Genomic DNA, 57,671 nt, shown 5'->3' with positions numbered 1-57,671 from the left:
CGAGTGCGCCGGGTTTCGCGTTCCGGAACACCGAGAGATAATGTTCGCGTGCTTCTTCCGCCTTGCCGCAGTTCTCGCCAATGAACATCATCGAGGGGACGATCGCCGGACGGGGCTCACCATCGGGATTCGTCAACATCAGCTGCCAAGTAAATCCGTACTTGTCCTGGATCCATCCGTACCTTTCGCTGAAAGGATACCGGTCCAGGGGCATGAGGGGAATCCCGCCGTCGGACAGCTTGTCCCACGCTTCATCCAGCATTTCTCTGGCGTTAGGATCTCGGGAGGGGTCGAAATTGACGATGCACGAAACGGAAGGATTCATCTTGAAGTGCGGTCCTGCCGAAATAGCCATGAACGGAAACCCCCAAACGGTGAACGAAATCATCTCAGAATCACCCGAAGGGGTATCGTTTATCGTCGTAACTCCCGTGATTCGGGAATCCGGAAATACGGAGCAATAGAACTCCGCGGCTTCTTTCGCCTCTTTGTCGAACCATAGATGCAAGGTGATGGATGAACTCATTTTAATCCTCCTTTGCATGAATAAGGTTAATCTTCTTTATTCTAGCACAAATGATTCTCCTTGGCCTACGGGTCCAAGGACCTTCGGTTGACTACGGGTAACTACACGTATCTGCGGGACTGCGGGGCCTGGGGAGCCTGCGGGTAACCTTCGGGCAACCTATCCATCAACCATCTAACGCTTGCCACAAACCTTATATCTTCCCAAAATGATACATTGCGATTCTAACGCTTCCTACAAAGCTTATTCTCCTGTTTTGTTGCCAATTTGCTCGTTTTTCACCCAAATAGAGTGTCTCATCGTCGTTAGAATTTTGTGGAGAACAAATTTGCCCAAATAGCGTTGCTCACCAGCGTTAGAGTAAAAAGTGAGTTAGCGTTTAGCACCAGTGTTCGCGCCTAGCGTCAGCGGCCTGCGTCAGCGGCCTGCGTCAGCAGCCTGCGTCAGCGGCCTGCGTCAGCGTCAACACCAGCGCCAGTGCCAACACCAGCGCCAGTGCCAACACCAGCGCCAGTGCCAACACCAGCGCCAGTGCCAACACCAGCGCCAGTGCCAACGTAGGCAACAGCCCCCCTAGGGCTAGGCCCCTTTCTCCCCGGCCCCTACTCCCCTCCGATCGGCTTGAGGAAGCCTGAACGTGCTATACCGTTGTTTGCCGTCGACTACCTCCAGCATTTTTCGGTCGTGCATGGCATGTAAAATCGCTCGTGTATGTTGATGGGACAACAAGAGATGCGATGCGAGCTCAGCCGGAGTAAAGGGACGCATAAGACGGCGGGCAAACCGCAAAGTCTCCTCCTCTGCCCAATGAAGGCCGGAAGGCACGGCATTGGACAGAAACTTTCCGACGAAGGATAAGACCAGCTGCTTGCAGACTCCCGGGTCTTCTCGAATGGATAGATAGGCAATTGGAAGAAACAGCCAATCGTCAAGCGTCAATAGAGATTGCTTCATACACAGATCCTTAAATCGCCCCGCTTCGATATCCCGGGCATGGCTCCGGTAATCCTGAATCTCGATACATCCTTTGGCGTTGCCCGGTCTATAAGCCAAATCGAGGTAACGATAACCATTATTAAAGTCGCGAACCTCATACTCAGGATATAGATCTTTGAAATTTCCGATGGCGGGATACCATATGAACCGCAGAAAATCCGTTGTCCCCCGACTCAGTCCCTTTTGCAGAAACTCCCGTCTTCTTGGGTTTCTCTCCTCATCGATCTGTCGGTCCAACCATTCCAAATAAACGTCGTCAAACTCGCTCATGATTAACCCTCCTTATCCGATGGAATAAAAAACCGCCCAGATCCCCATGCCCCAAGAGCAAGTCGAATCCGAGCGGTATGTGCTTCACACCCAAATCTCAATTATGGTAAATAATGTATCACAAGTGAAAGTCGTCTTCAAGCAAGCGGGACGTTCCCGATTCATTTTGCCGCGAGTCCCTCCAGAACCCACTTCACCAAATGTTCAACGTAGTTTTCGTCCAACTCGTCGCTTATGATCAGAAGCCGATAAAAGATCGGTCCGTAGATTTGATCCAGGCATAACTCAAGATCAAGACTGTCCTTCAGCTCGCCGCGCCGGATTCCGCGTTCAAGGATTTGGCTTGCCTCCAGCCGGCGGGGGCGAAAGTACCTCGAGCGGTAAGTTTCCGCCAGTCCGGCATCCATTTGTCCTTCCCCGACCAGTTCTTTAATGACATTCCCCTCCCGGCTTGTCATAAAGCGAACCAATCTCGTAACGTGGATGACCAGGTCCTCGGAAACCGAACCCGTATCGGGAACCGGAATTCTAGCCGTAGACGCCGACAGGAACCCGTCCATGACCACCGCAGCTTTGTTGGGCCACCATTTATAGATCGTGGCTTTGCTGACTCCGGCCCGCTCCGCGATTTTCTCCACCGTGACCGATCCAAAACCTTGTTCCAGCAACAAATCGTAGGAAGCGGCAAGAATGGCGTTTTGCGTATCCATATTGCGCGGACGCCCTCTTTTGGTACTCACTTGAACCCACTCCTTTTCCGCATAAAAACTGTACGTTTATTATACTAAATATTCATCGGGCGAGTTAATCAAAATTGTTATTTACAAAACGATACGTTCAGTTTATTATTAAAACGTCGACAATTAATAAACGATACGTATAGTATTTAATTAAATGAGGAGGTTTTGTCATGGACACGAAACAAAATGCCGGCAGTAAGCCGATTTCGGGTTGGATCCTATTCTTGTTAGCCGCTGCTTGCGGGCTTATCGTAGCCAATCTATATTATTCCCAAACCTTGGTCGGACCGATCAGCGCCGCCACGGGGTTAACGTCCGCGGCATCGGGCTTCATCGTCACTTTAACGCAAATCGGGTACGTGCTGGGTCTATTGTTCATTGTTCCGCTCAGCGACATTGTTGAAAACCGGCGTCTTGTGGCCATCTTCCTTATCGTGGCATTCTGCGCCTTGGCGACGGCATCCTTTGCCGCGAGCGCGCCCCTGTTCCTCGCGGCGTCCTTGTTTATCGGACTGGGATCCGTGGTAGCCCAAATCCTGGTTCCTTACGCGACCTATTTGGCATCGGGTCCCCATCAGGGCCGGGTAGTGGGGAATGTAATGAGCGGACTTCTGCTCGGGATCATGTTCGCCCGCCCCGTAGCCAGCTTCATCGCCGGCCTGTGGAAGTGGCAGGCGGTATTTGCCTTGTCCGCGGCGGCTATCGCCCTTTTAACAATTTTATTGTACCGGGTGCTTCCCGAACGGAAGCCGGAGCCTGCCCTAAGTTACGGCAAATTGATCGTTTCCCTGGGCTCTCTATTAAAACAAACGCCGATCCTTCGCCGCCGCGCCGCTTATCAAGCTTGTCTGTTTGGTGTCTTCAGTCTGTTCTGGACGGTAATTCCGCTATATTTGGCTGACGATTTCGGCCTGACGCAGCAAGGGATCGCCTGGTTCGCGCTGGCCGGCGTAGGAGGCGCCGTTGCCGCGCCGATCGCGGGAAGACTCGCGGATAAAGGCTGGACCAGGTTCTTGACCGGATTGGCCCTGATCGTTGCCGCCTTGTCTTTTGTCCTGGCCTATCTTGTTCCCGGTCATTCGACGGCATCGCTCGTCCTGCTGGTCCTTGCGGCGATTTTACTGGACATGGCCGTTTCGGGAAACCTAGTACTTGGACAACGGGCGGTTTATTCCTTGGGCAATGAAGCCAAAGGACGCCTTAACGGCTTATTTATGGCGATCTTTTTCATCGGCGGGGCCGCCGGATCGTCCTTGGGCGGGTGGTCTTATGCCCACGGCGGCTGGAATTTCACCTCCCTGATCGGCATCATCGTACCGGTACTGGCCCTGGTTTACTTCTTTACCGAAAAAAGGACCGGTATCAAAATGGGCTCACGGAAACATGAACATTTCATCTCCAAGTTATTAAACAAGTTTTAAAATGGAACTCACGGATTGACTTTCGGGAACAGCCGGATATAATAATACGAAATAACCCAAATTCAACGATTGGGAGAGTAGCTGTCGGTTCTAGTCCAAGCGAGCCGGGATGGTGGAAACCGGTACGGGGCAGGCAGCGAAGCGGACCCATGAGAATGGTTGCTGAACGTAAGCGAGGTAGGCAGCCACGGCAGAAGACCGTTATCTCTAGAGTGGTTAAACATGGAGTTTAACAACAAGAGTGGTACCGCGAGCGCGCAAAGCCTTCGTCTCTTTGATGAGACGGAGGCTTATTTTATTTTTATAGCCAAGGAGGAGTATTCCATGATCAGCAGGTGGATGAAAAAGCAACTTGAAACCTCGGTGCAGCAAGTCGTTTCAAGGCTCGGCCAAAGTTTTGAAAATCTCCCGGACGTTCTGATCGAGCGGCCCAACCGTCCGGAACACGGCGATTATTCGACCAACATTGCGATGCAGTTGGCCAAAACGCTGCGCCAATCGCCGCTGCACATCGCCGCGCAATTGAAGAACGAGCTGGAACAGGCAGGCCGGATGGAAGGACTGCTGCACCGGATCGAAACCGCGCCGCCGGGTTTTCTGAACTTCCACCTCGACTGGAGCGAATGGGCTCGCAAGGCCTTTCGCCTTCCGGATGCGGTCCGCGAAAAGGTCGTCATCGAACACACTTCCATCAACCCGAACAAATCCGCCCATATCGGTCACCTGCGGAACGCCTGCATCGGCGACTCGTTGGCGCGATTGTTGAGAAGAGCCGGATATCAAGTCGAAGTTCATAATTACATCGACGATCTGGGGAATCAGCTGGCCGATACCGTCGCAGGGTTGCTAAACGTCGACCATCAGGCGGAGCATTTGAGGTTCGGCGATTATTGCTGGGAGCTTTATGCCCGCGTGAACAAGGCATACGAGCAAACGCCCTCTCTGCTGGAGCAAAGAACGCGAGTGCTGCGGGCGCTGGAAGACGGGGACGGAAACGTGGCATGGATCGGCATGCTCGCAGCGGAACGGATCGTGCGGGAGCATCTGGAGGAAATGAAAGCCTTCGGCATAGATTACGATTTGCTTGTATGGGAGAGCCGTATCGTCCGCGAAGGCTTTTGGGACTCGGCTTTTCGTTTGCTGCAGCAAACCGAGCTATTCCAGATGGAAACGTCCGGCAAACTGGCAGGCTGCTGGGTGCTGAAGCAACCGGCGGCCGATCCGGCGGAACCCGATGCCGAGCATCATGCCGATAAGGTTCTCGTTCGGTCCAACGGAATTTTGACTTATACCGCCAAGGATATCGCGTACCATCTCTGGAAGTTCGGGTTGCTGGCGAACGATTTCCGGTACAAACCGTTTGCGGACGGACTTTGGACCACGCATGCAGATGGCATTGTCGCCGACTACGGCAAGGCGGATCTCGTCATCAACGTGATCGACCGCAGGCAAGAGTATCCGCAGGCGATGGTGAAGCAAGCGCTGGAAGCGCTCGGCTTCGCAGGCCAGGCGGAGAAGCTGCGCCACGTCGGTTACGGCGTCGTATCGCTAAGCCCTGGCGCGGCACAGGAGCTTGGCCTGGACACCTCGGACAGCAAAACCTCGTACGCCATGTCCGGCAGGCAAGGGGTCGGCATCAAAGTGTCCGATTTGCTCGATCTCATGGAAGCGCAAATCGAAGGCAAGCGCTCCGATCCCGAGGGGTTGTCCAGCCGCCTGATCGCAGCGGCGGCCATCCGTTATTACCTGCTGCGATTCGCCTTGCCAACCGAAGTGGTCTTCGACATTCAGCAAGCCACGGAGACGACCGGCAACACTGGCGTATATCTGATGTATGCGCATGCCCGGGCCGCCGGCATCTTGGCCAAAGCCCAGGCAAACGGGCTTCCGCGGACGGAGTCGCTCCCGGAGGACCTCTCTCTGCTGGATCAGGCCGAACATGCCCTGTTGAGGCAAATCGCGGCATGGCCCGATACGCTGAGCGCTGCGTGCGAGGAACTGTCGCCGACGCCAATTTGCCATTTCGCTTATGAGCTCGCTACTTTGTTTAATCATTATTATTCGGCGTGTCCGATCCTGAAAGCCGAGCCGCAGCAGCAACCGTTCCGGCTGTGGCTCACAGCCGAATTCAAGGAGACGATCGCCGAGGCGTTGGATGTTATCGGATTGCCGGCCCCGGATCGCATGTAATCAAACAAGCAGCCGAGCCGCCCGCCCTCTCATCTGCTAGCGGATGAGGGACGGGTATGGCTCGACTGGCTTGCAATGGCGCTCACTTAATTGATGAAATTCAAATAAACCAACAGTCGTCTCAACATCACGGCGCTTTGGGCCCGGGTTGCTGCTGCTTTCGGGGCGAGACGGGTTTCGTCCACTCCCTGAATCAGCCCCGCCGACAATAAGCCCCACATCGGATCTTTCGCCCAATGGGCCAGATTGGACGCGTCGCTAAAGCGGCCCGGCACCTCTGATTCGGCCGCCGGCAAGCCGCCCGCGAATTGCGCTGCGTTCGCAAGCATCACCGCCATTTGCTCGCGGGTGATCGGATCGTTCGGCCGGAACGTGTCGTCTTCGTAACCATTGACCAGACCTGCATGAACCGCGGCATTTACCAGGCCGGCATACCAGGCATCGGAAGTCACGTCGCGAAAGGCGATCCATGCAGGCCGGGCGGCTAATCCGAGTGAACGTGCCAGCATCGCTGCAAATTCGGCGCGGGTTACGCTGCCGTCCGGATCAAATTCACCGCCCTTCTTCCCTTCCAAGATCAGCTTATTAGTGAGCAGATTAACATCTTCTTCCGCCCAATGCCCCGCTAGATCAGTAAAGGCATGATGGGTGCGAACAACAGCGTACCGGCTATCGTGGGGAGCCGAAAATACGGCGTATGCGCTGAGAGTATCCCGACGAAATACGGCTGGAACAAAGTGCAGACGTTCTTCGTCATCAACCCAAACAACCGTTGCGTTGGCCGGATCGGGCTCCGTATCCAACCGGATCGCCCGCTCAACATAGGTTCCCTCGAAATCGGCGATGACCTCCCCTTCAACATCCAAAGTAAAATCAACAGGGTCGGCGATTCCCTCGTAGCCATATTCCGTTAAAGCCGATTTGAAATTCGAAAGATCTCGTTCCGCTGATTCTGCGATCGTGACGGTTAGCACCGTACCCGGTTTTCCCTCCCACAATCGAAGCGGCAATCTGTAAGCTGCCCGATTCATCGTGACCTCCAAGACGGCATCGGGTTGCAGCCGCAGGATGTCTCGAATCGCCTGCATCGGCAGATCGGTTTTGAGGATGGGAACCGGAGCGTCGATCTCAATCGTGCTGTCGCTTCCAGATGAGAACAGTGCAGATAGTTCGCTGCCATCCAGAATATATCTTTGAACATCTCGGCCATCGCTCGCCTTCTCACGAGTCACGGAAACGAGTAATTCTTGGCCCCCGGCTTTGATTTTCGCTTTATCCGGTTGGCTGGAAGGCGAAGGCTTCACCGGAACGTAAGAACTTCCCGAACTTTCCGATCCGCCGGAACCCGCTGGAGGGCTGGGCGGGTCATTGGGCTCCAGGAAGACTCGGCCCAAATCGATGCCCGCCCCCGTTGTAACGTTTACGTTTGCGGTCCGAGCCTTGTATCCCGCGGCAAGGAATTTCACCGTCTGCATACCGACCGGGAGGTCCGGCAGCGTAAAGCTGCCGTCCGCGCGGGTCGTATCGCTTATCCCATAGGCGTCAACCGTCACCGTTACCCCGGGCAACGGCATATCTCCGGTACCATAGACGATACCGGTCACCATGCCGAGGTCTGGGGATGGAGGTTCGGCGACCACCAAGCGAAGCGTCGCCGCTGCGGAGGCACCTCCGGCGTCGGTAACCGTGACGGTGACATCAAAGCTGCCCGATTCCCGGGGCGTCCCTTCCAACTTGCCTGTACTGCCAAGAGCTAGTCCTTCCGGAAGCCCTGTTGCTTGCCAGGCTAATCCGCCTCCTGCTCCATCATAAGCTTCTAGCTGATGCGCATAAGCACTCTCTTGCCGGGCATTTGCCAAGTCTTCAGTAAGTACCGCCGGACGCAGGTAGGGGTATCCGCCGTTGACCGCCGGATGGATCGCCCAGGTATTCACGAAGTCCCAGCCGGCATAGGTTTCGGATTGGGCCATCTCAGCCGTCGAATGTCCCGCGGCTTCGGCCGTGCCGCCGCTTTCGGATGCGATGCCAACGGACTGCTCCGTCGATTCGGAATCGAAATGGGAGCGGAGAATGCCGGCACCTGACCCAAGCTGCCCTACAACGCCGGCTACGATCGAGCCCGGACCCCCAGGACCTCCGGATACCTTGCCCGCAGCATAGCTCTCTTCAATCGTTCCGTAAATCATAAAACCAACCAGTCCGCCGGAGTAATAAACATACATGCCCGCTGACGACTGAAGCCCGATTGCTCCGGTGGCATAGGAATTCTCGATCAGCCCCGCGCCCTGGGACCCGACCAATCCGCCTGTGTAGATATTTGAAGCATATCCGCCCATGACCGAAGCCGCCGAGGAGGATTGGGAAATGGTCGAATTGGCAGTAGCGCCTACCAGACCTCCGGTTACATGGGTGTTTTCGCTCACCGATGCGGTGGCGACGGAGCCCGTTACTTGCGTATACAGGATCTTGCCCCCATCGGTTAACAGGCCGGTTACGCCCCCGGTATTGGCGCCGCCGCTAACTTGTACGCCCAGCCGCAGTTGCTGCACGGTTCCGGTGACCTTTCCGAAGAAGCCGACGTTTTCGTACTGTTTAGGATCTTCCCAATCGGCGCTGTCGATCTCAACCCCGGTAATGAAGTGCCCCCTTCCGTCAAAGGTGCCGCTGAAGGCGGCATTGTCATTCCCGCCAAACGGAACCCAGGCAAACCCGCTTATATCGATATCGTTCATCAACCGGATGTTCGAAGTCACATAGTCGGGCTGATGTTGGTCAATATAGGCGAGTTGATCCGCCGTTGATACCAGTACCCAGCCTTCCACCACGGGTGGTGGCAAAGGAGTGTCAGCCTGTGCGGGCGTAATCCGCCAGGGGGTGAATTGCACCGCGAAGAGGATGGCGGCCAGCATAAACGTTATGCGGCGTTTCATGAGAAAAAGCCCCTTTCTATGATCAAAAAATATTTACTAGAAAAGAATGATTACAATGCCTGCCGAAACAATTTATAGTGTAATATAGTAGCCATCTTTGGATGTTTCACTTTTGTTTCAATTTTCAACAAAAACGGAGAAGGAGTGATCGGCTTGGAATCGATACCGATCAGTGACCCCTACGTCCCTCGCCGGTACATCGTCGGCTTTTCCAGGGAGATGGCCAGCTTCAAGCAATGGCTAACCGATCCAAACCCGACCACAAGCCTGTTCGACGTATCGGGGATTGGCGGGATCGGAAAAACTACGCTGCTGTTAGAAATGACGAAGGCCGCATCGCAGGCAGAAGTGCTCACGCTTTGGTTGGATGGACAAAGCGAGCTGGCAACGTCGGGTGCATTCTTATCCGGCCTAGGAGCGAGCCTGGAGATCGAATACGGAAGACGGCGGGAGCCGGGTCTCCCCCTGCTCTCCTTCGTGATCGAGGAACTAACCCGGCAACGCTCCGTGTTGTTGATCGATAATTGCTCACGGCTGGCCGGGATTGAGGGATGGCTCATGTCGAGCTTCCTTCCCAAGCTGACCGACGCCGGGGTTCTGTTCGTCATGGCTTCGCGAGGCGGATTACCCCTCCAATGGTACACTAGTCCCTATTGGGGCCACCGTATCCGGGCGTTTCCTTTATCGTTATTAACGCGCGAAGAAGTGCTTGACTATTTGCACCGATGCGGCCTGGATGAAATGCTGCGGACGGAAGTCGCCCAGAAAACCAAAGGGCTCCCCCTGCACCTTGCAATGACCGTAGATGTGCTGCATTCAAAACAGAGCAATCCCGGCGCCAGCGCAGGTCTTGACGAGATTCCGGGCACACTGAGTGCCGATATTTTGCGGGAAGCGGCTTCTCCGGATTTATTTCAAGCTTTATCGGTCCTATCTCTGCTACCGGCAGCGGATCAATCGACGCTAAACCGCTTATTGGATCCTCCGCTGGATGCCGCCGGCTACTATGCGCTTGGCAATCTATCGTTCGTCCGCAGAACGGCCTACGGCTTAACGCTGCATCATGTGATCGCCGGGCTCTTGCGGAACGATTTCGCCCAGAGGGATGCCGCTCAGTTCCAAGTCCGGCGTCAGCAAGTGTTTCAGCTCTTGGCGGAGCAATTCCGCCACGCGGATACCCGGCAGCAAAGGGGGATCGCAGCGCATATTATGGAGCTGTATCGCGAGTTTTTACCGTCTGCCCATGCTTACGCCGATTTCTCCACGGCATTGAGCCCAGGAGTCCACACGCCGTTTCGCCCGGAAGACCTCGGCAGCCTCCAACAGTTGCTGGCGGCCGCGATTTCGCCAACGAACTGGCAATCCGAGCTGGTTCATGCGAAGGCGTACTCCGCTTTGCTCGACGATATCGCCCGGCATAGCCCCGAAGGCATCTGCGTCGTGCGCGACGATTCAGGGACTCCGCTGGCCTTCTGTGCCGGTTTCTGGCTGCATGGTTCGACCCTCCCTATGCTGGATCGGTATGCCCCTGGAATTCTTGCTTTATTGAGTGATGAGAGAGTCGCCCTACGGACGCTCTCCCGGGAGTCAGCCGACACGCTTTGCGTACTGCTCGCTGCCGTTGATGTTCGTCATCCCTTATATGGACCGGAAGAATTGGGCGCTTTGCTGATGCGGCAATGGTTAGTTGAAATGACCAGCGGGCTCCGGGGAATCATGTTTACAGCCGACCCGCAGCTCAATGGATTGTTCCAAATCCTTGGCTTTCAAGAGATGGGGCACATCAAGCTGAACGGCACCGAAACGGAAGGCGAACTGACCCGGTGGGAACTGGACTTCAGGCACCAGACCTTCGACACGTGGGTGAAGGAAGTTATCCGGCAAACCGGGCCCACGGGTCTTACAGCGTTGATGACCCGAAATGAGTCCCGTGCGGAGATGGATGGAACAGCGGCGAAACAGATCTTGGAGCTGCTGTTCCGCAGCGAAGAAATGGAACAGCTCCCGGTTGTGCGAAAGATGGGACTTCGCGGGACTGCCGTGCAGACCTGCGTGCAGAATATTTTGACGGCAACGGAGGCGGGCTATCCGCTGACGCAGTTGGATCAGAGTATCCTTAGAGCGGTATATCTACAGAAGGATCGCAACAAAAACCAGCTGGCAGACGATTTTCACATGAGCCGGACGACGTTTTACCGCCATACTCTGCAAGCCTTAGACCATATGGGCCATGTGCTGACACGGGCCCTTTCCGAAGTTCGCGGTTAAGGATGCCGAACTCGCGGGCTCCTATATGCATTGCAATAAGGCGTGACCGGACATCCGGTCGCGCCTTTTATATCGCGGGTCTGAGACCAAACGAATAAATAGCTCCTCCTCTCTGTTCTATATTCGAAGCGTCGAGTTCACTCCATAAACCGATTCGGTCAATAGTTTTTCGAGGCAATATTTGAATAAATTGTTCCTTCGGCAAGTATGTTTTACTGGAAGGTTTGTAAGCGGATACATCGTTATGCCTTTCACAATCGCAAGGAGTTCCGAATCCAACGGGGTACCGAAACCAGGGAGGGATCAGCATGTCATTCATGAAAAAAAGAAGTTGGGCCATCGCTTCCGTTTTGTTGTGCACGGCCTTGGGCGGGGCACTGTTAGCCGGGTGTTCCGGGTCCGATGACAAGTCGGGCAGTTCCGGAAAAACGACGATCACGGTGACGTACCGGGATGACGGTGCCGGAGAAAAAGGCTCGCTTTACCGGTGGCTGACGGAGATTGCCGCCGACTATCCGAATAAGGAAGTCGAAATTAAGCCGGCGCCGATCCAAGCCTCCGAAGGCGATTATTTCGCCAAAATCGCCTTGGCCTTGAAGTCCAAGGATACCGCGCCGGATATCGTGACGGAGGATACGTTTATTCTCAATTCCGACGCCAGCGCCGGTTATCTGGAACCGCTGGACGAGCGGCTGAAAGAATGGGAGGACTGGACCAACGGCTCGTTCATCGAAGCGATGAAGAAGGGCGTAACCGCAAGCGATGGCAAGGTCTACGGGGTGCCTTATAATACCGACTCGCGTGGACTTTGGTACAACAAGCAAATCTTCAAGCAAGTGGGTCTCCCTGAGGAGTGGACCCCGAAAAACTGGGAAGAAGTGCTTGATGCGGCCCGTACAGTGAAGGAGAAGGCGCCGGACATCGTCCCGATCTGGATGAACATGGGGAAGGCGACCGGAGAAGCCACGTCCATGCAGACGTATGAAATGCTCCTGTATGGTGCGGGCGAACGCCTGTATGACGATGCAAGCGGGAAATGGATCATCCAAAGCCAAGGAATTCTGGACGCATTAGGTTTCGTTGAAACCGTAAATAAGGAGAAGCTCGGACCGCCGCTCTCCAAGGTCCTGAACGGGCAGGCCGGCAATACCGCTTCCCGTGAATATTTGCCGCAGGGCAAGTTAGCCATCTCACTAGACGGCTCCTGGATTACCGGCAACTTTCTCGACTCCGGCGCATCCCCTTGGCCGGAATACAAGGACGTATTAGGCTTCGCCCCTATGCCGACGAGCCAAGGCCAGGCACCGGGTTCCATCACCCTTGCCGGAGGCTGGGCCTTGTCCATTCCAAGCAACGCCAAGCATAAAGACGAAGCTTGGGAGTTTATCAAATATGCGCTAAATAAGGAAAACAGCCAAAGGCTGGTCACCGCCTCGGGTAATATTACCGTCCGGGCCGATGTCGCCAAGGATCCGGGGTACACCAAAATGCCGTTTAACGAGATCGCTACGGAATACTTACAGAACGCCGAATTCCGTCCGGCGCAGGACAAATACCCGGAGGTTTCGACGCAAATTCAAACGATGGTTGAGTCCGTTGCCACGGGGACTTCCCCTGCGGATGCAGCCCATAAGTACGCTCAGGATGTGACCCGCATCGTAGGTGAGAACGGGGTCATCCAAAAATGAGCAGCATGGCGGCGGAAGGTTATTCCAGAAAACGAAACTCGTACTCGTGGCTGTATTTCATGCTCCCTTCGATCGCAATTATGCTCGTGTTTTTTATCTATCCGGTCTTTCTGACCTTCTTCTATTCGTTTACGAACCTCGCCTTAACGGGGGAATCCGCCAGAGAATTGAAGTTCGTCGGGTTCGACAACTATCTCCACATGTTCAAGGACCCGACGGTAAAGATCAGCATATGGAATACGCTTATCTTCCTGTTTGGCTCGGCAGTCATCGGGCAGCAGGTACTGGGCTTTTTCATCGCCTTGCTTATGAAGCACAAGAATAAGACGTTCCGCCGGGTCATCGGCACGATCGTCCTGGCCGGCTGGGTCACCCCGGAAATCGTCTGCGCTTTGTGCCTGTACAGCTTCTTCGGCGACGAAGGCACGTTGAACTCGATCATCACTTCGCTGGGAATTCCGGCGGTCACCTGGCTTTATACCGTGCCGATGCTGACGATCATCCTCGCTAATATTTGGCATGGCACCGCCTTCTCCATGCTAGTCTTTCAAGCGGCGTTGGACGATGTGCCGAGCGAGGTGGAGGAAGCTGCAGTTGTGGACGGCGCCTCACGGTGGCAGGTCCTGACTCGAATCATTATCCCCTACATCAAGGAGACGTTTACCACCAACATGATGCTGGTCACGCTGCAGACGTTAGGCGTCTTCGGGTTAATCTACGCCATGACCGGCGGCGGTCCGGGCACGTCCACGACCACGTTGCCGATCTTTATGTACAACCAAGCCTTCGTGAACTATCAACTGGGGTACGGAACCGCGATCTCCTTGCTGCTTCTGCTAATCGGGATCGTGCTCAGCTTGTTCTACACCCGCTCGTTGAAATAGTCCAAGTGCAAGGAGACTTCGTTATGAACGCAAAACAACGGAAAATCATCTACCGAATCATGCCCTATGCGATCCTCACCCTCATCGGGATCTGCTTCGTCCTGCCCTTGTTATGGGTCATGGTTGCTTCCGTCGACACCAATGCGATGCAGACACTGAAGCTGCCCCGGGCGGTCACGGCGGACAATTACATTGAGGTCATCACGAGCCGCGAGAACCAGCGCGCATTTCTTATTGGCTTAATCATGTCGCTGGGTCAGGCGGTGCTTGTCGTCATCCTGGCACTGCTCGCCGCCTATCCGTTGTCCCGGTACCAGATGAAATACAAGAAGTCGTTTATGCTGACCATCCTGTTCATGACCTCTCTGCCTATCACCGCGGTGATGGTCCCGGTCTATCAACTGTTTCTGAGTCTGAAGCTGTATGACCAGATCTTCGGCGTCATCCTATTTTATGTAGCGTCGTCGATGCCGTACGGGATTTGGATGCTCAAGAATTTCATGGATTCCGTCCCATTGGATTTGGAGGAAGCGGCTTGGGTAGACGGAGCCTCCGTTTTCACGGGGATCCGTAAGGTTGTTGCGCCGCTGATGGTCCCGGGGATCTGCACGGTGGCAATCTTCACCTTCTCGGGCAGTTGGGGTAATTTCTTCGTCCCTTACATTTTGTTGCAAAATCCGGAGAACTTCCCGGCTTCTCTAAAGCTGTACCAGTTCTTTGGTCAATACGGGATGATTGAATACGGCAATCTCGCTGCCTTCTCCATCATGTATGCGATCCCGTCCATTGTACTGTACATCTTATCCCAACGATTTATGTCCAAGGGATTTGGTTTACAAGGAGGAACGAAAGGGTGAGGCACAGACCTTGCTTACCCTTCCTTCACTTCTGCACTACGCATTTGCATCTGTTGATAATGTTCAGCCATCGTCTGGCTGACTTCCGCCATGCGTTTGATCAAGACGTCAGGCTCCATGATTGTTAGAGCTTTCCCATACGGAAGTAAGTAATAGGGCACATAGGTGAGCAAGGAGGCGCTTTCCATCCGGAAAACCGCCTCCTTTTCATTTCGCTGCACTAAGGTGTGACCAAACAACCAATGCCGCTGCAGCTCGTTTAAGGCTCGTTCAGCGCCTTGGATTCTCACCGTGAGTAAAGAGGCATCCTCCAACGACTCTGGCAACAGATTTCCTAACAAGAACCCTTTGGCGGAAAAATGAGCCGGCCGTTCGAACCGCTCCTCGCTTCGTTCCAATCGCTTGATTCGGTCGACGCGAAAACTGCGTATCCGCTGCCGAAGCCGGCAGTAACCGACAGTATACCAGCTCCCCTTCCAATGTACGATGCCGTAAGGGTCGAACCCGCGGTAGACGGCAGCCTCATCCTTGCCTCCCCGATACTCCATCTCCAACGAACGGCCTTCGGCCGACGCTAATTCCAGAGTCTGCAGGAAGGACTGCTCGAGCTCGTCCACCGGTGGGTGGATCACCGACACTCCACGCCCATGGCGTTCGATCTGCTCCAGCTGTTCTTCGTTCGTGTACAGCTTCAGCTTGTCCACCGCCCGGATTAACGCCTCGCCGAACGGATATCCCGCTTCCCGGGCAAAGATCGAAGCATGAACCAGCGCCTTCTGCTCCTCCGAGTCAAACATCAACGGAGATTCCGCAAACCGGCCGAGAATTCGGTAACCGCCGCCCGGTCCGGCATCGGCCACAATCGGCACGCCGCTGGCGCATAACGAGTCGATGCAGCGATACACGGTACGGATATGAACCTCCAGCTCATCGGCCAGCTGACGGGCGGTAATCTTTCGACCGGACCGAAGGAGCCATAGAATCGACAGCATATGATCCGCTTTAGACATGCGCATAACCCTTTCCGGTGAAATGTTGCTTATATTGTAACCGCCTTAACCGGTTTAGGCCAGCGGCTCCATTCCTTGCTCGATCCAGGATTCGTAAGTCGGACCGTAGACGTCAGGCAGACGCAGCCCGGCCTGACGCATCAATACGGTCATTTGTCCCCGATGGTGTGCTTGGTGCATGAGAGTAAACCGGAGTGACGCTCCGTTCGGCCACGGTTCACCCGCTATTTCCGTCGTTGCCAGCAGCTGTTCGTCCGTCCATTGGGAACGGATCGCCTCCATAAGTGCCTTGCTGATACGATGGTACTCCTCCGCGATCTCCGCCGCTGATGCAGGGACTTGCTCACCGCCAGCCGGTCCAACTAAATTCAATCCGCAGTGGGTCATGTAATGGATCGATCTCACCAAGTGCCAAGCAATTTGGCCTAAAGTTCTACGCCCTTCCATGACAGGTTGGGACAACGACGCATCGGTTAGCGCCTCCATAACGCGCTCCGTCAATTTACTCTCCTCTGTCCAGGCTTCGATAAACTCTTCAATTTTGACAAACATCTTGTTTCCTCCCGTATAATGAATTTTGACTTCAGCATAACGGATAAACACTGACAGTTACGGTCAGTGTTAAAAAAAAAGAAAGGCCCTGCTGCCGCAGGGCCTTTGCCGAGGTGTAAGCCTCAATTATACGATAAGCGCTCTGGAAATGATGACCAACAGGATGAACAGAACCAGAATTGTGCCAGTAGAAGTCCAGAAACCACCGTAACCTACGTTGCCTACGCCATTTTCATATCCCGACATTGATTTTTCCCTCCTTTTTAAATATAGAACATCATATTACGCCCCGCCCGAGAACGATCGGGACATTCGCGGAGATAAGTAAAAATGGGTTTGCGCTGCCCAGGATTCTCAAATCGCTTCATCTCGGGACCCTGTCCGTTGCAGTCGCCTAATCACGACTTTTGCTCTCTGCATATGATGAAACAAGTCAATCTTAAAAGCGGGTGGTGTTCTTGGGAGGAAAAAAGAGGCGTCAATATCAGAGACTCCAAGACAATGACATATCCTCGGATGACCTGGCGATTATCGGCGCCGGGTTCACCGTGCTCGGGGATTTTTTCGATTTGCTCTCCTTGTTGAAGCTGAAGGAGGAAAAAGAGGAGAACGGCGGCGGCACATCCAACGGCGATACCGAGGAAACGCTGATTGACGAATTCATGCTGCTCCGAAGCAAACCCGAAGGAAAAAAAAGGCGAAAGAAATAAAAAGGCGCGGGATCCACACCCTGCGCCTTTTTGGGCATTACCGGGACAGCTTGGCTACCTTCAGTCTCCAACGCCGCCACTTCATATACACGAGCACCACCAACAGCGCGCCCAACCCCATAAAGAAATATTTCAGATATTTCTCAACCAGATCAATGGCAACCTGCCACTGTTCGCCAAACACAAATCCGATGCTGACAAATACAGCGACCCAAAGAGCCGCCCCGGTGTAAGCATATAAAGCGAAGGTCCGAAAGGGAATGCGGATAATGCCGACGAAATAACCAAAAAACTGCCTGACGCCTGGCACGAAGAAACTGATCAACAGCATCTTGTTGCCATATTTCTCATATACCCGCCTCGTTTTGTCCAAATGCGAAGGCTTCAGAAGAATCCACCTTCCGTACCGTTCAATCAACGGCGCGCCAACCCGGTGGCCGATCAGATAGGTGATGGTCACTCCAATCACAGACCCCGTGTATCCAACCAGCATCGCCGGCAGAAATTCAAGCACGCCTTTATAAGCCAAGTATCCCGTATAGGTCAATGTCGTTTGACCCGGCGGCAGCGGCAGCGCGATAAAATCGATGGGGAGCCCAAGCAGCAAGACAAAATAGCCATATTGCTCAAACATCCTTTCTATCCAATCCAGCACGTTCATGATCTAATCTCCTTTAATCATCCCAGGCGCTGCCCACGCCCCTTAAGTCTCGTTCTTTCATGTTATCAGTATATACGGAGATTTTCCAATCTAAAAGAGCCCCCGGACGGGGCGACGCCCCGCCTGGAGTCCGGCATTATCCGCAATAACGCAAATAAGACCAAGACGGAAAGGGAGTTCCCGGCTTGGCCTGTATTTATTTCCGGATGAAGATTCGGCTGCCGAGCTTAGCCGAACCGACCGGAAATATAATCATCCGTCCGTTTCTCGGATGGATTGGTGAAGATCTTGCTCGTGTCATCATATTCGACCAGCTCCCCCATCAGGAAGAAAGCCGTCTTCTCCGACACCCGAGCCGCTTGTTGCATGTTGTGCGTCACGATGATGATGCAATAATCCTTCTTCAGATCCGCGATCAACTCTTCAATCTTGGCACTGGACACTGGATCCAGAGCTGAAGCCGGCTCATCCATCAGGATGATGCTTGGACTTACCGCAATCGAACGGGCAATACAAAGGCGCTGCTGCTGGCCCCCGGACAATGCCAAGGCGGAAGTGTGCAGCCGGTCTTTCGTCTCGTTCCACAGCGCAGCTTTGACGAGCGACTCCTCCACAATCTGATCCAGCTTCTTCTTGTTCCGAATCCCGTGGTAACGCGGCCCGAAGGCGATGTTTTCATAAATGGACTTATGGAACGGGTTCGGTCGCTGCCAAACCATGCCGATCTTTTGCCGCAGCAGCACGACATCTGTCTTCGGAGCATTGATATTGTCGTCCCCGATCCAGATTTCTCCCGTAATCTTCGCCCCGCTAATGAGGTCGTTCATCCGGTTTAAGCTGCGTAGAAAGGTGGATTTCCCGCAACCCGAAGGGCCAATCAAAGCGGTCACCTGCCGGGAGGCAAAATCAAGCGATATATTCTTAACGGCTTGTTTCTCTCCGTAAAAAACACTTAAGTCTTTTGTTGATAGTTCGATATTAGGCACGGGCTTCGTCCTCCTATTTCGTCGCCGTAAATTTCTTGAGCATCACGCGTCCGAGCCAGCGGGCCAGCAAGTTAAATACCAGCACGGTCAGAATCAGAACGGCCGAAGCGCCGGCGGCGATTTCAGGTGCGTCCGGTGCCAAGCCTTCGGAATTGATCTTCCAGATGTGAACGGCCAGCGTTTCCGCCGGACGGAAAGGATTCAGCGGTGACGTCGGGCTAAGCGGATTCCAGTTGCTAAAGTCAAGCCGTGGACTACTCATACCGGCCGTGAACAGTAGCGCCGCAGCTTCGCCAAATACGCGGCCCGCCGCCAGGATGGTCCCGGTCAGAATAATCGGCGTAGCAATTGGGAGCATGACCGATTGGATCGTTTTCCACTTGGACAACCCCAGCGCTAAGCTGGCTTCCTTCTGTGCCTGCGGCACGCTGGCCAATCCCTGCTCCGTGATCCGTACCATCAGCGGCAAGTTGAAGATCGTTAAGGCCAATGCCCCAGAGAACAGGGAGAAGCCAAACCCAAACACATTTACGAGAACGAGCAATCCGAACAAACCCACGACGATCGACGGAAAAGAGGATAACACCTCGACGATCAAACGGATAAAATCGGTGGTCTTCCCCGGTTTGGCATATTCGCTCATATAGATCCCTGCCCCGATACCCAAGGGCACCGTGATGATCATGGTTAAGACCAAGAGAAATAAGGAGTTAAATAATTGCGGGCCGATCCCGCCGCCTTCCTTGATTGTTTCAGGCGGCGACGTCAGAAAATCGAAGCTGATATGCCCCAGCCCCCGGACTAAAATAAATCCGAGTAAACCCGCCATAATGAGAACGATTAAGCCGGATAAAGCGACAATGACGGCCGTTGCGATTTTGTCTACGGTTTTTGCGCTCATCGTTTTGCTCTCCTTTCCAGCCACCGGACGATAAAGACGAATACAAACGTCATTAACATCAGGATCAGCGCCAGCGTCCAAAGGACATTGTTTTGCATCGATCCCATCACCGTATTCCCCATACTCAGCGTAATCACACTGGTCAAGGTGGAGGTGGATTCAAAGAGCGAGCGCGGAATATGCGGCGCATTCCCGATGACCATCTGTACCGCCAAGGCTTCCCCGAAAGCCCGGGCCATGCCCAATACGACCCCGGTTAATAAAGCCGGCATGGTCGTCGGCAATACGGTCCGGGACAAGGTTTGCCAGCGCGTTGCACCGAGTGCGTAAGAACCTTCTTTCAAACCGGGAGGCAGAGCGGCCAGCGCATCGGTGGCGATCGAAGTAATCGTCGGCAATATCATGATCGACAACACGGTCGCTCCGGCCAAGATGCCAAGACCTTGTCCCGGGAAGATATCCCGGTAAAATGGGACGATGACGCTGAGCCCTACGAAACCATATACAACGGAAGGGATTCCCGCCAGCAATTCGATGACAGGCTGCAGATATTTCTTCCCGAACTTCGGCATAATTTCGACCATAAATAAAGCCGCGCAAATGCCCAGCGGGGCTGCAATCAGCGCCGCCAAAATCGAGGTGCTAAACGAACCCAAGATAAACGGAAGGGCGCCAAATACCGGTGGTTCTCCATCCGGTTTCCAGTTCGTACTTCCGAATACTTCGCCAAGTGCGATCCCGTCTTGAAGAAAGGTGCTTAACCCCTTAGTTGCTACATAATAAACCATCGAGAAGATCGTAACGACCAGCAAGACAATACAAAACGAAGCATAAATTTTGCCGGTCCATTCCTCGACGATATGCGGTTGTATTTTTTTTCTTCCGCCGGACTGAGCCATGAAACCTCTCCCTTTAATAACAGCACAGAAAGAGGCAGAACAGTCCGCCTCTTGCCGCGCCGATATGATGTTATCGAGTCCTATTGGTTACTTCTGTGTGATGTTGCCATCCACATCGCGTTGAACTTGCATTTTGCTGATCGGAATATAACCAAGCTCTACGACGTCGCCGTTATCACCTTGTACGTCAGGGGAAACCATGAAGTCCAGGAATGCTTTAACCACTTCGTTTGGCTCGCCTTTCGTATACATGTGCTCGTAAGCCCATACCGGATACGTCCCGTTTGCTACGTTTTCTTCCGTTGCTTCAACACCTGCATATTTTACGACTTTCACAGAATCATCGAGGTAGGACAAGGCAAGATATCCGATAGCTCCCGGCGTTTCGCCAACCAGCTTCTTCACCGTACCGGAGGAATCCTCTTGGATCGAACCTTGCAGGTCTTCCGTTTTCGTGCCCAGCGCATATTTTTCGAATGTTGCGCGAGTTCCGGAGCTCGATGGACGGTTTACGATTTGGATCGCTTGATCCGGGCCGCCAAGGTCTTTCCAATTCGTGACTTTCCCCGTGAAGATTTGTACCAATTGATCTTTCGTCAAATCGTCAACAGTGATGTCCGGGTTAACAACGGCCGCCATCGCCACGACAGCGACTTGATGGTCAACCAGTTCGCCGGCTTGAGCGGCTTCCAGCTTCTCTTCCGCAAAGACGTCGGAGTTCCCGATATCCGCCTGTCCTCCGGAAACCTGCGTCAACCCCGTGCCGCTGCCTCCGCCTTGAACTTGTATAGAAACGTTAGGATTTTGATCCATGAATGTTTTCGAAACTTGGTCTACCAAAGGTTGTAATGCCGAGGAACCTACCGCCAGGATCGACCCGGACAGTTCCGATGCCGCTGCGTTGCCTCCGCTGTTCGCGGATGCTTCATCCGTGGTGCCGCCGTTCGTTCCGGCCGTATTGTTTGGTGCCGCGTTGTTGTTTTGACCACATGCTGCCAGCGTCAAGCTCAACACCAATGTCAAAACCAATAGCATACTCTTTTTCATTGTCTTAGGTATCCCCCTTATGTGATTTACAATTTGATTATAGAAAGCGAAGATCAATCCCGTGTTTTCGTTTTGTAAACTTTGTGTAAAATGAGGGGCGAATCCACCTTATTTTGAATATTGTTTGCAAAATATAAAAAAAAAACACTCTCGCCTACCGGCGAAGAGTGCATTATTTTATGAAAAAACTAATCCGTAACCCCCGTGTTTTTGGATAGCAGGCCTTTCAGTTCCTTCATAAACATGTTGATATCTTTAAATTGACGGTAAACCGAAGCAAATCGGACATAAGCCACCTCGTCCACCGGATACAACTGCTCCATTACGAGTTCACCAATCCCCCGGCTTTCAACCTCTGCGTTGGCCGATTGACGAAGGGAACGTTCCACCTCGGATACGATGGATTCCAGTTGCTCTACGGATACCGGACGTTTCTCACAGGCACGGATCAAGCCTCGCAGCATTTTCTCCCGACTAAATTCCTCGCGGCTCCCATCCTTCTTAATGACAATCAGCGGCATTTCCTCCACCATTTCAAACGTTGTAAATCGACGACTGCATTTCTCGCACTCGCGACGACGGCGGATCGAACGGTTCTCGTTAGCCGGCCTCGAATCAAGCACTTTCGTCCCTAAGAAATCGCAATACGGACATTTCAAGCTAGAACACCTCCCCTCTAAACGCCGTTGTGACGGCCTTTATTAATTAATGGCAATAAATTACTTCAAATTCATCGGATTGAAGTTGGTAGTCCGGCACATAATACTGTTACCAACCACAAGGAGGTGAACAATCATGGCCCAAAATAATAACTCTTCGAACGACCTGGTGGTTAGACAATCTTCCGGAGCTTTGGATCAAATGAAATATGAAATTGCTCAGGAGCTTGGCATTTCTTTCCCACAGGACGGTTATGCTGGTAACCTGACCTCTTACGAAAACGGTTCGATCGGTGGTTTCATTACGAAACGTTTGGTGACCTTGGCTGAACAACAGCTGGCAGGTCAATTCAAATAATCCGATGACCGAAGGAAGCATTGACTCGCGATAAGCCGGTCAATGCTTCCTTTATCTTTTCGCAAAAAAATCCTAAAACTCGTCGTAAATCTTTACATACTGTTTGTAATAATGCGAGACCCGCTGAACGTAATGCCTAGTTTCGCCAAACGGTATATTCTGAGCCGTCTCCAACCGTCCGTCCCAGCGTCCGCTCTTCAGCCAATTCTTTACATTGGTGGGTCCAGCGTTATAGGCAGCGATCATGGCGATTGGGTTGCCTTCGAATTGCTCGGATAACGATCCCAGGTACCAAGTACCGATCCGGATATTCGTCTCAGTCTCGTTGCGGATGTCTTCCAGCGTCGTGTCGGGCAGCTTCGCTTTGGAGATGACCCACTCCGCCGTATCCGGCATAATCTGCATAATACCGAGCGCGCCCTTACGGGACTCCGCTCCGGATTTGTAATTGGTCTCCACCTTGATGATCGCCGCAACGATAAACGGATCCAGGTTATTGTTATTGGCATGCTGCCGAATTTCTTCTTTATAATAAATCGGATAAAATAACGAAAGCCAAGCGGAATTAATAAAGATAAGGACCGTGAAACCGATAAACAGCAGAAGCAGAACCCTCTTTCTTCGAAGCCACCTCATCTTAGTCCCTTATCCCGCCAAAAGACGTCAATCTGCCGCTTTGTCTCGTCTAGTCCACCGCTGTTATCAATCAAAATATCCGCCCTCTCCTTCTTCACTTCGATATCCATCTGGGCGCTTAACCGCTGTTCAGCCGCTTCTAAGGATAACCTGTCCCTCTGGATTAACCGGGACAATTGCAGCTCTCGCGGCACATACACAACCATAATTTCTTCATATAAGGGATCCAGACCTGACTCGTATAGCAGCGGGATATCCGCCACCACCAGTCTATGTGGATCCGCTGCTTCTAGCTCGTCCAATCGCCGCTTCATTTCAGCGCGAATGGCGGGATGTGTTAAGGTCTCCAGCGCCTTACGTTCCGCCGGATGCGAGAAGACGATTTCGCCGAGCTTTTTGCGATTGAGCGTCCCATCGGGGTGAAGCACCCCCTGTCCAAATCGTTCGCGGACGGCCGCCAGCACTGGATGGCCCGGTTCCATAATCTCCCTGGCGATCGCATCCGCATCGAGCACAGCGGCGCCAAGGCCTGCCAACATGCGGGAAACCGTGCTTTTCCCCGTGGCGATGCCTCCGGTGAGTCCGATGTTCATTCCTTTACACCTCACTGTTTTGACTTGGGGCTTCGGCCTAAAATTCGTCCGGCGTTTGTTTCGCAGCTCGCGGCTTGGGGCTTGTCCGGTAAGGAGGTTGGCATTTTCCGCAATAATGCGTTCCCCTTCCCCCCACAACAGTCTTCACCACCGGCTGCCCGCAATTTAGACAAGGTTCTCCTTCCCGACCGTACATCCGCAAGGAATGCTGGAACATCCCCATCTCCCCTTGTCCATTGACATAGGACTTGATGGAGGAGCCTCCAGCATCCACCGCTTCTGTCAGCGTATCCACGATAGCCGTGTGAAGTCGCTCCAGCTGCCGCTTGGTCAGCTTGTCCGCCGGATGTTCCGGGTGGATTTCCGCCCGGAACAAGGCTTCATCTACATAGATATTCCCCAAACCTACAATGTATTCCTGGTTCAGCAGTACCGGCTTAATCTTGGTAGACCGCCTGGAGATCACCTCTTGAAAGGCCTTTGCCGTAAAAGAGGTCTCCAACGGCTCCAACCCCAGTTTCGCCAAAGGCTTCTGCGTAAATTCCTCTCCGGGCGCAAACAGATGCATGGTACCGAACTGGCGAACGTCCTTGTAGCGGAGTTCGGTCCCGTCGGTAAACCGGAAAATGACATGCGTATGCTTCTCTACCTCATCACCGGTCTGATACACGCCGTATCGCCCTTCCATCCGTAAATGGGAGACGAGCACCAGCCCATCCATGACGATGCGCAGAAATTTCCCGCGGCGGCCAATCTCTAATATTGTATGTCCGGCGAGCTCGAGTTCGAACCGTTTGATATCATCCGGCCGTTGGATGATGCGCGGCAGGAACACGTGGACGCTTTGGATCGTTTTCCCGACGATCAATTGGGTCAAGGTCCGTCGGACCGTCTCGACCTCCGGCAATTCCGGCATATCCTCTCACCTCAATCTAAGTTGTAATCACAATCGCAAGAACCTACTTCGCTTCGTACCAATTTAAACCGCTGGACACTTCGGCCTTAAGCGGCACGGAGAGCTCCAACGCTTTCCCCATCGTCTCCGGCACGAGCTTGCTCATGATCTCCAGCTCCTCCGGTGGCACCTCGAATACCAATTCGTCATGCACCTGAAGCAGCATGCGGCTCTTGAGCCCGTGCTTATACAGCTCCTCGTCCATCCGCACCATCGCCAGCTTGATTATGTCCGCCGCAGAGCCCTGAATCGGCGTATTCATGGCCGTACGCTCAGCGAAGGAACGCAGGTTGAAGTTCGACGCGTTGATCTCCGGCAGATACCGGCGGCGTTCCAACAGCGTCTTGACGTAACCGTCGCGTTTCGCTTCCTTCACAATGTCGTCCATATAACGTCGGACGCCTTGGAAGGCGTCGAAATATTGATCGATGAACCGGGCGGCTTCCTTCCGCGTAATGTTCAGGTTCTGGGACAAGCCATAGTCGCTGATCCCATAAACAATCCCGAAATTGACGGCTTTGGCCGAACGTCTCATATTAGCGTCTACCTGGTCCGGTCCGACGCCAAACACATCCATAGCCGTCTTTGTGTGGATATCCATATCATGCAGGAAGGCTTCCTGAAGCCCCGGATCCCCGGAAATATGCGCCAAGACGCGAAGTTCGATCTGCGAGTAATCCGCGGCCAGTATAAACCAACCTTCCTCTGAAGGCACAAAAACCTTGCGGATTTTGCGGCCTTCCTCGAGTCGGATTGGAATATTCTGCAAGTTCGGATATTGGCTGCTCAGGCGTCCGGTTGCGGCGATCGTTTGCCGGAAATACGTATGCACCTTGCCTGTTTTCGGCGAAATTTCCTTCAGCAGGCCCTCGACGTAAGTCGATTGCAGCTTCGCTAACTGGCGGTATTCCAGAATAAACTGCACGATCTCGTGGTAAGGCGCCAGCTTCTCCAGCACTTCGGCATCGGTCGAATAACCGGTTTTGGTCTTCTTGATGACCGGCAACCCCAGCTTATCAAATAGGATTTCTCCCAGTTGTTTTGTTGAATTGATGTTAAACTCCTGGCCGGCGATTTCATATATACGCGTGACCAATTTGCTGATCTGGGCTTCAAACTCTACGCCCAGCTCTTTCAAAGCTTCCTTGTTCACCGCGACGCCTTGCTTCTCCATGTCAGCCAAAATCCGAGATAACGGCATTTCCAGATCGTAGAACAGACGCTCCATTTCATATTTCGCCAAGTCCTGCCGTTGCAGCGGCAGGATGCGCAGCAAAGCATCCGCTTTGCGGGCCAGATGACGGCTCAGCTCCTCCGGTTCCGGCACCTTGAATTTGGCGCCTTTGCCATAGACCTCATCATCGCCGGGCACCGGCGACAAATGGTATTTCGCCGCCAGACCGCTGAGCGTCTGATCGCTTTCCGTCGGATCAAGCAAATAGGCCGCCAGCTGCACGTCGTGCTCAGCTCCCGCAAACGCGATGCCTTGCCAGAACAACACCAAGTCCACCCGATGCAGGTCATACCCGCGTTTTGGCACATGCTCATCCGCCAGCCAGGCGCGAGCTTCCGCGGCGTACTCCTCTTGCAGCACGTCAAACGGCAGGTAATAATGGCGACTCGCGGTGGATAATGCCATGCCCATCATGGTGGCTTGATGCGGATTGTCTCCGTAAGACTCAACGATGATCCCTTCGATGTTCGACAGATCGGCGATCAGTTCGGACAGGTTATCCTGGGTAACCATTGTGACTTCAATCTCAACCTGCTCCGCGGGAGCGGCCTCACCGGCAGCATTCCCGCCGCCGGCAAAGGACATTCGCTCCAGCAGCGACTTAAACTCCAGCTTGCGCAGCATCGGAACAGCGGATTCCTCCTGGATGCCGTCAAACTTCATCTCCTCCCAGGAGCGTTCAACGGGAACTTCGCGGAAAATCGTAGCCAGCTGTTTGCTCATCCGGGCGTCGTCCGCATGGTTCACTAGATTTTCTTTCATTTTCCCCTTCAATTCATCCGTATGGGCCAGCACTTCTTCCACAGAACCGAACTGGTGCAGCAATTTCAGGGCGGTCTTCTCTCCAATTCCCGGCACTCCCGGAATATTGTCGGATGTATCGCCCATTAGCCCTTTTAAATCGATAATTTGCAACGGTTTGAGCCCGTATTTCTCCTCAATTTGCTGCGGATCATAAGGCTCGACCTCACTGACACCCTTACGCGTTAACGCCACTTTGACCCGATCGCTGACGACCTGGAGCATATCCTTATCCCCGGTCACCACAAGGACCTCTTGACCGGCTTCCTCCGCCCGTTTAGTCAAGGTACCGATAATGTCGTCGGCTTCGTACCCGGCCAATTCAAACCAAGCGATGCCAAAGCTCTCCAGCAGCTCGCGCATCAACGGAAACTGCTCGGACAACTCAGACGGGGTTTTGTCACGTCCGCCTTTGTACTCCTGGTAACCTTCATGACGGAATGTAACCTTACCCGCATCAAAAGCAACCAGCATATGCGTGGGGCGCTCTTCCTGGATCAAACGCAGCAGCATGTTCGTAAAACCGTACACGGCATTCGTGTGCAAGCCACTGGAGTTCGTGAGCGGCGGCATGGAAAAAAATGCCCGGTAAATAATGCTGTTCCCATCTATAAGTATCAATTTTTCCATACGACACCTCGTCCACAGTTTTCTACCTTTTCTTATGATAACACAGGGGGCAACTGGATAACACCAAAGCCGTCTTGGAAAAGAAAAACCGGCCGCCACCTGCGAAATTCCGCAAGCGGCGGCCGGTTGACCGCGGTAAAGCTGAAACTATTGATTCAGGTCCGGACGATGACCGGTCACCAGATAAACGGCGCTTTCGCCGATATTCGTTGCGTGATCGGCGATCCGTTCGATATACCGACCCACCAGCGTAAGCAGCATCGCCTGCTGGAGAGATTCCGGGTTGGCGATCATAAACGCATACAGCTCATGAATCATCTGGCTGTACAAGTGATCGACTTCATCGTCATCCTTCGCCATTTTGTAGGCTAAATCGGTGTTCTCGTCCAAATACGATTGCAGCGATTCCCGCAGCATTAGAATAACCAATTCGGACATCTTCGGAATATCAATCAAAGGCTTGATTAATTTCTGACCTTCCAGCCGTGTAGTGACCTTGGCAATATCAATGGCCAGGTCTCCCATACGCTCCAAATCGCTGGAAATTTTAAACGCCACGAGAATCCGGCGCAAATCCTTCGCCACCGGCTGCTGGGTTACGATCAGACGCGAGCCAATCTCCATGACTTGCTCTTCCATCTGGTTCAACTCCGCATCGCGCCCCACGATCTCTTTCGCTTTAGCCGAGTCCAGAGCCTGAAGGGCGCTGATCGCCTCCGCCAAAGCGTGCTCGACATGCTCACCCATTTGTCTCAGCAGCTGCCTTAAATCTTCCAGGTTCTGATCAAATTCCTTTCTTTGAATCATCTTGCTGCAGCCTCCTTGTTATCCGAAACGACCGGAAATATAATCTTCAGTGCGTGGATCCTGCGGCGTGGAGAAGAGCTTCTGTGTATCGTCCGCCTCCACGATTTCCCCGTTCAGGAAAAAGACGGTCCGGCCCGAAATACGCGCCGCCTGATGCATGTTATGCGTGACCATGACAATCGTATAACTATCTTTTAATTGCTGAACCAGTTCCTCGATCTTGAGGGTGGAAATCGGGTCCAGCGCTGAAGTAGCTTCGTCCATCAACAGAATATCTGGCTGTACGGCGATGGCGCGGGCAATACAAAGACGCTGCTGCTGTCCGCCGGACAAGCTGAGTGCCGACCGTTTCAGGAAATCCTTGACCTCGTCCCACAACACGGCCTGACGAAGACTCCGTTCCACGATTTCATCCAGGGCCGCTTTGTTCTTGATGCCGTGCAGCCGCGGGCCATAAGCAACATTGTCATATATCGATTTCGGAAAAGGATTCGGCTGTTGAAACACCATGCCCACCCGTTTGCGCAAGGCCTCCACCTGGACATCGTCGCTGTAAATGTCACTGCCGGCAATTTGCACGGTGCCCTCGATCCGCGTCCCCGGAATCATGTCGTTCATCCGGTTCAAAGTGCGTAAGAGCGTCGACTTCCCGCAGCCGGAAGGTCCAATGAAAGCGGTGATCGCTTTTTCCGGAATATCCAGTGAAACGTCCTTTAGTGCATGGAATCTGTCATAGTACAAGTTCAACTTTTGAATCCGGATAATGTTATCCATCACAGTTCTCCTTCACAAATAAACATCTTTGCCCCCAACCGCAAGACTTATGCCTGATGGTCCGGGGAAATGGCGGGCAAACTTGAAGCACGGTACCCGCCTTCCCTGCGAGCCCGTGCCGGCGCATCAGCTATTGATTTAGTATGCGCGAATGATGAATTATTCCATGTAAATCAGTTTCATTTTATCGCACTTATGTAAAAGAACATGGGTCTAAATGTAAACGGAGTGTAAAATATTACGAAAGCGACGCTAAATGACGCAGCTCTCCAAGCACGGATCTAGTACGACCGGCCGCCGTTTCCGAAGAGCGGAACATCTCTTGGCCGCGCTCCTCGACGGTTCGCGCAGACTCCACCAGCGCTTGAAACGTCCCGTCTGCATTGCCAACTCGTCCGTGACTTTCCGCCATTTCCTCCGCGGTGGAGGAGGCCGTGACCGCCGTTAGCTGGATCAATCGGTTTACGACACCCAACGTCGAGCCAATTTCTTCGGAGAAGTTCTTGGTCTGCAAGGCGAGCTTGCGAACCTCGGAGGCGACCACCGCAAACCCCCGTCCATGCTCCCCGGCATGCGCCGCTTCGATCGAGGCATTCATGGCCAGCATGCCGCTTTGATCTGCAAGGCTGCGAATATGGTCGGCGACAGATGAAATTTGTTTCGTCCGTTCCAACAGCTCCGCCACTTGCTTCTCCTGGGAACGGGTCATGTCAAGCACCCGGGTAAACGACGCCTTAACCGCTTCCAGCTCAAGCCGACCCTCCCCCGACAATCCATTCATGCGCTCCGATTCGAGCAAGCTTCGTTTCGCCGACTCCGTCACTTCTTCGATCGAGCGCTCGATCTCTATAATCCGATCGCGGCTCTCAAGAACCGCCGCCTGTCTGGCTTCGTCCGCCTCCCGCTGCAACTGGCGGGACATCTGCATCAGATCCTGCACCGTCAGGATCCCGTAATATTTCGCCTTATCGGTTAAGATCAAGCCATCGTAGAAGGAAGCCCCCTCCCGTCCTAACGCTTGATCCAACAGTTCTCCGGCGGGCGTGTCCAGCTCGCAGATCAGTGGTTCCGTCTGAGCAAAGCGAAGCGCTGAAACCTCATAAAACAGATCCGCGGCAAACCGGCCGGCCAAATGTCGAAAGAAATGATCCCGCATCAACAACCCGATCGGTTTGTGATCACCATCACAAACTACGATACATGGGAGCTCCGGTTGCCTCTGAAACAGCCCCAACACGTTGCGGCAGGAAACCTCCGGCCCAATCACCGGGACCTTGTGGCCGTAAGAGCGAACCTCTACTCCTCCGACCGCCGCGATACCCGAAACCCCAGCCGAGCGGCTCTCTTCCCCCACTTCCTCCTGTAACAAGTTCTCGCTACCCCTGCTTTCTTCGTTCGCCGTCAAGTTCTCTATCTCTTCAATAACAGCACGCTCCAATACTGCGATGGCCTGATTATCCAATCTCAACCACTCCCCCATTGGTATACGTTACGATGGATCTACTAGAATCATAGAGGGGAAATGTTAAGACATTGTTTACGGGACTTTTGTCCTATGTAAAAAGAACGTCCATCATGAAGTTACATGATGGACGCTTTCTTCTTATTCACAACCAGTTTGTATCCAACGCCGCGGATCGAATCGATATGCACCGATTGAGGATCCAGCTCAAGCTTCTTGCGCAGCGAGCTGACGTGCACATCCACCGTCCGCTGACCTCCGATATAATCGAATCCCCATACGGCATTCATCAGATCGTCCCGGGTCATCACCACGCCCGGCTTGCGGGCCAAATAGAGCAGCACCTCGAACTCCTTAGGTCTGAGCGTGATTGCTTCTCCGTTCAACGTGACTTCATATTTCTCCGGATAAATCGTCAAGGCTCCCAGCGCGATTTGAGAATTCTCCTGCTGGACCGGCTTGTCGCGTTCTTCCTGACCGGACGATCGGCGGAGAACGGCGGCGACGCGAGCCAGCAGCTCGGCCACACCAAACGGTTTCGTGATGTAATCGTCGGCGCCGGACTTCAAGCCCTGCACGACTTCTTCTTCTGCATTTTTTGCGGTCAAGATAATCACCGGCGTCATCACGCCTTCGCTTCGCAGCTTCGACATGATTTCGAAACCATTCATGCCCGGCAGCATCAAATCGAGCAATATCAAATCAAAATCCTGCTGCAGTGCGGTTTCATAACCGGTCTGCCCGTGATCCTCTACGACAACTTCATAGCCTTCGCTCGTCAGGTTGTAAGATAAAAGCCGGGATAATGTCGGTTCATCTTCGATAACCAATAGACGTTGTGTCATAGTACCCCCCATTTGTTTGCGGTACAAGTTCATGATTTGAACCAATATCACTTTGATGACAAGCCCAGCATATCACGGCATTGTTAACGCGGTGTAAAGTTTTTCAAAAAACAGTTTACACTATATTGGTATGTTCCCATGGCCGATCTTAATCATCCAAGGTATGCATCAAGGGGAGCTCTAAAATAAACGTCGTTCCTTCACCAACTTTGCTCTCTACGCGGATGGTGCCGTGATGTAGCTCCACGAGGTGTTTGACAATGGACAAGCCTAGACCCGTGCCGCCCGAGCTGCGGGATCGGGCCTTATCAACCCGATAGAAGCGTTCAAAAATCCGCGGCAGATCCTTCTTAGGAATGCCGATTCCGGTATCGCTAATCGTAAACCGGACCTTCTCCTCGTCTCCACCTTCGCCAACGATGCTTGCCGATACGCGTACTTTCCCACCTTCCAGTGAGTAGCTGATCGCGTTGGATAGCAAATTCATGAAAATTTGCCGCAGACGATCCTCATCCGCCTCGATGAACAAATGCTCCGGAATGTCATGCGACATCGAGATTGATTTGTTACCCGCCGCGGGAAGAAGAACTTCATACACGCTGTCGAATAGCTCTTTCAGTTGAACCGGCGCATATTCCAACGGCACCCGCTTCGATTCGATTTTGGACAACTCGAGAATGTCGCCGATCAACCGATTTAACCGATCTCCTTCATCATAAATGATTTGCAGGAAAGAGTGCGCGGTCTCCTCGTCCTTCACCCCGCCGGCCATCAGCGTTTCGGCGAAACCCTTGACCGCGGCGATCGGCGTCTTCAACTCGTGGGACACGTTGGCGACGAATTCGCTTCGTATCCGTTCCAGTTTCCGGATCTCGGTCACATCCTGCAGGAGGAACAACATGCCGCGGTAGTTGCCGTTGTCTTCAAACATCGGCACGCTGTCGAACAACAGGATTTTTTCCTCGGGATCGTAGACGTTTCGTTCCTCCTGGACCGCTTCCTTGCTAGCGATGCCTTCTTCCATAAATTTGGTGAATTCATAGTTTCGCTTAAGCACCTGATACGATTTACCGAGCAACAGCTCGCCTCTCATATGCAGGATTCGTTCCGCTTCCCGGTTAATTAAGGCGATATGCTCCGACGCATCCACCATGAGAATGCCGCCGGTCATGTTCGCAAGCACGCTTTGCATCAAATCTTCGTTATCGCGGATCCGCTTGAGCTGCTGCTGCAAGCTGTCCGCCATTCCGTTGATCGCAAGGCCCAATTGACCGATTTCATCCTTACGGGCCAGCTTGACCCTAGCGTCGTAATCGAACCTGGAGATGCGATGAGCGACTCGCGTAATTTGTTCCAGCGGCTTAGTCAAGCCGGCCGCCACCCGGTAGCTCACTAGACCGGCTACGAGAAAGAGGAAAAGCAGCCCGCCGAACATCCAGATCCACCCTTGGGCAAGTCCCTTCTCTACAGCCGCCAAACTCATCGAAAGGCGGATGTAACCGTCAAAATCGCCGGCGATCACGCGGTGCGCAACGTACAGCATATTTTCGCCGATTGTATCGCTGTACCGGATTGCGCTGCCCACGTTACCGCCTGCAGCGGACTCAATTTCCTGCCGATGGGCATGGTTATCCATTCGTTCCGGATCCGATTCGGAGTCGCCGACAACGATACCGTCCAACGTAATGAACGTGACCCGGGAATCGGTCAGCTCCTTTAACTGTTTCGCCTCTCGTTCGTAATAGGCGTTAGCCTCGGGATTCCCCTCTACGGGAACAAAATCGAAAGTCGCCTCCAGCAGATTAATTTCCCGGGCCATATTGTCTTCCAAGGCCCGAATATGTGAGTTTTTAAACATTTGGGCCATCGTGATGCCGGCAGCCAGCATCGAGATCCCGAGTAGAATCATTAGGATGAGTGTTAGGCGCGAGCGAAAGGTTTTCATGTTTATTTGAACACCGGATCCTTAAATGCAGCCAGCTTCATCAATGAGTCCTTCTCCACGCCTTCATGCAGGCTGTCCCCATGCGAATCCATCGTTACGATCGCAGCAAAGCCTTCAACCTCCAAGTGCCACATGGCTTCCGGAACTCCAAATTCCATAAAATCGACGCCGTTGACCTTCTTGATGCATTCCGCATAGTACTGCGCCGCACCGCCAATCGCGTTCAAATACACGCCGCCATGCTCTTTCAAAGCAGCCAGTGTCTTCGGACCCATTCCCCCCTTGCCGATAACTGCGCGAATGCCAAACTTCTTCACGATATCGCCTTGGTACGGTTCCTCGCGAATGCTGGTCGTGGGTCCGGCCGCTTTCACATGCCAACCTTCGTCGTCCTTCAGCATGACCGGTCCACAATGGTAAATGACTGCGCCGTTCAAATCCAACGGGGCGTCATGATCCACTAAATGTTTGTGCAGCGCATCTCTGCCGGTATGCATTTCGCCGTTAATAACTACAACGTCGCCAACCCGCAGGCTGCGGATTTGCTCCTCCGTCACCGGTGTCTGCAGCACGATTTCCCGGCTGGCGGGGGCCAGAGTTTCCTCGGATGCCGTGCCCGTTTCAGCTGTCTCAAGATCTCCTACTGGCACTTCGCTGCCGCGCTCATAGAGCCATTCGCGGATGGCGCCGGTAGCGGGATCGATGTCCACACCCTGGCGGCGGAACGCCCAGCAGTTATATGCAATCGACACAAAGAAGCTGGCCGGAAGCCGATTTATCGCTCCGATCTTACAGCCCAGCAAGGTCACTTCCCCGCCGAACCCCATCGTACCGATCCCCAGTTGATTGGCCGTATCCATAATATACTGTTCCAACCGGTCCAGATCCGGATTCGGGTTGACGTCATCGAGCGAGCGGAACAGCTGTTGCTTGGCCAGCTCGTACCCCGTCGTGCGGTCGCCGCCGATGCCGACTCCAAGAAAGCCTGCACTGCACCCTTGCCCCTGTGCCTGATAAACGGCGTGCAGAATACATTTGCGGATCCCGTCAAGATCCCGCCCCGCGCGTCCTAACCCTTCCAGCTCGGTCGGAAGGCTGTATTGAATATTTTTATTCTCGCATCCGCCGCCTTTCAAGATCAGCCGGATATCGATCGTGTCTTTCTCCCATTGTTCGAAATGAATGACGGGGGTTCCCGGACCCAAATTATCCCCACTGTTCTCTCCGGTCAAGGAATCTACGGAATTCGAACGAAGCTTGCCTTCCTTGGTTGTCCGCTGTACCGCCGCGTAAATCGCTTTCTTCATCTCAATCTGATTCGCCCCTACCGGCGTATGCACCACAAAGGTCAACATCCCGGTATCCTGACAAATCGGTGAAACCTGTTCCTCCGCCATACGGATGTTTTGCGCGATAGTCGACATGGCCAAACCGGCCCGCGTCGCTCGGTTCTCCAGGGCTCGCCCCCGGTTCACCGCACGACGTACGTCGCCCGGCAACCTTGTTGAAGCTTCCACAATCAATACGTATACGCTTTCTTCAAACTGGTGCATGATCCAAGAATCCCCTCTCCCTGTCATCTTGTTTAACCCATGAGGTGTAAATAAGCACAACCTTGTCGTGTCGTTTACCCTATCGCATTCTTCAGATTTATAATAACATAAGAACTAGTTTAGGTTGACAATTTCTGTCCAAAATCCACTCCGATATAAGCGAGGTTTATCACTGATGGGCTACCATTTTCCTGCTTATCTATACCGTCTGCGTTCGATCCGTCGCTGGAGTCTAATGCGCAGCACCGCCTCCGAGAATGTCGCCGAGCATTCATTTCATGTTGCGTTGTTGGCTCATCTGCTGTGTGAAATTGGGAATACCCGATTCGAACGCCGTTTAAATGCGGAACGCGCTGCAACGCTGGCGTTGTTCCACGATGCGACCGAGGTGTTCACTGGAGATATCCCAACGCCAGTCAAACATTATAACCCACGGCTTCTGTCCAGCTTCCGCGAAATGGAGGCCATCGCTGCAGAGCGTTTGCTCTCGATGGTCCCGCCGGAACTTCAGAACGTTTATACTCCGTTATTATCGCCGGGTCAAGCGGAGAGCTCATCCGAAGATGCCGCATTGATGGTGTATGTCAAAGCCGCAGACAGTCTGGACGCCTATTTGAAGTGTGCCTGGGAGCTCACGACTGGCAACCGCGAATTCGCCGTCGCCAAAACACAGCTTCTGGACAAACTGCAACGGCTGCAACTCCCAGAGGTCGCTTATTTTCTGGAGAACCTGGCTCCCAGCTTTGAAATGACGCTGGATGAGTTATCCGAAACGGAAGCGGAGCATCACGAGAACGAGTAGATATTTCTGAGACGTAAGAACCCCCCAAGCTTCCTCGGCATCGCCGAAAAGCTTGGGGGTTCTGTTTGTTGGAGTTCATCTCGACTCCATGGTTAACCGTTAACGATCTCACCGCCGTTAATATGCAACACCTGACCACTCATATACGAGGAATCGTCCGAGGCCAGAAATACGTAAGCCGGTGCCAATTCCTCCGGTTGACCGGGACGCTGCATGGGCGTCGTCCCCCCGAATTCGGACACCTGCTTCTCATCGAAGGTTGACGGAATCAGCGGGGTCCATATCGGTCCAGGAGCCACCGCATTCACCCGAATGCCTTTGCTCCCGACCACATTCATCGACAATGCCCGCGTGAAGCTAACGATCGCCCCTTTTGTCGCAGAGTAGTCAATCAGCTGCGGATTGCCCTTATAGGCGGTTACCGAGGCCGTATTGATAATCGCGCTGCCTTTACGTAAATGCGGCATCGCCGCTTGGGTCAAATAGAACATGGAGAACAAATTCGTCCGAAACGTCTTCTCCAGTTGAGCAGCCGTAATCGCCGTAATGTCCGGCTGCGGATGCTGCTCGGCCGCATTATTGACCAGGATGTCCAGGCGCCCCAGCTCCTGTACCGTTTGCTGCACCGCCTGCTTGGCAAACGCCTCATCGCCGATATCGCCCGCGATCAAGAGGCATTTGCGTCCCTCCTGCTCGACTTCCTGCCGGGTCACCCCGGCATCCTCATGCTCGTTTAAATACACAATCGCGACATCAGCCCCCTCTTTAGCGTAAGCTACGGCTACGGCGCGACCAATACCGCTGTCACCGCCGGTGATCAACGCCGCTTTGCCCGTCAACTTACCGGCAGCCTTGTAATCCCCCTCATAAACCGGGCGCGGGTGCATCTCCGCTTCAACGCCGGGCTGGTGGTTCTGGTGCTGCGGCGGTAAGGTCTGCTTCGCTTGTCCGTTTCCTGCCATTATTGCATCCTCCTCGGGTTATCGGTGAATTCGGTGCGTTGCACCTGATCGTTACCTTCCCTAATAGGATGACCTTGCCGCTTCGGCTTATCCCTCTTCTATTTCCAAAGGAACCCGAATCGTTCGGAAAACCACCTCATATCATGTTTGCGAAGAGCGACCTGTTTCTCCCTCCGTGCCGAAGTCAACTCGACTAACTTCTCCTCATTCACCGGCTCTCCTTCATACGCGCGACGCACCTGCTCCCTGCAGACCGAAATGAACTCTTCGTCGAAATGCAAATAAGCAAGAGTCATCAAACCCACTCCCCACAGTTCTCCGCTGTTGTCATAGGGGAAATTCTGCCTGAACACTTGAGTTAATGTCACCTCGGGCACGTAAAGACAATTCCCGCCTTGCAGCCATAACCTTAAGGAAATCTCCGCCGTTTCCAGATCCTTGCCGATAAAACCGTCTTCCATCCCCCCCATATCTCGAAAAATATCCCGTCGAACGGCAAAGCATTCCCAGGACATCCAGGGGATCTCGTTCTGACCTGCGGACAGCACTGGGTACCCGCGCACCGCTCCCATCACTCCTCCGACCTCCCTCCCTTTCGGTGCGGGAGAGTGCTCACTCTTCTTAAAGGCCGGCGACACGCCAACCGCTTGTCCCAGCATCAACGGCGCCAGCAACCGTTCCATCCATCCGTCATCATAATATAAATGAGAACCGCAAAAGATCAGATATTCTCCGCTGGCATGAGCAGCTCCGATATTACGAGCCGATATTCCCGGCTCACCCTTAATTCGCTTAAAAGGTCGATCAAATCGGTAACTCATCAGAAAATCACAACATCCGTCGACCGAACCATCGTCAACGATAATGACTTCATAAGGTAGAGTCGATTGGGATACTTTCAAAGATTCCATCGTGGTATACAAATCGATTCCATTGTTCTTGACTGTAATGATGATTGAAACGGTAGTAGATTCGGAAGACATACTCTTTCTCCTTAAAATTGGATATAATTATTAATTGAACCATTTCAGTAAATCTTATGATTCCATAATAACCCAATTCGTACTTGCAGTAAATACAAACAAAACCTGTAGTTTATTATCTTTCATTCGGCTTCTCACTAAGGTAAATACAGGAGGGGTGTTATGGATTACGAGGCATTGGGGAAAAGGCTGCGTCAAGAACGGCATAAAATGCACTTGACCCAGGAAAAACTCGCCGAACGTATCGAAGTTTCGGACGCATACATAGGGCAAATCGAACGGGGAGAGCGCAGCTTGTCCCTGGAAACACTCGTCAAACTGGCGAATCAATTAGGCGTTACCGTTGATTATTTGCTCCACGATTCGATTGTGATCAGCGATGACCACTTTATGGACCAGATCCAACAGATTGTCATGAACCGATCGCCGAAAGAGAAACAACTGGCGCTCGATATTTTGAAATTAATGTTTACCCATTTAGACGAATTGAAAGAATAGAACTTGAGTCTCTAGCAAGGATCTGGCGCCGTTAACCCGCGTACAGCGCACAAAAAGACCTGTCGGCAATAATGCCGGCAGGTCTTTTGGCTTAAGTTTAGATTAAATGATGGTGCTGAACACCATAAAGAACGAAATCAGCAATACGGTCACGGACAACAGTGCGCTTAACGTACGCAGCTTCCCTTCTTCCGCCGTCACGGTTTTATTCTGGCGGATCCCTTCCTGTGCCAAACGCAGCGGTTTGGCCAAGATCCCGCTAAACGCACCAATTGCCAGATATAAGATAACGATCACAATCATCCAAGGCACGGAGTAATCGCCTTGACCGATCAAATAGCCGCCCGTCAACAATTGGATGACAAGCCCGATCTGGGCGTATCGATTCAGAGAGATCACGGCCGATACCGTTCCTTCCTGAGCTGGCAGCGACAATTTGCCGATCCGGCCAAGCACAAACGGCAGGACCAGATAGAAGCCGAGTGCCAAGGCCCCGATAATATGTAGGAATAACATGACTTGATACATTAACATAACCGCCCTTTCCGCGTCAATTACATTTATTATAGTCTATTATAACTTTGGATGGAAATAAAAGAAACGTCTGATCGGGGCGGGTAGGGGAGACAAATTGATAAGGATTGAAGGCAACGCTAGGAAATGTTCCTACGATCGCTGTTGCTCGCGGGTTTCTTGATCCTACAAATTTACACGAGGTTGAAACCCGCTCACAAAGGCGAACGCTCCGCTTCTTCGGAATCATTTCCCGCTTATGCCCTTTCCCTTATCACGATGAAGGATTATGCCCCCGCCCCGAACAGACTCGGGGCGGGGCAAAAAAAGACCCTCCCTATGAACACTAGGGAAGGTTAACATAAACGGAGGTTGTTATGCAAAAGAATTAGCTAATTACATGTTTTTGATGACATGGTCGGCAAATTCGGAGCATTTCACTTCCGTTGCCCCATCCATCAAGCGGGCGAAGTCGTAGGTGACTGTTTTGTTGTTGATCGAGGTTTCCAGACCTTTATAGATCAGGTCTGCTGCTTCTTGCCAGCCCAGATGCTCCAGCATCATGACGCCGGACAAGATAACGGAGCCCGGATTTACCACGTCAAGGTCAGCGTATTTCGGCGCCGTACCATGCGTTGCTTCGAAGATGGCATGGCCCGTCACGTAGTTGATGTTGGCGCCCGGTGCAATACCGATGCCGCCAACTTGCGCTGCCAAAGCGTCGGACAAGTAGTCGCCGTTCAGGTTCAACGTAGCGATAACGTCGAAATCCGTTGGCCGCGTCAACACTTGCTGCAGTGCGATATCGGCAATCGCATCCTTGATGATGACCTTGCCTTCGGCTTCCGCCACTTTCTGCGCTTGGTTTGCTGCGTCTGCGCCGGATTGTTCCTTGATCCGGTCGTATTCGGCCCAAGTGAAGACTTTATCGCCGAATTCCGCTTCCGCGACTTCATAACCCCAGTTCTTGAATGCACCTTCGGTAAACTTCATGATATTGCCCTTATGCACCAAAGTGACGCTTTTACGTCCATGCTTAATCGCATATTCGACCGCAGCGCGGACGAGGCGTTTCGAACCCTCTTCTGAAACCGGCTTAATGCCGATGCCGGATGTTTCTGGGAAGCGAATTTTGTTCACGCCCATTTCATTTTGCAAAAATGCCAGTACTTTCTTGACTTCCTCGGAGCCTTCTTTATACTCGATGCCGGCATAGATGTCTTCGGTATTCTCACGGAAAATCACCATATCCACGAGTTCCGGACGTTTAACAGGAGAAGGCACACCTTCGAAATAACGAACTGGACGAAGGCAGACGTACAGGTCTAACTCCTGGCGGAGCGCTACGTTTAGCGAACGGATGCCACCGCCGATCGGCGTAGTCAACGGTCCTTTGATGGCCACAATATATTCGCGAATCGCGGTCAGCGTATCAGCTGGCAACCATTCCCCGTATGTATTGAAGGCCTTCTCGCCTGCGAATACCTCGTACCAGGCGATTCTCTTCTCGCCGCCGTAGGCTTTCTCCACGGCGGCGTCCAATACGCGTTTCGACGCTTTCCAAATATCGCGGCCCGTACCGTCACCCTCGATAAAAGGAATGACAGGATGGTTAGGTACCTGAAGCTTCCCATCCTGAATCGTAATTTTCTCACCTTCAGTAGGAAGATCAAACTTATCCAATTTCAACATTTTTACGGTTTCCTCCTTCAGTCTGTTTGCTGCATCTCACGGTCTCCATTTTACCACAATGTTCCTCGGAGCTCTCGCTTCGGCTGCTTATCTTAATTCGATGGGAACGTACTTCTGATTGGTAACGCCCGTATATTCCGCACGCGGACGAATCAGGCGGTTATCTTCCAGTTGCTCCAAAATATGCGCTGTCCATCCGGACAAACGGCTGATTGCAAAAATCGGCGTAAACAAGTCACGCGGAATGCCCAGCATCGTGTAAACGGAAGCTGAATAGAAGTCAACGTTAGGCTTCAGCCCTTTTTGACCTGTCACAAGCTGCTCGACTTTAACGGAAATATCGTACAGTGTGGAATCGCCTTGCAGAATGCTCAACTGACGCGACATATTCTGCAGATGTTTCGCACGTGGATCCCCGTTCTTGTAAACACGGTGACCAAACCCCATGATCTTCTCTTTATTGGCCAGCTTCTTCTGAATGTAGGGCTCCGCTTGCTCCAACGTAACGATCTCAGCCAGCATATTCATCACCGCTTCATTCGCACCGCCGTGAAGGGGTCCCTTCAAGGTGCCGATCGCCGAGGTGACACCGGAGTAAATATCGGACAACGTCGCGATCGTGACGCGAGCGGAGAATGTCGACGCGTTGAGCTCATGGTCAGCATGCAGTACAAGCGCTTGATCCAGGGCACGAACCGCAATTGGATCCGGTTCTACGCCGGTCAACATGTACAAGAAGTTGTGCGCGATCGATACGTCCTTCAACGGGGCGACCGGTTCCTGGCCCTGCCGAATCCGGGCGAACCCAGCAATCAGGGTCGGAATTTGAGTTTGGAGCTTAATCGCCTTCAATTGGTTGTTTTCACGGGAGTTGTCATTGGCGTTCTCATCATACAAAGCAAGAGCCGATACGGCAGTACGAAGCACTGCCATCGTGTTGGCAGTCTGTGGATACAGCTTCATTTGTTCCAGCACCGCATCAGGAACCGCAGCATAATCGCTAAATTGCCGCTGCAAGCGTCCCAATTCAGCTTGATTAGGCAATTTGCCGTACCATAACAAATAAGCCGTTTCTTCAAAACTCGCACGTTCCGCCAATTCATCGATATTAATACCACGATAAGCGAGTACGCCATCATGAATGGAGCTGATCGAAGAGGTTGCCGCAACAATGCCTTCCAGGCCTTTCGTAGCTGTCATGAACCATCTCTCCTTTGTTAACATTTTGTGAGCAAACAAGCCCCTGAAAACATTTTCAAAATTGAAAGTTTTAAATTTTCGAAGTTATGCAATAACGGGCCTATAATTGCAGAAATATTGCTCCATTGCTTACTTCTTCATCATACTGGATTTCCGAAAACATGGGAACCGCTTCAGCACCGCCGGGTACATTAAATGATTTTATCACAACTATAAAGAAATTTTGTAAACGATTCCAGTTGTGCAATGAATTATATCACATAATTCCGAAAGAAGTTTGAGGCGGAATACTCGCGGCGGACAAATAATAGAGTAGAACTAGGACATGTATTGGGAAAAGGGGAAATGCCACATGGATCACGTGATCGTCAAGCGGGTGTTGCGCGGCAGCTGGATTTGCGTCGTCCTCATCGGCTCCATCTTAGCCGTCTACTGGCTGCTCCCACTGGTTTATCCGTTCTTGATCGCCTGGTTGATCTCCTACGCGATGCACCCTTTTGTCCTATGGCTCCAAAAGAGCCTGCGGGTGCCACAGTGGCTGGCCGTAACGCTCTCCTTGCTCATTTACTTCGGAAGCGCAGGGATCATTGTGTCCGCGGCGCTAACGCGTCTCGTTAAAGAATTGATCCATTTGGCGGAATCCTTCGATCTGCGTATCGCCGAGTGGAGAAACCTGTTTGTCTCCTGGACGCAAAGCGAAGGGATCCAATCGATCATTACCGAGATCAACCGATTTATTGCCGATAATCCCGGATACGAAAATACCATTCACAAAAATATCGACAATACCGCCGAAAGAGTGGGATCCTTTGTTTCGCATTTCGTCAATAACGTGCTGGAAACGATCGTCACCCTGCTCTCCTCCCTCCCCAATTTAGGGGTCATTCTCGGTGTGATTCTGCTGGCTACCTTTTTTATCAGCAGCCACTGGGAACGCGATATGCGATTCTTAGCCAGTTCCATTCCCGCACCGTTTCGTAAAACGGTAGGCGCGATTTGGCGCGATCTGCAACGGGCACTTTCGGGTTATCTGCGCGCCCAGTTTATCATGATCTCCATCACCGCGTTTATCGTATTGCTTGGTTTGATCATTTTGGGTGTTGATTCTGCATTTACTTACGCTCTACTGATCGGACTTGTCGATTTATTACCTTATCTGGGCGTTGGAACGATTATGATCCCTTGGCTGATCTATGCCTTTGCTACCGGCGACGTCACGCTGGGGATCGGGTTGTCCGTGTTGTACGGGGTCATCCTGCTGGCCCGCCAACTGATCGAACCTAAAGTACTGGCCAGCAGCGTTGGACTGGATCCCTTGCCTACGTTGATCGCCATGTTCGTTGGCCTCAAGCTGTTTGGCGTGCTGGGACTGATTATCGGGCCGGTCACGCTGGTCATCCTAGGCGCCGCTGTCCGCGCTGGGGTTGTCCGTGACTTGCGGAACTACATCCTCCACGGCCGGTTGAGATAAAAAAGGGCATCCCGTCTTCCAAGACGAGATGCCTTCTTAAATAAATTCGTTAACGGCGGAAATACGTGATCGTTCCGTCCTTCATCTTCTTGCTGACCCATTTCATGAGCGGGATCCGGTATAACACGCGCGTCAGCGGAAACACCATCGTAAATCCGATGAGATCGGTAATGAAACCGGGGATCAACAGCAGTATCCCGCCGGCAAACACGCATAATCCATCCAAGACCATGCGTCCTGGAATTTGTCCGCCGCTCATTTGGGCTTTGGCATCCGCCAGCACTTTACGCCCTTCAAATTGCATCATTAACCCGCCGATCACGGATGTCGCCAACGTCAGAAAGATCGTTTTACCGACCCCCAACCTCTCGCCAACGTACATATACCCCCAAAATTCTACGATCGGAATCAACACGATAAGAGCGGCTATCCATTTACGCATATCAGGACTCCTTTATCACATTCCTGTACTTGTATTTTACCGCCTCCACGCCGGATAATCAAAATTTACGATTTTCGAGCTTCCTCCAGCGCCGCATACCATTCCGGAAATACCTTCTTGAACTGAACCGGTTTGAAGTCTTCGCGACGAACCACATAATGAGAAGAAGACCCCTCTACGCAAAGCGCGCCTTCCCCATTGTAAACCTCGTAACCATATGCGGTTTTGACACCGCTGTTCTCAATAACCCGAGTCTTAAGCAACACGGTTTCCCCATAACGGATCCCGCGTTTATATTCCACCTTCATTTCGTGAACGGGAGAAATATAACCCGACTGTTCCATCTCGAAATAATCAAAACCGAGATTCCGGCTCAGTTGCAGCCTTCCCATCTCGAACCATTCCAGGTAATGGGCGTGGTAAATAATCCCCATCATATCGAATTCCGAATATTTGGGCTCAATCACCACTTCGCATACGTACACGTCAATCGCTCCTTTCCGGATTTTCTGTTCATCTAGGGCATGGCGGTTTTTTGGCAAAAAAAGCAATGGTCCCGAACGGGCCCCATTGCCTTTTGTTGTGACTATAAGTCAATGTATTTAAACTCACGACTACTTGCGGATTTGCCCGATCTTCACCAGGTTGGTCGAACCGGAACGTCCGAGTGGTACCCCAGCTGTGATCACGACGAGGTCGCCTTCCTTCACGAGTCCGGAATCCAGACCGCCCTTCATCGCTTTGTCGAACATTTCGTCCGTCGTGCTGGCCGTATCGCCTTTCACCGGCGTTACACCCCAGTTCAAGGCCAGACGGCGCAAGGTTTGTTCTTCGGTCGTCACCGCGATGATCGGTGCTTTCGGACGGTATTTGGAGACCATACGTGCCGTATAACCGGTTTCCGTCGAAGTAATAATCGCTTTGGCATTCAGCTCCAGTGCCGAGTTGGCAACTGCTTGGCTGATCGCTTCCGTAACTGTCGTTTGTTGTGCGTTACTAAGCTTAACGAAGATTTCGCGGTATTCCAAAGCGGATTCCGCTTTCTCCGCAATGCGGGACATCGTCAATACCGATTCCACCGGATATTTCCCGGCAGCCGTTTCACCAGACAACATGATCGCATCCGTACCGTCGAAGATGGCGTTTGCCACGTCACTTGCTTCGGCGCGAGTAGGTCTAGGGTTGCGCTGCATGGAGTCGAGCATTTGCGTCGCCGTGATAACCGGTTTACCCACGCGGTTACATTTCTCGATCATACGCTTTTGTACAAGCGGTACGTCTTCTGCTGGAATTTCGACGCCGAGGTCGCCGCGGGCAACCATCAGGCCGTCGGAGACTTCCAGGATTTCATCGAGGTTGTCAACGCCTTGTTGGTTTTCAATTTTAGAAATGATTTGGATATGAGTTGCGTTGTGTTTCTCCAGCAATTGACGAATTTCAAGCACGTCGCTCGCTTTACGAACGAAGGAAGCGGCAATAAAATCGATGCCTTGCTCGATCCCGAACTTGATGTCGTTAGCGTCTTTCTCGGTGATGCCTGGCAGGGAAATGTTTACACCTGGAACGTTAACGCCTTTTTTGCTCTTAATGGTACCGCCATTGACGATGCGGCATTTGATTTCCGTACCTTGAACCTCAACGACCGTCAAACCAATCAAACCGTCGTCAATCAGAATCGTCGAACCGACTTCCACATCTCCAGGAAGCTCTTTGTACGTAATGGAGATCCGTTCCTTGTCGCCGAGAATTTCTTCGGTCGTCAAAGTCAGAATTTCGTCCTGTACCAGTTCGATCGGTTCTTCTTTCAACTTACCGGTACGGATTTCAGGACCTTTGGTGTCCAACAGTATGGCGATAGATTTCCCCAGCTCTGCACTCGCTTGACGGATCGTCTTGATCCGGTTACCATGCTCCTCAAAATCACCGTGGGAGAAGTTCAGGCGAGATACGTTCATTCCGGCCATAATCAGCTTCTTGATGTTTTCTAACGATTCACTGGAAGGACCGATAGTACATACGATTTTTGTTTTGCGCATTTGGGTTTCCTCCGTTTAAAATAGTTCTCTCTATATAATCTTTTCCAACAACTAAATTTACTATAGTTTTGTCGATTTGTATAGGAAGTTTATCATATTGTAACGAACATTCCTTCAAAGCATGCATCGCGACCCGATTCGCCATGCCTCATCTTGGCACCTAAATTTGCAGTATTCCCTGAGCACAGCGAAAATAACCTTGCCGCCGGTCCCATTGGTTCCGCCCGTAAGGTTATCGCTTAGAGTCTTAACTTTTCTCGGCAGTTTGCACCTCAGAGGCAGCTGCCGATTCGTCCGACGCGTCCGCAGGAGCTTCCTTCTCGATTAGGCCGGCGACCTCGACCACATCTTCCGATGCGGCTGGAGCCTCTGTCTTACTGACCACTTGAAACTCACCGATTTTGCGGAATTTCCGATATCGATCTTCCACCAGTTCATCCGGATGCAGATTGGACAGTTCTTGCAAGTGGTGGAGCAGCGATTCTTTGATCGCTTCCGCCGTTGATTCATAATCCCGGTGTGCTCCGCCGCGCGGCTCAGGAACGATCTGTTCGATGACCCCCATCTCCAGCAGGTCTTGGGCGGTGATCTTCATTGCTTCTGCCGCCTGATCGGCCTTCGAGGCATCCTTCCAGAGAATCGAAGCCGCTCCGTTTGGCGAAATGACGGAGTAAATCGCGTTCTCCAACATCAGCACGCGATTACCTACGCCAAGCGCAAGCGCACCTCCGCTTCCGCCTTCACCAATAACCACGCAAATGACGGGCACCCGCAGCATCGACATGTCCCGCAGATTGCGCGCGATCGCTTCCGATTGCCCGCGCTCCTCTGCCGTAATTCCCGGATAGGCCCCTTTTGTGTCAATAAATGTAATGATTGGGCGCCGGAACTTGTCCGCCTGCTGCATAAGCCGCAGCGCTTTGCGGAATCCTTCCGGGTGTGCGCTGCCGAAGAAGCGAGCGATATTGTCCTTCGTATCCTTCCCCCGCTGTTGTCCGATGACCGTAACCGGCATTCCGCCAAGCTTAGCCAATCCCCCGACAACGGCCAGGTCGTCGCCAAATACCCGGTCCCCGTGGAGCTCGATGAAGTCCTCGAAGATTAAGCCGATCATATCGAGTGACGTCGGGCGTTGATGGTGCCGGGCGAGGTGCATTTTTTGCGAAGGGGAGATGTTGTTATAGATCTCTTCCTCCAGCTGCCGATAGCGCTCTTCCAGACGTGCAATTTCCTCCGTAAAATCGATGCCCTTCTCGCTGCCAAACTGCTCCAGCTCCAATATCTTCTCGCGCAGCTTCACGAGAGGTGTCTCAAAAGGCAATTCGCCTGCCATTTATGCTCCCCCCTTCACGCCGTGCAAATCTAGCAATTTCGCCAGCGTCGACTTCATGTCTTTCCGATGAACGACAAGGTCTAGCTGACCGTGTTGCAGGTTGAACTCGGCCGTCTGGAAATCGTCCGGAAGCTTCTGACGGATTGTCTGCTCAATAACGATTCTTCCGGCAAAACCGAATACGGCGCCAGGCTCGGCCACAATAATGTCACCAAGCATGGCAAAACTAGCCGATACGCCGCCCGTCGTTGGGTCCGTAATGACCGAAATGTAAAGCCCGCCATGTTCGCTTAATCGGGCCAATGCAGCGCTCGTCTTGGCCATCTGCATCAAGCTGAGGATACTCTCTTGCATCCGCGCTCCGCCCGATGTCGAGAATATGATCATGGGCAGGTGTTTCTCAGTAGCCGCCTCAATGGCTCGCGTAATTTTCTCCCCGACTACAGATCCCATGCTCCCGGAGAAAAAATCAAAGCTCATCACAGCAACCACGGCAGGATAGCCCTGGATCGTCCCCTCGCCGGTGACGACCGCTTCGCGCAGACCTGACTTCAGGGGTTGCTGCTCCAGCTTGCTGGCATAACCCGGGAATTCTAACGGATCGACGGATACGAGATCTGCATCATATTCCGTAAAACTACCTTCATCCAAGGTATAGCGAATCCGCTCCAGCGCGTTCAGACGCATATGATGTCCGCAGGCCGGGCACACCATGAAATTCTTCTCCAGCTCTTTACTGTATTGAATCGCGCCGCAACGGCCACATTTATTCATCAGACCTTCCGGAATTTCACGTTTCGGGCGATCCGCCTGCGGGGTGCCCTCTTCGCTGCCGGTTCGTCCGGAGGGAATGGTCGCGTACTTCCTCTTCTTCTGAAACAAATCTTTGAACACAACTACACCTCTTCAGCCGTTTATTTATCGTGGCAGATCCAAAAGTCTATAAAGCCTAGTCGACCCCTATGAACCCGCACTACCAGGCCTCAACTGCAACTAGGAATCTCGAATCCCCTGCTAAGGATGCAAAATCGAATTCAACACTTCTTGCACTTCTTCCAGTTCCCCGGAAGGAACTAAAATCTCAAACTGCTGTTTGGATAAATTAACAGGACGTGTTTGGACGAGAAAGCCTTCTTCGGTGAGTTTCGTCTTGATCATATCCGCAACTTTCGCGGTAGGCGCGATATACATAACAGTCCACATGCCCTTTTCAAAGCCCCCTAACCTAATCTTTGAGCCCGTATAATAGAGTAATGATAACATAATTTTCAAATTTCCCGCAACAAAAGGAAAACCGCGCCGAAGGCGGCCGGAGCAGGGAATTGCTGCGGGGCTCGGCGCTCCGTGTAGGATGTGCAGGCAGATCACCTGAAGGGCTGGGCGCTGATTTATTTTAGCTTATGAGGAACTAGGAGGGTAGGTAGCGGCCTGCTCGTGTTTATGAGCAATCCGGGCGGAAGCCGCTGCCGCGAGGCCTGCGACCAGGTCGTCGAGAAAGACGTGAATGGAATCCCCGCGATGATTTAGCTTGCCGATGATTTCTGGTTTGACCTTGTCCAAATAACCAAAGCTCGTAAGTCCAATCATCCCGAACACGCTCGTAATTCCGAGTGCCATCGTCTCATCCACCCCGTAAAGCGGCTCGTCAGCTTCCATGATCGCCTGCAGCGGTTCCGGGAGCTGCTTCTGCTCCGCCAACTCGTCGAGGGCGATCCCAGTGAATAGAGTATATTGGACTTCTCTTTTTTGCAATACGGCTTTCACGCTCTCCAAACATTGATCCAGCGTCAGATCATCATGATACGCCGTTTGCAGCGTATGAACAATTTGAGCAATTTCCTCCAGCTTCACTCCGCGGCGCAGCAGCTGCGCTTCTGCCAATTCATAAGACATCCGTATCTTCCTCCCTTGATTACGGAACCATCGCTGTTACCGGTCGATGTTGCAGCCGGCCTTTGTCGCGCTTCCGGAATCCGCTTCCGGACGTTCCTGCCCGGTTTTTGGTTGTTCGTGTTCCTAAGTGTATGCACCACCCTTCGAAAATGTTCGCTCAAACTTGTCCCGAGCCTGACGCGTAACTCAAAAACTCTAACGGACCGTAGCGACGCTATTGGGTCATTTCCCGGCTATTTCCCAACGTAACGGACTCCACGGCCCTTAATGGGTTCGTATTGAGCAATGACAGACGGTTTCTGTGAGAATAACGTCTCTCAGGTCCGTTATTTCGCTAGACCTGCATAGCTGGAGAAATAACGTCACTGGAGTCCGTTAAATAAAAAACCGACCCTGCAGCAAGTGCAGAATCGGTTGAAGAATAGCGTAGTCAACGGATCTTGACTGTGTCGGAGCCTAGCATACGCTCCATTTCGTCAATCAAGGCCGGCGATGGCTTGATGCTGTAGCGCTCCGTCAAGGCCAGCAGCTTACCGGTGCTTTCGTAGAAGAGCACCGTAGCGACCGGGCCGGGATGCTGCTCCAGCAGCAGCTTGAGCCGCTCGAGCAGGCGCGCGTTCTCCGCCGCGGCCGTGATCTTGATGAAGACGCGCTGCGCCGGCGTCTTCTCCTGCTCGCGCCGCGCGCCCGGCGCGGACGCGGATGGCGCCGCCGCAGCGGCCGGCTGTTCGGCGGCGCCGGAGCCTACGGCGCTGGCGGGGCGTTGCCCGCCCGCAGCGCCCGCAGGCGCTCCCTCGGCCGCGCGGGGACTCGCGGCCGCACCGCGTGCGCCGCCTCGGCCACCGGCGGCGGCGCCAGGCCCGCGCCCGCGCGCCAGGCCGCGGCGCAGCTGGGCCAGGCTTTGCTCGCTCAGCGGGGCCACTTCGTCGGCCAGCAGCTTGAAGCCTTCGTCCTGTTGCTGGACGACGCCGCGCAGCGCGAGCAAAGCCCCCTTCTCGACGTGGGCGGCCGAGCGCCGCCACACTTCGGGGAATAACACGACCTCGCAGCGTTCGATCTGATCCTCCAGCTCCATGAACGCCATCGCTTTGCCCTGCTTGGTCGTGATCGTCTTCACGGACACGACCATCCCCGCGACAACCGTACGGGTCTCGTCAGGCGCTTCGGCCAAGTCCATCAGCCGTTCCACGCCGTCACCCTCCAGGAGCGCGTCGAAATCATCCAACGGATGACCGGACAAATACAGCCCCAGGAGCTCCCGCTCCAGGTCCAGTTGCTGCCCGGCCGTAAACTTCGGCACGTCCGGGTACTCGATGTCCCAATTTGGAGACTCCACGAAATCAAACAGCTGGATCTGTAGATCATCCCGCTCCTTGCGCCATTTCAGCGCGGCTTCAACGGTTTCGTCCAGCATCGCCAGCAATTGCGCGCGGTGACCCGGCAAGGAATCAAACGCCCCGCCCTGGATCAGCGACTCGATCACCCGCTTGTTGCAGGTCCGCAAGTCCACCCGCCGGCAAAAATCGAGCAAGCTGTCGAACGGACGCTCCTTCCGCTCTTTCAAAATACTTTCGATCGCCTGGGTCCCCACGTTTTTGATCGCAGCCAATCCAAAGCGGATCACGCCGAGCCCTTCCGGCCCTGCTCCTCCTGCCTCGGAGGAACCCGTAGTCTGTAGAGTCGTCCCAGCCTGAGGCGTAAACAGCACATTGCTCTCGTTCACGTCCGGAGGCAGCACTACGATGCCCATCCGCCGGCATTCCACAATATATTCCGCTACCTTCCGGTGGCTGCCGGTGACGGCGGTCAGCATTGACGCCATGAATTGTACCGGGTAATGCGCTTTTAGATACGCCGTCTGGAAAGCCAGCACGCCGTAAGCGGCCGCATGGGCCCGCGCGAAGCCGTAATCGGCGAACCGCACGATCATGTCGTATACGACGTTGGCTTCGTCCGCGGTGTAGCCCTGCTTCATGCTGCCGCTGACGAAATGACCGCGTTGCTCATCGAGCACCTCGCGTTTTTTCTTCGAAACGGCACGACGAAGCAAATCCGCTTCACCCAGCGAAAAGCCCGCCATTTGGGAGGCGATCTGCATGATTTGTTCCTGGTAGACGATAATGCCGTACGTGTCCTTCAGGATCGGCTCCAAGTCACGATGCGGATATTCGACAGTGATTTGGCCGTGTTTGCCGGCGATATACTTCGGAATAAATTCCATCGGCCCCGGACGGTATAACGCCAACAGGGAAATAATGTCCTCAAATACCGACGGCTTCAACTCCTTCAGGACTCGCCGCATACCGGTAGACTCAAGCTGGAACACGCCGGTCGTTTCTCCACGGCCCAGCATCTCGTACGTTGCCGGATCATCGTCCGGAACAAGCCTGAAATCGGGGGCGCTGCCCGCCTGCTCCTGGATCCAGTTCATACTGCGCTCGATGATGGACAGGGTGCGCAGCCCCAGAAAGTCCATTTTGAGCAAGCCGATCGCTTCCAGGTTTTCCATGGAATACTGCGTCAGTGCGGTATTCTCGCTGCCCGCCTGAAGCGGAACGGCATTGGTCAACGGATCGCGCGAAATAACGACGCCGGCGGCATGGGTCGAGGCATGACGCGGCATGCCCTCCACCTTCATCGCCATGTCCAGCAGCCCCTTCACCCGCTCGGATCCGTCATACATCGCTTTCAGATCCGGGCTTTCCTTCAAGGCGCGTTCGATCTGAAGGTGTCCGGGGATCAGCTTCGCCACTTTGTCCACTTCGCCAAACGGCACGTTGAGCGCCCGGCCCACGTCGCGGACGGCCGCGCGCGCCGCCATCGTACCGAACGTAATGATTTGGGCCACATGCTCCGCCCCGTATTTGTCGACCACGTAAGCGATCACTTCGTCCCGCCGCTCATCGCTGAAGTCGATATCAATATCCGGCATCGTCACCCGCTCCGGGTTCAAAAACCGTTCGAAAAACAGTTTGTATTTGATCGGATCCACGTCGGTGATTCGCAGCACGTAAGCGACCAAGCTGCCTGCGGAGGACCCCCGGCCCGGTCCGGTGGCGATCCCATTACGGTGAGCGAACGCGATGAAATCCCAAACGATCAGGAAATAATCGGAGAAGCCCATGTTGGCAATCGTCTTCAGCTCGTAACGCAGCCGTTGTTCCAGCTTCTCCCGCTCCGCCGGATCTTGCCAAATGTCTAGTTGACCATAACGTTCAACCAATCCTTGCTCACACAACTCCGCCAGGTAACTTCCCGCGGTTTGTCCCTCCGGAATCGGTCGGTATGCCGGTAAAACATGCCGGTCAAACTCCAGCTCCAACTCGCAGGAATCGGCAATTTTCGCCGTGTTGGCATACGCCTCCGGCAAATGGGGAAACAACACAGCCATTTCCTCGGCCGTTTTTAGATAAAGCTGATTAGTATGCATTTTGAGACGGTCTTCGTCATCCACCGTTTTTCCCGTACCCACGCAAATGAGCACGTCTTGCACCTCGGCGTCTTCTTTGCTCAGGTAATGCGCGTCATTGGTGACCACAAGTTGCGCCCCGATTTCTACTGCCAGTTGAACCAGCAGTGGATTCACTTTCTTCTGCTCGGGGATGCCATGGTCCTGAAGCTCCAGGTAAAAATCCTCGCCGAACGCCGCTTGATATCGAAGCGCGGCTTTTTTCGCTTCCTCATAATGGCCTCTCAGCAGATGGAAAGGTACCTCTCCGCCCAGGCAGGCGCTAAGGCAGACCAGGCCCTCGCGATGCCGCTCAAGCGCGTCCCAGTCGATTCGCGGCTTGTAATGGAAGCCTTCCAAATGGCCAATGGAGCAAAGCTTCATCAGATTGCGGTACCCGGTCTCATTTTTGGCCAAAAGAATCAAGTGATGGATCGGCTGATCCTGCCGGCTTCCCCGTTCCTTGCGTGAGCCCGCCGTAAAATACACCTCGCAGCCGATGATCGGCTTAATGCCGTGCTTTTTACACAATTTATAAAAAGGAACCGCGCCGTACATGACCCCGTGATCCGTCAGCGCCAGCGCCTTCATGCCCGAGGCTGCTGCCTTGGCAACGAGGTCCTCGAGCCGGGCGGCCCCGTCCAGCAAGCTGTATTCACTATGTACGTGCAGATGAACAAAGCTGTCCATGCGATCCCTTCCTTTCGGATTATATTTACGTAATATTTTATCATACATCGCTAGGGCCCGCCCATAGACTGGTAGAAAGACCGGACAAACCTCGGAAAGGGGCAAAACGCATGAGTACGTTTTTAACTAAAGCGGTCATGGATTTCTTTATCGCCTTTGGGATCGTGGTGGGGGGTGCCATGGTGGGCGGCATCGGAGCCGTCGTTTCCCTGCAACCGCCGACGCATACGATGCTGGACATCGCCGACCGCATTAAAATATGGGCGTTGGCCGCTGCCGTAGGCGGCACGATCGACCCGATGCGGGTTATTGAGAGTAATTTTTTTGACGGAAACCTGTCTCCCGCCATCAAACAAATTTTGTACCTGCTGTTCGCCTTTCTCGGCGCGCATATGGGTTCGGAGCTGGTGCGCTGGATGTGCGGGGGAGGCCGGGGATGACCGAAGAGGCGAAACAGCCGAAGCTCACGGGCTTTCGCAGGTTTATGCAGTTTACCGCTGTGTTTATCCTCGGCATGGTCATGGGCAGCATCGTCTACAACGTGATCTATCAGACAAGCTACAATTTGCTCTGGATTCAGAACAAGGATCTCACGATCCAGTTGCATCAAGCCGAAGAGGACATCCGTACGCTGAAAAAATACAACAACCGCTCCACCGTCATCAAAGAGATCAAGGTCCGCGTGGAGGAACGCGATCCCCCGCTCGATTCGCTGGCGGTCAAGGAAGTGGCCGAGCAGCTTCATAACGAATTAGAGGTGCTGCGGGGCCGGAATATCTTTGATATCGACTCCGATGCCAAAATGGCCCGGACCCTGCTGAACCGCAAAATCTATGTTGTGCGCGATAAGGAATATAGCATTCAAATAAAGACGATGTTGGTTAGCGATGGGGTGCTGCAGGTTTGGGTGGATATGAGGCCCTATATTCGTCTCTAGCAAATCATGCTAAAATAGAGGTAGTTAAAAAAAGGACTTTGATCACGAAGCGGATGCATGGAGCGGATTCAGCGTCGAATCTTGGATTCACCCGGGCTTTCCGCTGCTCACGTAGGCTTCTCCTACGCTCCGCTGCTCAATCCCTAGCTTCATCCAACCTTCTCGGTGCTGAAAATCCATTTTTTTAACTTTGATTGAACGGTAGTTAAAAAAAGGATTTTGATCACGATGCGGATTCCCGCATTTTATATGATTTTTCATATAGAATTGGGCCAAAATCGAGAGAAACACCAAATCTATATGAAATTTCATATAGATTATCGATTTTTTCGCTTTTTCGTGAGATTATATATGATTTTTCGAACATAATCCTGCGCGGGGGTTATATCCACAACATTATGTTTATAAAGGGGCTAGTTAAATCCAATGATCCAAACCATCCAATACGTTCTTTACGCTATCCTGATCGTCAGCTGCGTAGGCTCGGTATTCTTCAGCTTCAAATCGCGGCGTTCGCTCGATCCGCAGACGCGGGGAATGGCGGCCGCTATAATGAACATCTTTATGGGCGTCACGCTGATCATACTGGCCCTGATCCAAATGTTCATGTTCAGCGGTTCAACGCTCCGGGTTGTCATTGGCGCCGTGTTTATGGTGCTGGGGGCATTCAACATTTTTGCCGGCATCCGCAACCACGGCTTGTATGCAAGACAGAAACAGGGATAACCTGCGACTGTTCAGCCGTTAGCTATCCCCGTGTCGTTTACTCATCTCAACCTCACGCGTGGTCGATCGACTGCAGTGTCATCACAGCCTTGGAGATCAGGGAGTCCTGATAGGTCAACATGATCTCCAGCTTACAAGCCCGGCGGCTCATCTCCAGCAGCACAGGAGTGATGACGACCGGGTTTTCGATTTGCACCGGACGCACAAAATAGGTGGTGATATTGTCGACGACAAAGTCACCGCCGCTGGTGTCCTTGGCTGCGCGAAGCCCTGCCTGGGTCATTAGCGAAGTGAGAACCCCGTGCGAAATCGTTCCTAAATCGGTGGACATCTGCGGCGTAATCATTCCGCGGAAAAATAATTTTCCTTCTTCGTCCCGCTCTTCGGCAAACCCATTCCACATTAGATGCTCGAACGTTTCGCCCAGCTGCGGCTGATTGCGCACGTCCCGCATGGCCTGCAGCACCTCGCGGCGCGTCACCGACGAGACCAGCTTCCGATTGCGGTCCACGACGGGTAAGAAATCGATCCCTTCCCATACCATGATTTGCGCGGCGGAAGCCAGCGATGTCTGCAGGCCGACGGTAATCGGATGGCGAGTCATACATTTCTCGATGGACTGATCGCCGCTAAGCTCCTCGACATTTTTCCGGCTGACGATCCCGATGACCCGATTCCACTCATCCACAACCGGAAAATGCTGATGGCCCGTCTCCACAGACAACTGGTCGAAATCGGAAATGTTGCTCGTCGCCTTCAGCATATTCACCCGCGGTTTGCGGCTGACGATGTCTTCCACGAGCATAATTTTCTTCTTGATCAAGCGGTCGAACAATGCACGATTAATCATGGAAGCGACGGTAAACGTATCGTGACGCGATGAAATGATCGGCAAAGACAACTTGTCCGCCAACGCCTTAACCTCGCGGCTCGTCCCGAACCCCCCGGTGATCAACACGCCGGCGCCTTGCTCCAAAGCTAGGGAATGAGCGTTGTCGCGGTTCCCGATAATTAACAGGCTGCCGGCGTCGATATACCTGGCCATGGCATCGATTTTCATCGCTCCAATAACGTATTTGTTCAGCGTTTTGTCCAAGCCTTCCCCGCCGCCGAGGACATGGCCCTCCACGATATCAACTACGTCACCAAAGGTTAACTGGTCGGAGATGTTCCGCGGCTTCTTCTCTACGCGAACGGTGCCTATCCGCTCCTTCGTAATGACGATCCCTAGGTTCTCCGCTTCCTTTACCGCCCGGTAGGCGGTGCCTTCGCTAACGCTCAGCGTTTTGGCCAGCTTGCGTACGGATATCTTCGTCCCGATCTTCAGTCCTTCAATATGCTGGAGCAGTTGTTCGTGTTTTGTGACGCTTTCTTCCGGTCCCTCCAACTGTTATACCCCCCTGCCCGAATCTGTACTATTCTGTATCTATTATACACCTTCAAGCGTAGGTCATCCAGACGGCGGCAAGAACGATAACAGAATAGACAATTTCCAGCATACCGGACGGTTTCGCGGTGATTCCTGTTCGCGGGAACCAGACCGCCCGAGCCAGCAACACCATTGCGGCCAACTGCAATGCCGGAGACAGAAACCAGATCGCCAGAAGCGCTAGGACCAGATGGTAGGTTACGGAATAGGCATAGAAACGCTTATTGTTCCGTTCACGGATGATCGTTTTCACATAAAAAGCTGTGCCGATGAAATACACCGTGCTGATCAGAAACAATTCCATTGCCAGCCGGAAATCGGTCCCGCCACCAAGCTGATAGGAGATAAATACCATCAGGCTGAATTGTACGATAGCGGCTATATCGTTCAGTAAGGCGCGTTCGCGTTTTCGCTTGGCATAGAGGGCATTGATCCCGAACAGGGGGACGAAGAGGAGTGCCAGCAGCAGGATGACGGGGCGGAGGATCACCAATATCGCCGCCGCAGGGACCAGTAGCACGCCGTAGAACAGCACCGGTTTGCGGAAGCGGGTCGCTTTTCCCGTCCGAATCCACTGCAGCAGGGGAAACATCAGCAAATAAATCAGAAGCCAGCAAACAAATAACAGTCCGTGGATCGCCCCGGGGGTAGAGGCGAGCATCCCGAACAGAAATGGAACGACAAGCATCGCCCAGGCTCCGTGTTGATTGGGAATATAATCTCGGATTCGCACGTCATCGGTTCCTCCTTCATCTTCGCGTAAAGCCTAAGTTACGGACATTATAATCAGTTGGCCTAAGCATCCCAGTGACAGGAATCACTGGAACCATGGCGTCTTCCGGACAAATTCGCGCTGAAATTTTCACCACTTTCTTACTTGTGACTGATATCACAATCACTCTGTGTCCCGTTGATATAATGAGGTCGAATCGTTAAATTTTTAACTTTAGGAGGACTTCACATGAATCAATTCAAAGCTACTGTCAACGCTACCGAATATCCGCCGCAGCTCAAGCATAAGACGATTTTTGCCGCTTACAATTCTTTGGAGCCGGGGGAAGCCATGCTGTTGATCAACGACCACGACCCGGTGCCGCTCCGTTTTCAGTTCGAAGCAATGCATCCCGGCGGTTTTACTTGGGAGTACATTGAGCAAGGGCCGGAGATGTTCCAGGTGAAAATCGGCAAAAATTAAAGCAGGGGGGTATGCCCTATGGCTACGATTACGGTTATCGATGACAAGACGATTCAAATCGCCGTCGAGTTGAAGGATGCTTTGCGCATGATCGAAGAAGCGGAGAACAACCTCGAACGTTATGCCGGCGAGGTCCTTGCGATCGCCGAAAAAATGCCTGAATTTCAATACACGTATTTCTGTTTCTACGCTTATGATACCGCCGCCTTGTTCGAAAACATGCTGGGGATCGATCCGAAGCAATATTTGTCCTTCTCACTGGATGCGCCGGACTCGTTCTTCTATACGCTGTACGGCGGCATGAAGGGACTTAGCGGTGCGGCGCGGCTATGCCAAGCGTTTGCAACCGAACGGACCGACGTGGAGGTGAATGTGTAAATGGCAAACCGCATTGTTGAACTCGACGTTCGCCCGTTTCTTCGCCGAGGCGAGGAACCGTTCAGTGTGATCATGGACACGGTCGGGAAGCTGGAAAAGAGCGAGACTTTTGTTCTGCACGCTACCATGAATCCCGTCCCGCTTCTGAAGGTGCTTGAAGGTAAGGGCTACAGCCATGCATCCGAACAATTGGCTGAAGATCATTGGAAAGTGACATTTGAACCCCTTCCGTCCTAATGCCCATCCGTTGGATTT

Annotated in this window: 56 protein-coding genes and 1 other annotated feature (1 of these 57 running past the window's edge); of the genes, 17 read left to right on the top strand and 39 right to left on the bottom strand. The window is 53.0% G+C overall.

All coding sequences use genetic code 11. From position 1 onward, the window contains the following. The 4 genes from M0651_RS20410 to M0651_RS20400 all read right to left on the bottom strand — a co-directional run. Positions 1-526 carry the 5' portion of a VOC family protein gene (locus M0651_RS20410; protein WP_248553569.1) on the bottom strand. Its footprint begins 383 nt before the window's first position, so 526 of the gene's 909 nt are visible here — the first part of the coding sequence; it begins with the start codon at positions 524-526; the stop codon falls past the left edge of the window. Positions 527-956: 430 nt separating this feature from the next. Then, positions 957-1,082 carry a hypothetical protein gene (locus M0651_RS24145; RefSeq protein WP_282578021.1) on the bottom strand — a complete coding sequence of 42 codons (126 nt, stop codon included), beginning with the start codon at positions 1,080-1,082 and terminating at the stop codon, positions 957-959. Positions 1,083-1,105: 23 nt separating this feature from the next. Then, complete coding sequence (locus tag M0651_RS20405) at positions 1,106-1,792, bottom strand: transcriptional regulator (RefSeq protein ID WP_248553568.1); 687 nt, start codon at positions 1,790-1,792, stop codon at positions 1,106-1,108. A gap of 161 nt (positions 1,793-1,953) precedes the next feature. Continuing rightward, positions 1,954-2,532, bottom strand: coding sequence for a TetR/AcrR family transcriptional regulator (locus M0651_RS20400; protein ID WP_248553567.1), 579 nt, complete (start codon positions 2,530-2,532; stop codon positions 1,954-1,956). Between the two features lie 170 nt (positions 2,533-2,702). Between M0651_RS20400 and M0651_RS20395 the strand changes: the two genes are divergently transcribed. Both M0651_RS20395 and M0651_RS20390 read left to right on the top strand, forming a co-directional pair. Then, a complete protein-coding gene (locus M0651_RS20395; RefSeq protein ID WP_248553566.1) occupies positions 2,703-3,953 on the top strand; it encodes an MFS transporter in 1,251 nt (416 codons plus the stop codon). A 56-nt stretch (positions 3,954-4,009) separates the two neighbouring features. Further along, positions 4,010-4,230: a binding site (T-box leader), on the top strand. Between the two features lie 47 nt (positions 4,231-4,277). Then, positions 4,278-6,143, top strand: coding sequence for an arginine--tRNA ligase (locus M0651_RS20390; RefSeq protein ID WP_248553565.1), 1,866 nt, complete (start codon positions 4,278-4,280; stop codon positions 6,141-6,143). Positions 6,144-6,229: 86 nt separating this feature from the next. Here the strand turns inward: M0651_RS20390 and M0651_RS20385 are convergent, their stop codons facing one another. After that, positions 6,230-9,073: an S-layer homology domain-containing protein gene (locus tag M0651_RS20385; RefSeq protein WP_248553564.1), complete on the bottom strand. Its 2,844-nt coding sequence runs from the start codon at positions 9,071-9,073 to the stop codon at positions 6,230-6,232. 153 nt (positions 9,074-9,226) lie between these two features. On the opposite strand from M0651_RS20385, the gene M0651_RS20380 reads away from it, so the two are divergent. The 4 genes from M0651_RS20380 to M0651_RS20365 all read left to right on the top strand — a co-directional run bounded on the left by M0651_RS20380 (position 9,227) and on the right by M0651_RS20365 (position 14,770). Continuing rightward, a complete protein-coding gene (locus M0651_RS20380; RefSeq protein WP_248553563.1) occupies positions 9,227-11,341 on the top strand; it encodes a bacterio-opsin activator in 2,115 nt (704 codons plus the stop codon). Between the two features lie 317 nt (positions 11,342-11,658). Then, positions 11,659-13,029 carry an ABC transporter substrate-binding protein gene (locus M0651_RS20375; RefSeq protein WP_372491022.1) on the top strand — a complete coding sequence of 457 codons (1,371 nt, stop codon included), beginning with the start codon at positions 11,659-11,661 and terminating at the stop codon, positions 13,027-13,029. After that, positions 13,026-13,913: a carbohydrate ABC transporter permease gene (locus M0651_RS20370; RefSeq protein ID WP_248553561.1), complete on the top strand. Its 888-nt coding sequence runs from the start codon at positions 13,026-13,028 to the stop codon at positions 13,911-13,913. The genes M0651_RS20375 and M0651_RS20370 overlap by 4 nt, the downstream gene beginning before the upstream one ends. Before the next feature lie 23 nt (positions 13,914-13,936). Beyond that, positions 13,937-14,770 carry a carbohydrate ABC transporter permease gene (locus tag M0651_RS20365; protein ID WP_248553560.1) on the top strand — a complete coding sequence of 278 codons (834 nt, stop codon included), beginning with the start codon at positions 13,937-13,939 and terminating at the stop codon, positions 14,768-14,770. A 14-nt stretch (positions 14,771-14,784) separates the two neighbouring features. Here the strand turns inward: M0651_RS20365 and M0651_RS20360 are convergent, their stop codons facing one another. The 3 genes from M0651_RS20360 to M0651_RS20350 form a co-directional block, all read right to left on the bottom strand. After that, positions 14,785-15,780: a helix-turn-helix transcriptional regulator gene (locus tag M0651_RS20360; protein ID WP_248553559.1), complete on the bottom strand. Its 996-nt coding sequence runs from the start codon at positions 15,778-15,780 to the stop codon at positions 14,785-14,787. A 54-nt stretch (positions 15,781-15,834) separates the two neighbouring features. Then, positions 15,835-16,332: a DinB family protein gene (locus tag M0651_RS20355; RefSeq protein WP_248553558.1), complete on the bottom strand. Its 498-nt coding sequence runs from the start codon at positions 16,330-16,332 to the stop codon at positions 15,835-15,837. Positions 16,333-16,458: 126 nt separating this feature from the next. Further along, on the bottom strand, positions 16,459-16,578 hold the full coding sequence (locus tag M0651_RS20350; protein WP_198342965.1) for a sporulation protein YjcZ: 120 nt from the start codon (positions 16,576-16,578) through the stop codon (positions 16,459-16,461). Positions 16,579-16,784: 206 nt separating this feature from the next. On the opposite strand from M0651_RS20350, the gene M0651_RS20345 reads away from it, so the two are divergent. Next, positions 16,785-17,042, top strand: coding sequence for a hypothetical protein (locus tag M0651_RS20345; protein WP_248553557.1), 258 nt, complete (start codon positions 16,785-16,787; stop codon positions 17,040-17,042). 37 nt (positions 17,043-17,079) lie between these two features. Here the strand turns inward: M0651_RS20345 and M0651_RS20340 are convergent, their stop codons facing one another. The 6 genes from M0651_RS20340 to nrdR form a co-directional block, all read right to left on the bottom strand. Further along, positions 17,080-17,703 (bottom strand): DedA family protein, encoded by a 624-nt coding sequence (locus M0651_RS20340; protein ID WP_248553556.1) that lies wholly within the window; start codon positions 17,701-17,703, stop codon positions 17,080-17,082. A gap of 227 nt (positions 17,704-17,930) precedes the next feature. After that, positions 17,931-18,689 (bottom strand): phosphate ABC transporter ATP-binding protein PstB, encoded by a 759-nt coding sequence (gene pstB / locus M0651_RS20335; RefSeq protein WP_248553555.1) that lies wholly within the window; start codon positions 18,687-18,689, stop codon positions 17,931-17,933. Between the two features lie 13 nt (positions 18,690-18,702). Continuing rightward, positions 18,703-19,590 carry a phosphate ABC transporter permease PstA gene (gene pstA, locus M0651_RS20330; protein WP_248553554.1) on the bottom strand — a complete coding sequence of 296 codons (888 nt, stop codon included), beginning with the start codon at positions 19,588-19,590 and terminating at the stop codon, positions 18,703-18,705. Then, positions 19,587-20,489: a phosphate ABC transporter permease subunit PstC gene (gene pstC / locus M0651_RS20325; protein WP_248553553.1), complete on the bottom strand. Its 903-nt coding sequence runs from the start codon at positions 20,487-20,489 to the stop codon at positions 19,587-19,589. The genes pstA and pstC overlap by 4 nt, the downstream gene beginning before the upstream one ends. Before the next feature lie 87 nt (positions 20,490-20,576). Beyond that, on the bottom strand, positions 20,577-21,536 hold the full coding sequence (locus tag M0651_RS20320; RefSeq protein WP_248553552.1) for a phosphate ABC transporter substrate-binding protein: 960 nt from the start codon (positions 21,534-21,536) through the stop codon (positions 20,577-20,579). Between the two features lie 188 nt (positions 21,537-21,724). Next, the gene (nrdR, locus tag M0651_RS20315) at positions 21,725-22,195 is read right to left on the bottom strand and encodes a transcriptional regulator NrdR (protein WP_248553551.1); all 471 of its coding nucleotides are present in this window, start codon (positions 22,193-22,195) and stop codon (positions 21,725-21,727) included. Between the two features lie 136 nt (positions 22,196-22,331). Between nrdR and M0651_RS20310 the strand changes: the two genes are divergently transcribed. Further along, positions 22,332-22,553, top strand: a complete 222-nt coding sequence (locus M0651_RS20310) for an alpha/beta-type small acid-soluble spore protein (RefSeq protein ID WP_248553550.1) — start codon at positions 22,332-22,334, stop codon at positions 22,551-22,553. A 72-nt stretch (positions 22,554-22,625) separates the two neighbouring features. On the opposite strand, the gene M0651_RS20305 is transcribed toward M0651_RS20310, so the two are convergent. From M0651_RS20305 to M0651_RS20260, 10 genes are all read right to left on the bottom strand, one after another. Further along, positions 22,626-23,189: a lytic transglycosylase domain-containing protein gene (locus M0651_RS20305; protein ID WP_248553549.1), complete on the bottom strand. Its 564-nt coding sequence runs from the start codon at positions 23,187-23,189 to the stop codon at positions 22,626-22,628. Further along, the gene (gene coaE / locus M0651_RS20300; protein WP_248553548.1) at positions 23,186-23,782 is read right to left on the bottom strand and encodes a dephospho-CoA kinase; all 597 of its coding nucleotides are present in this window, start codon (positions 23,780-23,782) and stop codon (positions 23,186-23,188) included. The genes M0651_RS20305 and coaE overlap by 4 nt, the downstream gene beginning before the upstream one ends. Positions 23,783-23,819: 37 nt before the next feature. Beyond that, on the bottom strand, positions 23,820-24,698 hold the full coding sequence (gene mutM / locus M0651_RS20295; RefSeq protein ID WP_248553547.1) for a DNA-formamidopyrimidine glycosylase: 879 nt from the start codon (positions 24,696-24,698) through the stop codon (positions 23,820-23,822). Between the two features lie 43 nt (positions 24,699-24,741). Next, positions 24,742-27,402: a DNA polymerase I gene (gene polA / locus M0651_RS20290; RefSeq protein WP_248553546.1), complete on the bottom strand. Its 2,661-nt coding sequence runs from the start codon at positions 27,400-27,402 to the stop codon at positions 24,742-24,744. Between the two features lie 147 nt (positions 27,403-27,549). Beyond that, complete coding sequence (gene phoU, locus M0651_RS20285; RefSeq protein ID WP_248553545.1) at positions 27,550-28,209, bottom strand: phosphate signaling complex protein PhoU; 660 nt, start codon at positions 28,207-28,209, stop codon at positions 27,550-27,552. A gap of 18 nt (positions 28,210-28,227) precedes the next feature. After that, positions 28,228-28,983 (bottom strand): phosphate ABC transporter ATP-binding protein PstB, encoded by a 756-nt coding sequence (gene pstB, locus M0651_RS20280; RefSeq protein WP_248553544.1) that lies wholly within the window; start codon positions 28,981-28,983, stop codon positions 28,228-28,230. Positions 28,984-29,221: 238 nt separating this feature from the next. Next, entirely contained in the window at positions 29,222-30,445 is a 1,224-nt protein-coding gene (locus tag M0651_RS20275) for a methyl-accepting chemotaxis protein (protein ID WP_248553543.1), read from the bottom strand. Positions 30,446-30,564: 119 nt separating this feature from the next. Further along, positions 30,565-31,290: a response regulator transcription factor gene (locus tag M0651_RS20270; protein WP_248553542.1), complete on the bottom strand. Its 726-nt coding sequence runs from the start codon at positions 31,288-31,290 to the stop codon at positions 30,565-30,567. Between the two features lie 148 nt (positions 31,291-31,438). Beyond that, positions 31,439-33,235: a two-component system histidine kinase PnpS gene (gene pnpS / locus M0651_RS20265; RefSeq protein ID WP_248553541.1), complete on the bottom strand. Its 1,797-nt coding sequence runs from the start codon at positions 33,233-33,235 to the stop codon at positions 31,439-31,441. 2 nt (positions 33,236-33,237) lie between these two features. Further along, the gene (locus tag M0651_RS20260; protein ID WP_248553540.1) at positions 33,238-34,788 is read right to left on the bottom strand and encodes a fumarate hydratase; all 1,551 of its coding nucleotides are present in this window, start codon (positions 34,786-34,788) and stop codon (positions 33,238-33,240) included. Positions 34,789-34,963: 175 nt separating this feature from the next. Here M0651_RS20260 and yfbR point away from each other — a divergent pair, with 175 nt between their 5' ends. After that, positions 34,964-35,590 (top strand): 5'-deoxynucleotidase, encoded by a 627-nt coding sequence (gene yfbR / locus M0651_RS20255; RefSeq protein ID WP_248553539.1) that lies wholly within the window; start codon positions 34,964-34,966, stop codon positions 35,588-35,590. A gap of 92 nt (positions 35,591-35,682) precedes the next feature. Here yfbR and M0651_RS20250 read toward each other — a convergent pair whose 3' ends face one another. Both M0651_RS20250 and M0651_RS20245 read right to left on the bottom strand, forming a co-directional pair. After that, entirely contained in the window at positions 35,683-36,552 is an 870-nt protein-coding gene (locus tag M0651_RS20250; RefSeq protein ID WP_248553538.1) for an SDR family oxidoreductase, read from the bottom strand. A gap of 98 nt (positions 36,553-36,650) precedes the next feature. Beyond that, on the bottom strand, positions 36,651-37,535 hold the full coding sequence (locus tag M0651_RS20245; RefSeq protein ID WP_248553537.1) for a glycosyltransferase family 2 protein: 885 nt from the start codon (positions 37,533-37,535) through the stop codon (positions 36,651-36,653). Positions 37,536-37,697: 162 nt separating this feature from the next. On the opposite strand from M0651_RS20245, the gene M0651_RS20240 reads away from it, so the two are divergent. Continuing rightward, a complete protein-coding gene (locus tag M0651_RS20240; protein ID WP_248553536.1) occupies positions 37,698-38,033 on the top strand; it encodes a helix-turn-helix domain-containing protein in 336 nt (111 codons plus the stop codon). A gap of 102 nt (positions 38,034-38,135) precedes the next feature. Here the strand turns inward: M0651_RS20240 and M0651_RS20235 are convergent, their stop codons facing one another. The 3 genes from M0651_RS20235 to M0651_RS20225 form a co-directional block, all read right to left on the bottom strand. After that, the gene (locus M0651_RS20235) at positions 38,136-38,561 is read right to left on the bottom strand and encodes a hypothetical protein (protein WP_248553535.1); all 426 of its coding nucleotides are present in this window, start codon (positions 38,559-38,561) and stop codon (positions 38,136-38,138) included. A 381-nt stretch (positions 38,562-38,942) separates the two neighbouring features. Next, positions 38,943-40,238 carry an NADP-dependent isocitrate dehydrogenase gene (gene icd / locus M0651_RS20230; protein ID WP_248553534.1) on the bottom strand — a complete coding sequence of 432 codons (1,296 nt, stop codon included), beginning with the start codon at positions 40,236-40,238 and terminating at the stop codon, positions 38,943-38,945. A gap of 87 nt (positions 40,239-40,325) precedes the next feature. Beyond that, entirely contained in the window at positions 40,326-41,438 is a 1,113-nt protein-coding gene (locus tag M0651_RS20225) for a citrate/2-methylcitrate synthase (RefSeq protein ID WP_248553533.1), read from the bottom strand. A 352-nt stretch (positions 41,439-41,790) separates the two neighbouring features. On the opposite strand from M0651_RS20225, the gene ytvI reads away from it, so the two are divergent. Then, positions 41,791-42,909 carry a sporulation integral membrane protein YtvI gene (gene ytvI / locus M0651_RS20220; protein WP_248553532.1) on the top strand — a complete coding sequence of 373 codons (1,119 nt, stop codon included), beginning with the start codon at positions 41,791-41,793 and terminating at the stop codon, positions 42,907-42,909. Positions 42,910-42,958: 49 nt separating this feature from the next. Here the strand turns inward: ytvI and M0651_RS20215 are convergent, their stop codons facing one another. The 8 genes from M0651_RS20215 to M0651_RS20180 all read right to left on the bottom strand — a co-directional run bounded on the left by M0651_RS20215 (position 42,959) and on the right by M0651_RS20180 (position 52,751). After that, positions 42,959-43,351 (bottom strand): FxsA family protein, encoded by a 393-nt coding sequence (locus M0651_RS20215; protein ID WP_248553531.1) that lies wholly within the window; start codon positions 43,349-43,351, stop codon positions 42,959-42,961. A 65-nt stretch (positions 43,352-43,416) separates the two neighbouring features. Continuing rightward, complete coding sequence (locus tag M0651_RS20210; RefSeq protein ID WP_248553530.1) at positions 43,417-43,836, bottom strand: acyl-CoA thioesterase; 420 nt, start codon at positions 43,834-43,836, stop codon at positions 43,417-43,419. Between the two features lie 129 nt (positions 43,837-43,965). Next, a complete protein-coding gene (pyk, locus tag M0651_RS20205; RefSeq protein WP_248553529.1) occupies positions 43,966-45,387 on the bottom strand; it encodes a pyruvate kinase in 1,422 nt (473 codons plus the stop codon). Positions 45,388-45,634: 247 nt separating this feature from the next. Further along, complete coding sequence (locus M0651_RS20200; protein ID WP_248553528.1) at positions 45,635-46,720, bottom strand: acetyl-CoA carboxylase carboxyltransferase subunit alpha; 1,086 nt, start codon at positions 46,718-46,720, stop codon at positions 45,635-45,637. Beyond that, positions 46,721-47,614, bottom strand: coding sequence for an acetyl-CoA carboxylase, carboxyltransferase subunit beta (gene accD, locus M0651_RS20195; protein ID WP_248553527.1), 894 nt, complete (start codon positions 47,612-47,614; stop codon positions 46,721-46,723). Positions 47,615-47,734: 120 nt separating this feature from the next. Then, entirely contained in the window at positions 47,735-47,923 is a 189-nt protein-coding gene (locus tag M0651_RS20190) for a hypothetical protein (protein WP_036624401.1), read from the bottom strand. A gap of 195 nt (positions 47,924-48,118) precedes the next feature. Then, positions 48,119-48,613 (bottom strand): phosphatidylglycerophosphatase A family protein, encoded by a 495-nt coding sequence (locus M0651_RS20185; RefSeq protein ID WP_248553526.1) that lies wholly within the window; start codon positions 48,611-48,613, stop codon positions 48,119-48,121. Between the two features lie 430 nt (positions 48,614-49,043). Then, positions 49,044-52,751: a DNA polymerase III subunit alpha gene (locus tag M0651_RS20180; protein WP_248553525.1), complete on the bottom strand. Its 3,708-nt coding sequence runs from the start codon at positions 52,749-52,751 to the stop codon at positions 49,044-49,046. 110 nt (positions 52,752-52,861) lie between these two features. On the opposite strand from M0651_RS20180, the gene M0651_RS20175 reads away from it, so the two are divergent. The 3 genes from M0651_RS20175 (at position 52,862) to M0651_RS20165 (ending at position 54,414) form a co-directional block, all read left to right on the top strand. After that, on the top strand, positions 52,862-53,191 hold the full coding sequence (locus M0651_RS20175) for a YtrH family sporulation protein (protein ID WP_059046083.1): 330 nt from the start codon (positions 52,862-52,864) through the stop codon (positions 53,189-53,191). Beyond that, a complete protein-coding gene (locus tag M0651_RS20170; protein ID WP_155607179.1) occupies positions 53,188-53,688 on the top strand; it encodes a sporulation membrane protein YtrI in 501 nt (166 codons plus the stop codon). Before M0651_RS20175 ends, M0651_RS20170 begins: the two co-directional genes overlap by 4 nt. Before the next feature lie 426 nt (positions 53,689-54,114). Then, positions 54,115-54,414: a YtpI family protein gene (locus M0651_RS20165; protein WP_248553524.1), complete on the top strand. Its 300-nt coding sequence runs from the start codon at positions 54,115-54,117 to the stop codon at positions 54,412-54,414. A gap of 52 nt (positions 54,415-54,466) precedes the next feature. On the opposite strand, the gene M0651_RS20160 is transcribed toward M0651_RS20165, so the two are convergent. Further along, entirely contained in the window at positions 54,467-55,801 is a 1,335-nt protein-coding gene (locus M0651_RS20160) for a DRTGG domain-containing protein (protein WP_248553523.1), read from the bottom strand. 52 nt (positions 55,802-55,853) lie between these two features. Beyond that, positions 55,854-56,576: a YwiC-like family protein gene (locus M0651_RS20155; RefSeq protein WP_248553522.1), complete on the bottom strand. Its 723-nt coding sequence runs from the start codon at positions 56,574-56,576 to the stop codon at positions 55,854-55,856. A 228-nt stretch (positions 56,577-56,804) separates the two neighbouring features. On the opposite strand from M0651_RS20155, the gene M0651_RS20150 reads away from it, so the two are divergent. The 3 genes from M0651_RS20150 to M0651_RS20140 are packed head-to-tail and all read left to right on the top strand — an operon-like array spanning position 56,805 to position 57,653. Continuing rightward, a complete protein-coding gene (locus M0651_RS20150; protein ID WP_248553521.1) occupies positions 56,805-57,038 on the top strand; it encodes a DUF2249 domain-containing protein in 234 nt (77 codons plus the stop codon). An 18-nt stretch (positions 57,039-57,056) separates the two neighbouring features. Then, positions 57,057-57,416 carry a hypothetical protein gene (locus M0651_RS20145; protein ID WP_248553520.1) on the top strand — a complete coding sequence of 120 codons (360 nt, stop codon included), beginning with the start codon at positions 57,057-57,059 and terminating at the stop codon, positions 57,414-57,416. Next, complete coding sequence (locus tag M0651_RS20140) at positions 57,417-57,653, top strand: DUF2249 domain-containing protein (protein ID WP_248553519.1); 237 nt, start codon at positions 57,417-57,419, stop codon at positions 57,651-57,653. The last annotated feature ends 18 nt before the right edge of the window (positions 57,654-57,671 follow it).

This window comes from Paenibacillus mellifer (assembly GCF_023195895.1).
GTDB classification, from domain to species: domain Bacteria; phylum Bacillota; class Bacilli; order Paenibacillales; family Paenibacillaceae; genus Fontibacillus; species Fontibacillus mellifer.
This window is presented reverse-complemented; position numbering and strand designations above follow the sequence as displayed.

Bases quoted from the DNA above. Each gene is read 5' to 3' on its own strand.
- M0651_RS20355 (WP_248553558.1), bottom strand. From the start codon at position 16,332: ATGTTTGTCAAAATTGAAGAGTTTATCGAAGCCTGGACAGAGGAGAGT.
- M0651_RS20180 (WP_248553525.1), bottom strand. From the start codon at position 52,751: ATGGACAGCTTTGTTCATCTGCACGTACATAGTGAATACAGCTTGCTG.
- M0651_RS20305 (WP_248553549.1), bottom strand. From the start codon at position 23,189: ATGAGGTGGCTTCGAAGAAAGAGGGTTCTGCTTCTGCTGTTTATCGGT.
- M0651_RS20360 (WP_248553559.1), bottom strand. From the start codon at position 15,780: ATGTCTAAAGCGGATCATATGCTGTCGATTCTATGGCTCCTTCGGTCC.
- pstC (WP_248553553.1), bottom strand. From the start codon at position 20,489: ATGGCTCAGTCCGGCGGAAGAAAAAAAATACAACCGCATATCGTCGAG.
- yfbR (WP_248553539.1), top strand. From the start codon at position 34,964: ATGGGCTACCATTTTCCTGCTTATCTATACCGTCTGCGTTCGATCCGT.
- M0651_RS20165 (WP_248553524.1), top strand. From the start codon at position 54,115: ATGATCCAAACCATCCAATACGTTCTTTACGCTATCCTGATCGTCAGC.
- M0651_RS20175 (WP_059046083.1), top strand. From the start codon at position 52,862: ATGAGTACGTTTTTAACTAAAGCGGTCATGGATTTCTTTATCGCCTTT.
- M0651_RS20225 (WP_248553533.1), bottom strand. From the start codon at position 41,438: ATGACAGCTACGAAAGGCCTGGAAGGCATTGTTGCGGCAACCTCTTCG.
- M0651_RS20145 (WP_248553520.1), top strand. From the start codon at position 57,057: ATGGCTACGATTACGGTTATCGATGACAAGACGATTCAAATCGCCGTC.
- pstA (WP_248553554.1), bottom strand. From the start codon at position 19,590: ATGAGCGCAAAAACCGTAGACAAAATCGCAACGGCCGTCATTGTCGCT.
- M0651_RS20240 (WP_248553536.1), top strand. From the start codon at position 37,698: ATGGATTACGAGGCATTGGGGAAAAGGCTGCGTCAAGAACGGCATAAA.
- ytvI (WP_248553532.1), top strand. From the start codon at position 41,791: ATGGATCACGTGATCGTCAAGCGGGTGTTGCGCGGCAGCTGGATTTGC.
- M0651_RS20200 (WP_248553528.1), bottom strand. From the start codon at position 46,720: ATGGCAGGCGAATTGCCTTTTGAGACACCTCTCGTGAAGCTGCGCGAG.
- M0651_RS20320 (WP_248553552.1), bottom strand. From the start codon at position 21,536: ATGAAAAAGAGTATGCTATTGGTTTTGACATTGGTGTTGAGCTTGACG.
- M0651_RS20190 (WP_036624401.1), bottom strand. From the start codon at position 47,923: ATGTGGACTGTTATGTATATCGCGCCTACCGCGAAAGTTGCGGATATG.
- icd (WP_248553534.1), bottom strand. From the start codon at position 40,238: ATGTTGAAATTGGATAAGTTTGATCTTCCTACTGAAGGTGAGAAAATT.
- M0651_RS20260 (WP_248553540.1), bottom strand. From the start codon at position 34,788: ATGCACCAGTTTGAAGAAAGCGTATACGTATTGATTGTGGAAGCTTCA.
- M0651_RS20365 (WP_248553560.1), top strand. From the start codon at position 13,937: ATGAACGCAAAACAACGGAAAATCATCTACCGAATCATGCCCTATGCG.
- M0651_RS20215 (WP_248553531.1), bottom strand. From the start codon at position 43,351: ATGCGTAAATGGATAGCCGCTCTTATCGTGTTGATTCCGATCGTAGAA.
- M0651_RS20340 (WP_248553556.1), bottom strand. From the start codon at position 17,703: ATGAACGTGCTGGATTGGATAGAAAGGATGTTTGAGCAATATGGCTAT.
- M0651_RS20405 (WP_248553568.1), bottom strand. From the start codon at position 1,792: ATGAGCGAGTTTGACGACGTTTATTTGGAATGGTTGGACCGACAGATC.
- M0651_RS20395 (WP_248553566.1), top strand. From the start codon at position 2,703: ATGGACACGAAACAAAATGCCGGCAGTAAGCCGATTTCGGGTTGGATC.
- pyk (WP_248553529.1), bottom strand. From the start codon at position 45,387: ATGCGCAAAACAAAAATCGTATGTACTATCGGTCCTTCCAGTGAATCG.
- M0651_RS20370 (WP_248553561.1), top strand. From the start codon at position 13,026: ATGAGCAGCATGGCGGCGGAAGGTTATTCCAGAAAACGAAACTCGTAC.
- M0651_RS20385 (WP_248553564.1), bottom strand. From the start codon at position 9,073: ATGAAACGCCGCATAACGTTTATGCTGGCCGCCATCCTCTTCGCGGTG.
- M0651_RS20245 (WP_248553537.1), bottom strand. From the start codon at position 37,535: ATGTCTTCCGAATCTACTACCGTTTCAATCATCATTACAGTCAAGAAC.
- M0651_RS20235 (WP_248553535.1), bottom strand. From the start codon at position 38,561: ATGTATCAAGTCATGTTATTCCTACATATTATCGGGGCCTTGGCACTC.
- coaE (WP_248553548.1), bottom strand. From the start codon at position 23,782: ATGAACATCGGACTCACCGGAGGCATCGCCACGGGGAAAAGCACGGTT.
- M0651_RS20170 (WP_155607179.1), top strand. From the start codon at position 53,188: ATGACCGAAGAGGCGAAACAGCCGAAGCTCACGGGCTTTCGCAGGTTT.
- M0651_RS20310 (WP_248553550.1), top strand. From the start codon at position 22,332: ATGGCCCAAAATAATAACTCTTCGAACGACCTGGTGGTTAGACAATCT.
- M0651_RS20150 (WP_248553521.1), top strand. From the start codon at position 56,805: ATGAATCAATTCAAAGCTACTGTCAACGCTACCGAATATCCGCCGCAG.
- M0651_RS20185 (WP_248553526.1), bottom strand. From the start codon at position 48,613: ATGTCTTATGAATTGGCAGAAGCGCAGCTGCTGCGCCGCGGAGTGAAG.
- pstB (WP_248553544.1), bottom strand. From the start codon at position 28,983: ATGGATAACATTATCCGGATTCAAAAGTTGAACTTGTACTATGACAGA.
- M0651_RS20350 (WP_198342965.1), bottom strand. From the start codon at position 16,578: ATGTCGGGATATGAAAATGGCGTAGGCAACGTAGGTTACGGTGGTTTC.
- pnpS (WP_248553541.1), bottom strand. From the start codon at position 33,235: ATGAAAACCTTTCGCTCGCGCCTAACACTCATCCTAATGATTCTACTC.
- M0651_RS20390 (WP_248553565.1), top strand. From the start codon at position 4,278: ATGATCAGCAGGTGGATGAAAAAGCAACTTGAAACCTCGGTGCAGCAA.
- M0651_RS20250 (WP_248553538.1), bottom strand. From the start codon at position 36,552: ATGGCAGGAAACGGACAAGCGAAGCAGACCTTACCGCCGCAGCACCAG.
- polA (WP_248553546.1), bottom strand. From the start codon at position 27,402: ATGGAAAAATTGATACTTATAGATGGGAACAGCATTATTTACCGGGCA.
- phoU (WP_248553545.1), bottom strand. From the start codon at position 28,209: ATGATTCAAAGAAAGGAATTTGATCAGAACCTGGAAGATTTAAGGCAG.
- mutM (WP_248553547.1), bottom strand. From the start codon at position 24,698: ATGCCGGAATTGCCGGAGGTCGAGACGGTCCGACGGACCTTGACCCAA.
- M0651_RS20270 (WP_248553542.1), bottom strand. From the start codon at position 31,290: ATGACACAACGTCTATTGGTTATCGAAGATGAACCGACATTATCCCGG.
- M0651_RS20375 (WP_372491022.1), top strand. From the start codon at position 11,659: ATGAAAAAAAGAAGTTGGGCCATCGCTTCCGTTTTGTTGTGCACGGCC.
- M0651_RS20140 (WP_248553519.1), top strand. From the start codon at position 57,417: ATGGCAAACCGCATTGTTGAACTCGACGTTCGCCCGTTTCTTCGCCGA.